This window comes from Sphingomonas hankookensis, from assembly GCF_022664465.1.
Classification (GTDB): Bacteria; Pseudomonadota; Alphaproteobacteria; order Sphingomonadales; family Sphingomonadaceae; genus Sphingomonas; species Sphingomonas hankookensis.
Genome location: NZ_JAKREV010000001.1, coordinates 679872 through 735050, shown reverse-complemented (window position 1 = coordinate 735050; position 55179 = coordinate 679872). Strand labels below are relative to the sequence as shown.

57 protein-coding genes (2 of these 57 running past the window's edge) are annotated in these 55179 nt (G+C 66.6%); 18 read left to right on the top strand and 39 right to left on the bottom strand.

Going from position 1 to position 55179, the window contains the following annotated elements; genetic code table 11:
* Positions 1–19, bottom strand: partial view of a hypothetical protein gene (locus MF610_RS03410; RefSeq protein WP_242192747.1) — the 5' portion only. 137 nt of this gene lie to the left of the window's left edge; the window shows 19 of its 156 coding nt (coding positions 1–19); the start codon lies at positions 17–19; its stop codon lies beyond the left edge, outside the window.
* 183 nt (positions 20–202) lie between these two features.
* Between MF610_RS03410 and MF610_RS03405 the strand changes: the two genes are divergently transcribed.
* Both MF610_RS03405 and MF610_RS03400 read left to right on the top strand, forming a co-directional pair.
* Positions 203–3055 (top strand): M16 family metallopeptidase, encoded by a 2853-nt coding sequence (locus MF610_RS03405; RefSeq protein WP_242192746.1) that lies wholly within the window; start codon positions 203–205, stop codon positions 3053–3055.
* A gap of 11 nt (positions 3056–3066) precedes the next feature.
* Positions 3067–3366, top strand: coding sequence for a hypothetical protein (locus tag MF610_RS03400; protein WP_242192745.1), 300 nt, complete (start codon positions 3067–3069; stop codon positions 3364–3366).
* A gap of 291 nt (positions 3367–3657) precedes the next feature.
* Here MF610_RS03400 and MF610_RS03395 read toward each other — a convergent pair whose 3' ends face one another.
* On the bottom strand, positions 3658–4968 hold the full coding sequence (locus MF610_RS03395; protein ID WP_242192744.1) for an NAD(P)/FAD-dependent oxidoreductase: 1311 nt from the start codon (positions 4966–4968) through the stop codon (positions 3658–3660).
* 304 nt (positions 4969–5272) lie between these two features.
* Here MF610_RS03395 and MF610_RS03390 point away from each other — a divergent pair, with 304 nt between their 5' ends.
* The gene (locus MF610_RS03390; RefSeq protein WP_242192743.1) at positions 5273–5905 is read left to right on the top strand and encodes an outer membrane protein; all 633 of its coding nucleotides are present in this window, start codon (positions 5273–5275) and stop codon (positions 5903–5905) included.
* Between the two features lie 812 nt (positions 5906–6717).
* On the opposite strand, the gene MF610_RS03385 is transcribed toward MF610_RS03390, so the two are convergent.
* Positions 6718–7029: a hypothetical protein gene (locus MF610_RS03385; protein ID WP_242192742.1), complete on the bottom strand. Its 312-nt coding sequence runs from the start codon at positions 7027–7029 to the stop codon at positions 6718–6720.
* Between the two features lie 160 nt (positions 7030–7189).
* Between MF610_RS03385 and MF610_RS03380 the strand changes: the two genes are divergently transcribed.
* Positions 7190–7525: an HNH endonuclease family protein gene (locus MF610_RS03380; protein ID WP_242192741.1), complete on the top strand. Its 336-nt coding sequence runs from the start codon at positions 7190–7192 to the stop codon at positions 7523–7525.
* A gap of 417 nt (positions 7526–7942) precedes the next feature.
* Here the strand turns inward: MF610_RS03380 and MF610_RS03375 are convergent, their stop codons facing one another.
* Genes MF610_RS03375 through MF610_RS03365 form a run of 3 tightly spaced genes read right to left on the bottom strand, consistent with a single transcriptional unit; the run spans position 7943 to position 9412 of the window.
* Positions 7943–8992 (bottom strand): ribonucleotide-diphosphate reductase subunit beta, encoded by a 1050-nt coding sequence (locus MF610_RS03375; RefSeq protein ID WP_125658306.1) that lies wholly within the window; start codon positions 8990–8992, stop codon positions 7943–7945.
* Positions 8993–8996: 4 nt separating this feature from the next.
* Complete coding sequence (locus MF610_RS03370) at positions 8997–9218, bottom strand: hypothetical protein (RefSeq protein WP_242192739.1); 222 nt, start codon at positions 9216–9218, stop codon at positions 8997–8999.
* Positions 9215–9412, bottom strand: coding sequence for a hypothetical protein (locus MF610_RS03365; RefSeq protein WP_242192737.1), 198 nt, complete (start codon positions 9410–9412; stop codon positions 9215–9217). The genes MF610_RS03370 and MF610_RS03365 overlap by 4 nt, the downstream gene beginning before the upstream one ends.
* Positions 9413–9465: 53 nt before the next feature.
* On the opposite strand from MF610_RS03365, the gene MF610_RS03360 reads away from it, so the two are divergent.
* Entirely contained in the window at positions 9466–9744 is a 279-nt protein-coding gene (locus MF610_RS03360) for a DUF2171 domain-containing protein (RefSeq protein WP_242192736.1), read from the top strand.
* 68 nt (positions 9745–9812) lie between these two features.
* On the opposite strand, the gene MF610_RS03355 is transcribed toward MF610_RS03360, so the two are convergent.
* From MF610_RS03355 to MF610_RS03340, 4 genes are all read right to left on the bottom strand, one after another.
* Positions 9813–10187, bottom strand: a complete 375-nt coding sequence (locus MF610_RS03355; protein WP_242192735.1) for an endonuclease domain-containing protein — start codon at positions 10185–10187, stop codon at positions 9813–9815.
* A 102-nt stretch (positions 10188–10289) separates the two neighbouring features.
* Complete coding sequence (locus MF610_RS03350) at positions 10290–12188, bottom strand: ribonucleoside-diphosphate reductase subunit alpha (protein ID WP_380870630.1); 1899 nt, start codon at positions 12186–12188, stop codon at positions 10290–10292.
* Positions 12189–12548: 360 nt separating this feature from the next.
* Positions 12549–12950: a DUF4345 domain-containing protein gene (locus MF610_RS03345; RefSeq protein WP_242192733.1), complete on the bottom strand. Its 402-nt coding sequence runs from the start codon at positions 12948–12950 to the stop codon at positions 12549–12551.
* Positions 12947–13408, bottom strand: coding sequence for a DUF2721 domain-containing protein (locus MF610_RS03340; protein ID WP_242192732.1), 462 nt, complete (start codon positions 13406–13408; stop codon positions 12947–12949). The genes MF610_RS03345 and MF610_RS03340 overlap by 4 nt, the downstream gene beginning before the upstream one ends.
* Before the next feature lie 121 nt (positions 13409–13529).
* Between MF610_RS03340 and MF610_RS03335 the strand changes: the two genes are divergently transcribed.
* A complete protein-coding gene (locus tag MF610_RS03335; protein WP_242192731.1) occupies positions 13530–14630 on the top strand; it encodes a GNAT family N-acetyltransferase in 1101 nt (366 codons plus the stop codon).
* A gap of 96 nt (positions 14631–14726) precedes the next feature.
* Positions 14727–17921, top strand: a complete 3195-nt coding sequence (locus tag MF610_RS03330) for an ATP-binding protein (protein ID WP_242192730.1) — start codon at positions 14727–14729, stop codon at positions 17919–17921.
* 30 nt (positions 17922–17951) lie between these two features.
* Here the strand turns inward: MF610_RS03330 and MF610_RS03325 are convergent, their stop codons facing one another.
* Both MF610_RS03325 and MF610_RS03320 read right to left on the bottom strand, forming a co-directional pair.
* Positions 17952–18581 carry a response regulator gene (locus tag MF610_RS03325; protein WP_242192729.1) on the bottom strand — a complete coding sequence of 210 codons (630 nt, stop codon included), beginning with the start codon at positions 18579–18581 and terminating at the stop codon, positions 17952–17954.
* A gap of 95 nt (positions 18582–18676) precedes the next feature.
* Positions 18677–19276, bottom strand: coding sequence for a cysteine hydrolase family protein (locus MF610_RS03320; RefSeq protein WP_242192727.1), 600 nt, complete (start codon positions 19274–19276; stop codon positions 18677–18679).
* Between the two features lie 56 nt (positions 19277–19332).
* Here MF610_RS03320 and MF610_RS03315 point away from each other — a divergent pair, with 56 nt between their 5' ends.
* Genes MF610_RS03315 through MF610_RS03305 form a run of 3 tightly spaced genes read left to right on the top strand, consistent with a single transcriptional unit; the run spans position 19333 to position 21528 of the window.
* The gene (locus MF610_RS03315) at positions 19333–20007 is read left to right on the top strand and encodes an NUDIX hydrolase (protein ID WP_242192725.1); all 675 of its coding nucleotides are present in this window, start codon (positions 19333–19335) and stop codon (positions 20005–20007) included.
* A gap of 3 nt (positions 20008–20010) precedes the next feature.
* Positions 20011–21315 (top strand): nicotinate phosphoribosyltransferase, encoded by a 1305-nt coding sequence (pncB, locus tag MF610_RS03310; RefSeq protein ID WP_242192723.1) that lies wholly within the window; start codon positions 20011–20013, stop codon positions 21313–21315.
* A gap of 54 nt (positions 21316–21369) precedes the next feature.
* The gene (locus tag MF610_RS03305) at positions 21370–21528 is read left to right on the top strand and encodes a hypothetical protein (RefSeq protein WP_242192721.1); all 159 of its coding nucleotides are present in this window, start codon (positions 21370–21372) and stop codon (positions 21526–21528) included.
* Between the two features lie 6 nt (positions 21529–21534).
* Here the strand turns inward: MF610_RS03305 and trmB are convergent, their stop codons facing one another.
* Positions 21535–22215, bottom strand: coding sequence for a tRNA (guanosine(46)-N7)-methyltransferase TrmB (gene trmB / locus MF610_RS03300; protein WP_242192719.1), 681 nt, complete (start codon positions 22213–22215; stop codon positions 21535–21537).
* Positions 22216–22297: 82 nt separating this feature from the next.
* On the opposite strand from trmB, the gene MF610_RS03295 reads away from it, so the two are divergent.
* On the top strand, positions 22298–22885 hold the full coding sequence (locus tag MF610_RS03295; protein WP_242192718.1) for a phosphatase PAP2 family protein: 588 nt from the start codon (positions 22298–22300) through the stop codon (positions 22883–22885).
* A gap of 438 nt (positions 22886–23323) precedes the next feature.
* Here MF610_RS03295 and MF610_RS03290 read toward each other — a convergent pair whose 3' ends face one another.
* From MF610_RS03290 to lnt, 4 genes are all read right to left on the bottom strand, one after another.
* A complete protein-coding gene (locus MF610_RS03290) occupies positions 23324–24385 on the bottom strand; it encodes a hypothetical protein (protein WP_242192714.1) in 1062 nt (353 codons plus the stop codon).
* Positions 24386–24512: 127 nt separating this feature from the next.
* Entirely contained in the window at positions 24513–25334 is an 822-nt protein-coding gene (locus MF610_RS03285) for a hypothetical protein (RefSeq protein ID WP_242192712.1), read from the bottom strand.
* 88 nt (positions 25335–25422) lie between these two features.
* Positions 25423–26634, bottom strand: coding sequence for a methionine adenosyltransferase (gene metK / locus MF610_RS03280; RefSeq protein WP_242192706.1), 1212 nt, complete (start codon positions 26632–26634; stop codon positions 25423–25425).
* Between the two features lie 75 nt (positions 26635–26709).
* Complete coding sequence (gene lnt, locus MF610_RS03275; RefSeq protein WP_242192705.1) at positions 26710–28227, bottom strand: apolipoprotein N-acyltransferase; 1518 nt, start codon at positions 28225–28227, stop codon at positions 26710–26712.
* Between the two features lie 268 nt (positions 28228–28495).
* Here lnt and MF610_RS03270 point away from each other — a divergent pair, with 268 nt between their 5' ends.
* Positions 28496–28828: a DMT family transporter gene (locus MF610_RS03270; RefSeq protein ID WP_242192704.1), complete on the top strand. Its 333-nt coding sequence runs from the start codon at positions 28496–28498 to the stop codon at positions 28826–28828.
* A 23-nt stretch (positions 28829–28851) separates the two neighbouring features.
* Positions 28852–29154 (top strand): polyhydroxyalkanoic acid system family protein, encoded by a 303-nt coding sequence (locus tag MF610_RS03265; protein WP_242192703.1) that lies wholly within the window; start codon positions 28852–28854, stop codon positions 29152–29154.
* 122 nt (positions 29155–29276) lie between these two features.
* Here MF610_RS03265 and MF610_RS03260 read toward each other — a convergent pair whose 3' ends face one another.
* Entirely contained in the window at positions 29277–30620 is a 1344-nt protein-coding gene (locus MF610_RS03260; protein ID WP_242192701.1) for a PQQ-dependent sugar dehydrogenase, read from the bottom strand.
* A gap of 110 nt (positions 30621–30730) precedes the next feature.
* Here MF610_RS03260 and MF610_RS03255 point away from each other — a divergent pair, with 110 nt between their 5' ends.
* Positions 30731–31198 (top strand): DUF1203 domain-containing protein, encoded by a 468-nt coding sequence (locus MF610_RS03255; protein ID WP_242192700.1) that lies wholly within the window; start codon positions 30731–30733, stop codon positions 31196–31198.
* A gap of 376 nt (positions 31199–31574) precedes the next feature.
* On the opposite strand, the gene MF610_RS03250 is transcribed toward MF610_RS03255, so the two are convergent.
* From MF610_RS03250 to MF610_RS03180, 15 genes are all read right to left on the bottom strand, one after another.
* On the bottom strand, positions 31575–32483 hold the full coding sequence (locus MF610_RS03250; RefSeq protein ID WP_242192698.1) for a hemolysin family protein: 909 nt from the start codon (positions 32481–32483) through the stop codon (positions 31575–31577).
* 10 nt (positions 32484–32493) lie between these two features.
* Complete coding sequence (gene ybeY / locus MF610_RS03245) at positions 32494–33006, bottom strand: rRNA maturation RNase YbeY (RefSeq protein ID WP_242192696.1); 513 nt, start codon at positions 33004–33006, stop codon at positions 32494–32496.
* A complete protein-coding gene (locus MF610_RS03240) occupies positions 33003–33404 on the bottom strand; it encodes a type II toxin-antitoxin system VapC family toxin (protein ID WP_339328507.1) in 402 nt (133 codons plus the stop codon). Before MF610_RS03240 ends, ybeY begins: the two co-directional genes overlap by 4 nt.
* A complete protein-coding gene (locus MF610_RS03235; protein WP_242192692.1) occupies positions 33382–33654 on the bottom strand; it encodes a type II toxin-antitoxin system VapB family antitoxin in 273 nt (90 codons plus the stop codon). Before MF610_RS03235 ends, MF610_RS03240 begins: the two co-directional genes overlap by 23 nt.
* A gap of 51 nt (positions 33655–33705) precedes the next feature.
* On the bottom strand, positions 33706–34707 hold the full coding sequence (locus MF610_RS03230; RefSeq protein ID WP_242192690.1) for a PhoH family protein: 1002 nt from the start codon (positions 34705–34707) through the stop codon (positions 33706–33708).
* 223 nt (positions 34708–34930) lie between these two features.
* Complete coding sequence (locus MF610_RS03225; RefSeq protein WP_242192688.1) at positions 34931–35989, bottom strand: NAD(P)-dependent alcohol dehydrogenase; 1059 nt, start codon at positions 35987–35989, stop codon at positions 34931–34933.
* A 104-nt stretch (positions 35990–36093) separates the two neighbouring features.
* On the bottom strand, positions 36094–36654 hold the full coding sequence (locus tag MF610_RS03220; RefSeq protein WP_242192686.1) for a hemerythrin domain-containing protein: 561 nt from the start codon (positions 36652–36654) through the stop codon (positions 36094–36096).
* Positions 36651–37958 (bottom strand): tRNA (N6-isopentenyl adenosine(37)-C2)-methylthiotransferase MiaB, encoded by a 1308-nt coding sequence (miaB, locus tag MF610_RS03215; RefSeq protein WP_242192685.1) that lies wholly within the window; start codon positions 37956–37958, stop codon positions 36651–36653. The genes MF610_RS03220 and miaB overlap by 4 nt, the downstream gene beginning before the upstream one ends.
* 306 nt (positions 37959–38264) lie before the next feature.
* The gene (locus MF610_RS03210; RefSeq protein ID WP_242192680.1) at positions 38265–39956 is read right to left on the bottom strand and encodes a long-chain-fatty-acid--CoA ligase; all 1692 of its coding nucleotides are present in this window, start codon (positions 39954–39956) and stop codon (positions 38265–38267) included.
* A 76-nt stretch (positions 39957–40032) separates the two neighbouring features.
* On the bottom strand, positions 40033–41697 hold the full coding sequence (locus MF610_RS03205; protein ID WP_242192678.1) for a GGDEF domain-containing protein: 1665 nt from the start codon (positions 41695–41697) through the stop codon (positions 40033–40035).
* Between the two features lie 97 nt (positions 41698–41794).
* A complete protein-coding gene (locus tag MF610_RS03200; RefSeq protein WP_242192675.1) occupies positions 41795–42091 on the bottom strand; it encodes a hypothetical protein in 297 nt (98 codons plus the stop codon).
* A 102-nt stretch (positions 42092–42193) separates the two neighbouring features.
* Positions 42194–43036, bottom strand: coding sequence for a S1/P1 nuclease (locus MF610_RS03195; protein ID WP_242192674.1), 843 nt, complete (start codon positions 43034–43036; stop codon positions 42194–42196).
* A 46-nt stretch (positions 43037–43082) separates the two neighbouring features.
* On the bottom strand, positions 43083–43478 hold the full coding sequence (gene gloA2, locus MF610_RS03190) for an SMU1112c/YaeR family gloxylase I-like metalloprotein (protein WP_242192672.1): 396 nt from the start codon (positions 43476–43478) through the stop codon (positions 43083–43085).
* Positions 43475–44413: an isoaspartyl peptidase/L-asparaginase family protein gene (locus tag MF610_RS03185; protein WP_242192670.1), complete on the bottom strand. Its 939-nt coding sequence runs from the start codon at positions 44411–44413 to the stop codon at positions 43475–43477. Before MF610_RS03185 ends, gloA2 begins: the two co-directional genes overlap by 4 nt.
* A gap of 32 nt (positions 44414–44445) precedes the next feature.
* Positions 44446–45627 (bottom strand): acyltransferase family protein, encoded by a 1182-nt coding sequence (locus MF610_RS03180; protein WP_242192669.1) that lies wholly within the window; start codon positions 45625–45627, stop codon positions 44446–44448.
* An 83-nt stretch (positions 45628–45710) separates the two neighbouring features.
* Between MF610_RS03180 and ispG the strand changes: the two genes are divergently transcribed.
* A complete protein-coding gene (gene ispG / locus MF610_RS03175) occupies positions 45711–46835 on the top strand; it encodes a flavodoxin-dependent (E)-4-hydroxy-3-methylbut-2-enyl-diphosphate synthase (protein ID WP_242192668.1) in 1125 nt (374 codons plus the stop codon).
* Between the two features lie 56 nt (positions 46836–46891).
* Here ispG and MF610_RS03170 read toward each other — a convergent pair whose 3' ends face one another.
* Positions 46892–47530, bottom strand: a complete 639-nt coding sequence (locus tag MF610_RS03170; protein WP_242192665.1) for a DUF1345 domain-containing protein — start codon at positions 47528–47530, stop codon at positions 46892–46894.
* Positions 47531–47613: 83 nt separating this feature from the next.
* Positions 47614–47739, bottom strand: coding sequence for a hypothetical protein (locus MF610_RS19035; RefSeq protein WP_277923835.1), 126 nt, complete (start codon positions 47737–47739; stop codon positions 47614–47616).
* Positions 47740–47859: 120 nt separating this feature from the next.
* Between MF610_RS19035 and MF610_RS03165 the strand changes: the two genes are divergently transcribed.
* The gene (locus MF610_RS03165; protein WP_242192663.1) at positions 47860–48753 is read left to right on the top strand and encodes a DMT family transporter; all 894 of its coding nucleotides are present in this window, start codon (positions 47860–47862) and stop codon (positions 48751–48753) included.
* Positions 48750–49106 carry a TfoX/Sxy family protein gene (locus MF610_RS03160; protein ID WP_242192660.1) on the top strand — a complete coding sequence of 119 codons (357 nt, stop codon included), beginning with the start codon at positions 48750–48752 and terminating at the stop codon, positions 49104–49106. Before MF610_RS03165 ends, MF610_RS03160 begins: the two co-directional genes overlap by 4 nt.
* A gap of 181 nt (positions 49107–49287) precedes the next feature.
* Here MF610_RS03160 and ppa read toward each other — a convergent pair whose 3' ends face one another.
* A complete protein-coding gene (gene ppa / locus MF610_RS03155; protein WP_242192658.1) occupies positions 49288–49863 on the bottom strand; it encodes an inorganic diphosphatase in 576 nt (191 codons plus the stop codon).
* Positions 49864–50005: 142 nt separating this feature from the next.
* Entirely contained in the window at positions 50006–51928 is a 1923-nt protein-coding gene (locus MF610_RS03150; RefSeq protein ID WP_380870628.1) for a M61 family metallopeptidase, read from the bottom strand.
* A gap of 71 nt (positions 51929–51999) precedes the next feature.
* Between MF610_RS03150 and MF610_RS03145 the strand changes: the two genes are divergently transcribed.
* On the top strand, positions 52000–53319 hold the full coding sequence (locus MF610_RS03145; protein ID WP_380870627.1) for a methyltransferase family protein: 1320 nt from the start codon (positions 52000–52002) through the stop codon (positions 53317–53319).
* A gap of 87 nt (positions 53320–53406) precedes the next feature.
* Here MF610_RS03145 and MF610_RS03140 read toward each other — a convergent pair whose 3' ends face one another.
* Together MF610_RS03140 and MF610_RS03135 are read right to left on the bottom strand one after the other, a co-directional pair.
* Positions 53407–54780: a glutamate--cysteine ligase gene (locus MF610_RS03140; protein WP_242192654.1), complete on the bottom strand. Its 1374-nt coding sequence runs from the start codon at positions 54778–54780 to the stop codon at positions 53407–53409.
* A 67-nt stretch (positions 54781–54847) separates the two neighbouring features.
* A protein-coding gene (locus tag MF610_RS03135; protein WP_242192652.1) for a 16S rRNA (uracil(1498)-N(3))-methyltransferase crosses the window boundary here: on the bottom strand, positions 54848–55179 show its 3' portion. 412 nt of this gene lie beyond the right edge of the window; 332 of the gene's 744 nt are visible here — the last part of the coding sequence; the start codon falls outside the window, past its right edge — the gene reads right to left on this strand; the stop codon is at positions 54848–54850.

Here is a 55179-nt window from a genome sequence, read left to right as displayed (position 1 = left end):
TTTCGAATGGAATGGTCATGGCGCGTTGCAACATAGTCACTGAAAGCCACATGAAAACAGCCAATCGGGCCAATCGGTCCGGGGACATTATATGTTACAGTCTCGCAAGACGTTGGCCGATCTTCGGCAACGGAACCGTCTTGCGCAGTCCTGATCCGCGCCATACACCGTCATTCCGTTTATCGATAATGGGTGGGGTTCCATGTTCCGTACCGTCGCAACCGTCCTGCTTGCATCCACGGCCCTTGCCAGTGCGCCCGCGCTGGCCCAGGCGCCGGCGCCCGCCGCACCGCCGGTAAAGGCCGCGCCGCTGTCCGCGCTGGTCGCGCCGGTGAACATTCCCTACGAAAAATTCACCCTGGCCAACGGCCTGACGGTCATCACCCATACCGACCGCAAGGCGCCGATCGTCGCGGTGTCGGTCTGGTATGACGTCGGGTCGAAGCACGAGCCGAAGGGCAAGACCGGGTTCGCGCATCTGTTCGAGCATCTGATGTTCAACGGGTCGGAAAATGCGCCGGGCGATTTCTTCGATCCGCTGCGCTCGATCGGGGCGACCGACCTGAACGGCACCACCAGCTACGACCGCACAAATTATTTCGAAACGGTGCCCAAGCCCGCGCTCGACCGTGCGCTGTTCCTCGAATCCGACCGCATGGGCTATCTGCTCGGCGCGGTGACGCAGGGCGTGCTCGATGAGCAGCGCGGCGTCGTGCAGAACGAAAAGCGGCAGGGCGACAACCAGCCCTACGGCCTCGTCCGCTACAAGATGACCGAGGGCATCTTCCCCGTCGGCCACCCCTATCACCACTCGGTGATCGGCTCGATGGCCGACCTCGACGCCGCCAGCCTTGAGGACGTGAAGAACTGGTTCCGCAGCCATTATGGCCCCAACAACGCGGTGCTGGTGCTGGCCGGCGACATCGACGCCAAGGAAGCGCGCCCGCTGGTCGAGAAATATTTCGGCAAGATCGCCAAGGGCCCCGAATCGGTCCTGCCGAAGATCGAGGTACCGACGCTCGCTGCGCCGGTGCGCGAGGTGATGAAGGACAATGTCGCCGCGACGATGATCATGAAGGTCTGGCCGGTGCCGGGCCTGAACGATCCCGACGCCCCTGCGCTCGACGTGGCGATGAGCGCGTTCGGCGGCCTCGCCTCGTCGCGGCTCGACAACGAACTGGTCAAGAAGGACAAGCTGGCGGTGCAGGTGTCGGCCGGTGTCCAGTCGCTGGCACAGGCGGGCATGCTGATCGTCCGCGCGGTTGTGAAGCCGGGCGTCGATGCGAAGATCGTCGAGGCGAAGCTCGATCAGATGATCGCCGATTATCTGCGCACCGGTCCGACCGCGGACGAGGTCGCGCGCGTCGCCACGACGCAGGTGTCGAACACGATCGGCGGGCTGGAATCGGTCGGCGGCTTCGGTGGCAAGGCGGTGACGCTGGCGTCGGGCGAGCTGTATTCGAACGATCCGGGTTTCTACAAAAAGGAACTGAACGCCCTGGCGACGATGACGCCGGACCGTGCCCGCGCCGCGGCCCAGAAGTGGATGTCGCGCCCGGCCTACACGCTGATCGTCGAGAACGGGAAGCGCGAGGGGTATGAGGAGGCCAAGGCCATCGCTGCCGCCCCCGCCGTGCCCGCTGCACCCGAAACCCCGTTCAAGGGCACCCGCGGCGCCATGCCGGGCGTCGCCGACTCCGGCGCCGCGCTGCAATTCCCGCAGGTCACGCGCAGCCGCCTGTCGAACGGCATGGAGCTGATCTATGCCCAGCGGACCGCCGTGCCGGTGACGCAGATGTCGATGGTGTTCGACGCCGGCACCGCCGCCGACGTCGCGGGCAAGCTCGGCACGGCGGGCATGACGCTGTCGCTGATCGACGAGGGCACCACCACCCGCAACTCGATCGCGATGGCCGAGGCCAAGGAAAAGCTCGGCATGCAGATGAGCGGCGGCAATTCGGCCGATCAGACGACGATCGGTTTCGAAGTGCCCAGCGCCAATCTGAACAGCGCGACCATGTTGTTCGCCGACGTGCTGCGCAACCCGGCGTTCGACGCGAACGAGCTGGAGCGGGTGCGCGGGCAGGTGCTGGCGCAGATCGGGCAGCAGCGTACCAACCCGCAGGGGCTGGCCGACATGACGCTGCCGCCGTTGCTCTATGGCGCCAACTCGCCCTACGCCAAGCTGGCGGCGGGCGTGGGCGATCCGGCGGCGGTCATGGCGATGAAGCGCGACGATCTGGTCGCATGGCGGGGCGCCTGGCTGCGTCCGGACAAGGCGAAGGTGTTCGTCGTGTCCGACCGCCCGCTGGCCGAAGTGCAGCAGGCGCTGAACGCGTCGCTCGGCAACTGGCAGGCGACGGGTGCGGCGGGGACCAAGACGTTCCCGGCGCAGCGTGCGACCACGACGCCGAAGATCGTGCTGGTCGACCGGCCCAATTCGCCGCAGTCGCTGATCGTCGCCGGACAGATGACGCCGGTACAGGCGAAGTCGGACACGCTGGCGGCGACCACCGCCAACACCGTGCTCGGCTCGGGCTTCCTCAGCCGGATCAACATGGACCTGCGCGAAGCCAAGCACTGGTCCTATGGCGCACGCGGCGGCTACCAGCTGATGCAGAATGCGGTGCCGTACGTCATCAACGCGCCGGTACAGGCCGACAAGACCGGCCCGGCGATCGCGTCGCTGCGCGAACAGATCAACGGGTTCCTCGGGGCCAATGGCGTGACGCCCGTCGAATTCCGCCGTTCGATCGATGGTGAGACTCGCCAGCTGGCCGGTACGTACGAAACCGCGGGCGCGGTGCTGGGCGCGATGCGCAGCAACGACTTCCTCGGCCGTCCGGACAATTACCAGGCGACCTTGCCGCAAAAATATCGCGCGCTGAACGCCAGCCAACTTGACGCTGCGGCACGCGCGTCAATCGACCCCAATCGCTTCGTCTATGTGGTGGTCGGCGATGCCAGCATCGTCCGTCCGCAGCTTGACGGGCTCGGCCTGCCGGTGGAGGTGGTGTCGGCGACGCCGGCGAACGCTCCGGCCGCGGCGAAGTAAGGAGAGCGAACATGGCGAATGTCGATGGCAGCTGGAACACGATCACCAAGTCGCCGATGGGCGACCAGCAGGCGACGCTGAACGTCAAGAGCGACGGCGGCACCTTCACCGGCACCTATTCGGGTGCGATGGGATCGACCGAGATCACCGACGGCAAGGTCGATGGCGACAAGCTGAGCTGGAAGGTGTCGATCGTCGTACCGATGCCGATGACGCTCGATTGCGAAGCGACCGTCGACGGCGACACGATTTCGGGCACTGTCGGGGCCGGCGCGTTCGGCAGCTTCCCGATGGCGGGCTCGCGCGCCTGATCGCGTGACGTGACGCCGGCAACGGCCCGTCCGCAGACGATGCGGGCGGGCCGTTTGCGTTTGGGGCGTTACCCGCGCAGCGGAGATGCGGGGTAACGGAGCTAGAACGTCACCCCAGCGAAGGCTGGGGTCTCCCGCGGGAGGCAGACCGCGCCATCACCGGGAGATCCCAGCCTGCGCTGGGATGACGTGCGCTGAGAACCATGATTGGGTCCGCTGCCCCCCAGAACGTCACCCCGGGCTTGACCCGGGGTCCCGCTTCTTCTTCGAAGCGGGGGTACGGAACCGCCCCTACTCCGCCGCCCGGGCCTCCGCCTCGATCTCCGGCAACGCCGCGGCGCGCGGCTTCTCCCCCGGCTCCGGCGCGTATCCGGTCAGCAACCGCGCGCCGCGGCCATAGGTGAACCACGACCACGCCCAATGGACGTACACCGACACCCGGCTGCGAAAATCGACCAGCAGCATCAGGTGGACCAGCGACCATGCCAGCCACGCGACGAAGCCCTTGAGCTTCATCCCCGCAATCTCCGCTACCGCGCGCGACCGGCCGATCACGGCCATCGTGCCATAGTCGCGGTACCGGAACGCAGCGGGCGCATCCGTGCCCGCAACGCGCGCCGCCAACAGCCGCCCGACGAACTTGCCCTGCTGCTTGGCGACCGGGGCAAGGCCGGGCAGGGGCCCCTTGTCGGTGGCGAAGCTCGCCACGTCGCCGATCGCGAAGATATCGGGATGGCCGGGGATCGAACAGTCGGGCCGCACTTTCACCGCGCCGTTCTTCGCGGCATCGGCCGCCAGCCACTGCGCGACCGGCCGTGCCTCGGTTCCCGCGGCCCATAGCACCGCGGCGGCGTCGATCCGCTGTTCGCCGACGGTCAGTCCGCGCGCGTCGATTTCCCGCACCGCTTCGCCGGTCCGCACCTCGACGCCCAGCGACTCCAGCATCTTGCGCGCCGCCACCGACAGCGGCGGGTCGAACGCCGACAGGATGCGGTCGCCCATCTCGCACAGCACGACCCGGCTGCCGCGCGGATCGATTGACGCGAAGTCGCGCGCCAGCGTCGTGCGCGCCATCTCGGCGATCGTCCCCGCCAGCTCGACCCCGGTCGGCCCGCCACCGACCACGGCAAAGGTCAGCAGCCGCCGCACCTCCGCCGGATCGTCGCACTGTTCCGCCCGCTCGAACGCGCCCAGCAGCGCGGCACGGATCGCCAGTGCATCGTCGATCGATTTCAGGACGAACGCATGCTCGCGCCACGCGTCGTTGCCGAAGAAGCTATAGCCCGCGCCGGTTGCGAGGATGCAGTAATCGAAGGGTAGCCGCCGCCCGTCGGCAAGGCAGACTTCCTTCGCCGCGGCATCCACGCCGCACACCTCGGCCATCAGGATGCGCGTGTTTCTGTTGCGACGCAGTAGGGCGCGATTGGCCGTCGCGATGTCGGCCGGCGACAGCGCGGCACCCGCGACCTGATACAGCAATGGCTGGAACAGGTGGTGGTTGGTCCGGTCGATCAGCGTGATCTCGGCTTCGGTCCGCCGCATCGCCTGCGCCGCGGCGATGCCGCCGAACCCTGCGCCGACGATGATGATCCGGGGTCGCATCGGTGTTTCTCCTCCGATTCGGGGGTGCCAGTCGCTATATCCAACCCGCCGTGACGCCGATCGTTGCGCCGACGTGCCCTGCCGCTGTGCGATCCTTGCCACATTGTGACCATGGTCCGGGCGGACCCGCCCCGGTTCGTTCATCGGGGCGACAGATACCGTTGCCGGCGTGCAACAGTATCCGATTTGATGACATGCATGTTGCAACGCGATGCAACAACTCCCGCGCTTTCGGGTTCAGAGGGGCCACGGATAAACCGGCGCGCGTTCGATGCCGGGACCGTAAACGCTGATGAGGTTTTGTATGCGTAAGCTTTTCACCGTCGCTGCCGCCGCCGCCGCGTTCGTGGCCGTCCCCGCCTTTGCGCAGGACGCCACCGTCGTGCAGGACGCCCCGACCGCCACCACCGAACCCGCCCCCGCGCTGACCGCGCCTGACGGCACCCGCGGCTTCGGCTTCGAACCCTACATCGCCGTGATGGGCGGCTGGGAACAGTTCGATTCCGAGCGTACCGATGCCGGCATCCCGTTGGTCGCGCGCAACGACAAGCTGAACGGCGCCCTGGTCGAAGGCATCGTCGGCTTCAACGTGCCGCTGGGCCCGGTGTTCGTCGGTGCCGAAGGCAGCGTCTCGAAGGGCGTGTCGGGCGACATCGATTGGGATTACGGCGCCGCCGGTCGTTTCGGCGTCCGCGCCGGTGACTCGGGCCTGATCTACGGCAAGGTCGGCTATCGCTGGGTCAATTTCGACCGGTTCGGCCGTGACAGCCGCGACTATCACGAAATGACCTATGGCGCCGGTTTTGAAGTCGGCCCGAAGGACATCGGTCTTGGCGGCATCACCGGCAACTCGGGCGTGCGCCTGCGCGGTGAAGTGTCGACCTTCGGTTCGGCACACAGCTTCCGTCCGATGCTGGGTCTGACGACCCACTTCTAAGCATCCGGCCAGTTCGGGCGGGTCCGGCGTATCAGGACCCGCCCCGGTAATTGCGTAACGAAGACCCCGGGCGGAAACGTCCGGGGTTTTTTTATGGCCTTGTGAAGTTACTCGCCCCATGGAAGCCTTTGCCCATCGGCAGGGGAGTGCGACATGGCATGGTTCGGTCTGTTGGCGCTGGGACAGGCGACGTTCACGCCGCTCTATTTCCCGCCTTTCTACGAACGTATCGGTGCGCCTTGTGCGTCGCTGAATCGCTCGCTTCCCCGGTTCAGCGATCTTCGGCGGGACTGGTATGCGAAACATCTTGCTGCGGCGGGTGAGCCGTCGCTGTTCCAGAAGGCACGTACCGGCCGGAGCGACGTGCTGCGCTTCACTTGGCTCCGCACCTTCGACGCGCCGGTGATCGTTCGGATCGATGGGCTGCGTGGGCGCGCGCCGCATCTGTCCGCCGTTCAACTCAGCGGGCAAGGAGGTTATGCACCGGGCAACGTCAGCAGAAAAATCAGGCGCCTGTTGACCCCGATCGAGGCAGCTGACCTGCGCCGGCGACTGGTTGTGCAGAACCCGCTCGCCTTACCCCTCGGGTCGGACGACTGCGAAAGTGGCTTGGATGGTTCTCAGTGGATCATCGAACGAGCGGTGGCGAACCGTTACAAACTGATCGACCGGTGGAGCCCCGAGCATGGAGAAGTTCGCGCTACTGGCATGGCGATGCTTCGCCTGACGGGCTGGAAGTTTAAGGATATGTATGGAAAAGGCCGCCGGGCGCGAACCCGGCGGCCTTTCCCCGTAGGACCGCTGTGCCGCGGTTACTCTTCGACCGTCACCCGGCCGCGCCGGACGATCATGCCGCGCTCCGCCATTTCCTTGCGGAAATCATGCTCGGCATCGGCGACCTCGCGGCGATATTCATGCCACGCGTCCTCGCGCGACGACGCATCCTTCGCCCGGCGCAGATCGTTGCGCAACTCGCGCTTCGCTTCCGAAATGTCGGTCTTGTAGTCGAGATAATAGGGGTTGTAGTCCGAATAGACCGGGACCGTTCGGCGGTCCTTGGCCAGCGCGGGCGTCGCGACGACCGCAGTTGCGGCGGCGGCGATCAGCAATGTCGTGCGGTTCATGGGGGTTCTCCCTTTGCCTGAACTTGCCGGCGTACAACCCGCCCGTAGCGAAGTCGGTTCCTTCATCTGTGGTTCATCTGTCTGGCGCCGTTCAGGAATTGCCGACGCGCGCTTGCCAACTGCGGATGTCGTGCCGATCTCTCGGGCGAAGGGATCGGACATGGCCGGACGGGTGAAGCGCAAGGCGGGACTGGCGGCGGCGGAGGAGCTGGCGGCGCGCGAGGTCGCACCGCTCGCCTGCGCGCTGTGCGACCGGCCGATCGGGACCCAGGTCGAATGGCATCACCGCGTACCCAAGAGCGAGGGCGGGCGCGAGACGGTGCCGGTCCACCCGATCTGCCACCGCACCATCCACGCCAGCGCCACCAACGCCGAACTGGCGGGACCACTCGCCGATATCGACGCGTTGCGTGCGCTGCCGGCGGTGGCGCGGTTCGTGGCATGGGTGGCGGACAAGCCCGCCGACTTCCGCGCCCCGGTGCGCCGCGGGCGGTAGGGTTTCTCGAATGGACGTCGCCCCAGCGAAGGCTGGGGCCTCCTGCGGCCAGGCGCGAGGGATGTTGGGCGCTGCCCGTCCCTTCGTCATCCCCGCGCAGGCGGGGATCCATACCCGCCACGCCGGCGGCTCCAGCACGGGATTCCCGCCTTCGCGGGAATGACGAGCGGGGAGGCGGCGGCCGCAACTTCGCCTGTCCTACACGTCCGGCCTTTGCCATCGTGCTGCCGGGTCGTCGTGACCCCCGCTCTTTGACAGGTTGGATCGTATCGCGTGCAACCAGCGTGCGAGTGTGAACTTAGTGAACTTTGGGCGGCGGGCACGGGCAAAGCCCGTGCCGTCGGTCGGCGCTTCGGGCGCCGCCGGCCGGTCGCGCCTCAAGGCTCGCGGCAGCTTGCGCTGCCGCTTGCCCAGCGCTCACTCCGCAGCAACCCCGCCGAACATATCGCCCATCCCACTGGCTTCCTCGTTCGCCGGCGCCACGACCTTCGCCTTCTGGCGCTTGTCGAAGCCGTCCCACACCTCGTTCCAGTTACCGCGCGTCGCCGCCTTCGAATATTCGGTCGCGCGCTGTTCGAAGAAGTTGGCGTGCTCGACCCCGTTCAGCAGCGGCGCCAGCCATGGCAGGGGATGTTCGTCGATCAGGTAGATCGGCTTCATCCCCAGCTGCCCCAGCCGCCAGTCGGCGATGTAGCGGATATATTTCTTGATCTCCTTGGCGGTCATCCCGTGGACCGGCCCCATTTCGAAGGCGAGATCGATGAAATTGTCCTCCAGCCGCACCGTCGTCTGGCACATGTCGGCGATGTCGTCGCGCACCGACCGCGTCATGCAGTCGCGTTCCTTGCAGAAGGCGTGGAACAGCTTGATGATGCCTTCGCAGTGCAGGCTCTCGTCGCGGACCGACCACGACACGATCTGCCCCATGCCCTTCATCTTGTTGAAGCGCGGGAAGTTCATCAGCATCGCGAACGACGCGAACAGCTGCAGCCCTTCGGTGAAGCCGCCGAACATCGCCAGCGTCTTGGCGATATCCTCGTCGGTATCGACCCCGAAATTCTGCAGATAGTCGTGCTTGTCCTTCATCTCGCTATATTCGAGGAAGGCGCCATATTCGCTCTCGGGCATGCCGATCGTGTCGAGCAGGTGGCTGTACGCCGCGATATGCACCGTCTCCATGTTGGAGAAGGCGGCAAGCATCATCTTCACCTCGGTCGGCTTGAAGATGCGGCCATATTTCTCGTGATAGCAGTCCTGCACCTCGACGTCCGCCTGGGTGAAGAAGCGGAAGATCTGCGTCAGCAGGTTACGCTCGTGCGGCGTCAGCTTCTGCGCCCAGTCGCGGCAATCCTCCCCCAGCGGCACCTCTTCGGGCATCCAGTGGATCTGCTGCTGACGCTTCCAGAAATCGAACGCCCAGGGGTATTCGAACGGCTTGTACTGCTTGCGGGCTTCGGTGAGCGACATGGGGTTACTCCGAGGGAAGTATGAAAAAATAAAAGACGAGCAGGCCACTGCCGACAATCGCGACAATGATACCTGAAAAGATCGAGCCGAACTTCGACAGCGTGTGTACTTCGCCAAGCATGACGTTGGGCTGACGCTTGGTGCTCCGCGACATCTGTCCGGGTTCGAGCATCATCGTGATGCCGACCAGTAAAATCGCAACGCCGATGAATGGGATAGCGATCATGCCAACCCCCACGACCACTGCGCGATCCCGAAGATCATCAGGATGATCCCAAGCGCCAGCGCCATCATCCCCGTCATGCCATGGGCATAGCGGCTCTGCGGGGTCCTGCGCGAACGCAGGCGCAGCAGCAGCCACAGCCCGACGCCGCCCGATACCAGCGCGACGCACAGCATGATGAGGACGTTCGGCGTCATGCGACCAACTGCGGAGACGCGCGTTTCACCGCCGCCCCCAACGGAGAAACATCATGGCCGATCTCAGCACCATCAAGGAACATGCCGAAGTCATCGGCGCCGACGGCGTCCATGTCGGCACCGTCGACCGCGTCGAAGGCGACCGTATCAAGCTGACCAAGAAGGATAGCGGCGCGGAAATTGAAGGCGCCGAAGGCGGTTCGCATGCCGGACATCACCATTATATCGACGGCGGTCTCGTCGCCGAGGTCGAGGGCGACACCGTCCGCCTGAGCGCCAACGCCGACGTCGCGGTGACGTTCGAAACCGAAGAAGACGGCAGCGCGATCTGATGCAAATCCCTCTCCCGGCGGGAGAGGGAGGGAGCCGCGTAGCGGCGGAAGGGTGAGGGCGAGCCGGTTCACGCCGGTTCGCCCTCACGCATGTTCGCGATCAGCGCGGCCAGCCGCTGCAACACCCCGTCGAGATTGGTCAGCACGTCGTCGTTCCAGAAGCGTTCCACACGGAAGCCGTGCTGGTTCAGGACCGCCGTCCGACGTGCGTCATAGGCCGCATCGCCGTCATGCTGCCCGCCGTCCACTTCGATGACCAAACCAGCTCGCACGCTCAGGAAATCCACGAAATAAGGGCCAACTGGCACTTGCCGCCGGAATCGCAATTCCGGGAAGGTCCGACGCAGGCCTGACCAGAGCTTCTTCTCGGCATCGGTCGCGTTGCGGCGGAGGTCGCGGGCGCGGTCGACCGATCCGGACGGTTGGTGCTGATACGTGCGCATCGCCCTCACCCTTCCGCCGCTTCGCGGCTCCCTCCCTCTCCCGATGGGAGAGGGATTAGCGCTGTACCGCCACGCCGTCAGACGGGCCAATAAGCCGGAGGCTTATTGGCAAGCCAGACACTCGTCATAATCGGTCGTCTCGCCCAGATCGAACTTGGCCAGCTCCGACGTATTGTCCGCCTCGACCCCGCCGGCAAACCCGGCGCGCTGCACCGACTTCGACCGCAGGTAATAGAGCGATTTGATGCCCAGTTCCCATGCGCGATAGTGGAGCATCAGCAGGTCCCACTTCTCGACATCGGCCGGGATGAACAGGTTCAGCGACTGCGCCTGATCGATGAACGGCGCGCGGTCGCCGGCCAGTTCGAGCAGCCAGCGCTGGTCGATCTCGAAGCTGGTCTTGAACGTGTCCTTCTCTTCCTGGCTCAGGAAGTCGAGATGCTGGACCGACCCACCGCGCTCGAGGATCGTGTTCCACACCGCGTCGCTGTTCTTCGACTTCGCGATCAGCAGCTTTTCGAGATACGGGTTCTTGACCGACCACGAGCCGCTAAGCGTCTTGTGGGTATAGATGTTCGCCGGGATCGGTTCGATGCAGGCGCTGGTGCCGCCGCAGATGATGCTGATCGACGCGGTCGGCGCGATTGCCATCTTGCAGCTGAACCGCTCCATCACGCCCATATCGGCCGCATCGGGGCAGGGGCCGCGCTCGTTGGCGAGGTGCATCGACGCTTCGTTCACCTGCGCGTTGACGTGGCGGAAGATCTTCAGGTTCCACGCCTTGGCCATCGCCCCTTCGAACGGCAGCCCGCGCGCCTGCAGGAACGAGTGGAAGCCCATGACGCCCAGGCCGACCGACCGTTCGCGCTCCGCCGAATAGCGCGCCCGCGCCATTTCGTCCGGCGCCCGCTCGATATAGTCGGTCAGCACATTGTCGAGGAAGCGCATCACGTCCTCGATGAAGCGCTTGTCGCCGTTCCATTCGTCCCACGTTTCGAGGTTCAGCGACGACAGGCAGCACACGGCGGTGCGGTCGTTGCCGAGGTGATCCTTGCCGGTCGGCAGCGTGATCTCGCTGCACAGGTTCGACGTCGATACCTTCAGGCCCAGGTCGCGGTGATGCTTGGGCATCGTGTTGTTCACATGGTCGCTGAACACGATATACGGCTCGCCGGTCGCCAGGCGGGTTTCGACCAGCTTCTGGAACAGCGAACGCGCATCGACGACCGCGCGCTGTGACCCGTCCTTCGGGCTCTTGAGCGGCCATTCCGCACCATCGCGCACCGCTTCCATGAACGCGTCGGGGATCAGCACGCCATGGTGCAGGTTCAGCGCCTTGCGGTTGAAGTCGCCGCTGGGCTTGCGGATTTCGAGGAACTCCTCGATCTCCGGATGGCTGATGTCGAGATAGCAGGCCGCCGAGCCACGACGCAGCGAGCCCTGGCTGATCGCGAGCGTCAGCGAATCCATAACGCGGACGAACGGGATGATGCCGCTGGTCTTGCCGTTCAGGCCGACCGGTTCGCCGATGCCGCGCACCGCGCCCCAATAGGTGCCGATGCCGCCGCCGCGCGACGCCAGCCACACATTCTCGTTCCACGTTTCGACGATGCCTTCCAGGCTGTCGGGGACCGAGTTGAGGTAGCAGCTGATCGGCAGGCCGCGTCCGGTGCCGCCGTTCGACAGCACCGGGGTGGCGGGCATGAACCACAGCTTCGAGATATAGTCGTACAGCCGCTGCGCATGGTCGGCATCGTCGGCATAGGCCGATGCGACGCGCACGAACAGGTCCTGGTACGATTCGCCCGGCAGCAGATAGCGGTCCTTCAGCGTATCCTTGCCGAAATCGGTCAGCCGCGCGTCGCGCGAATGGTCGACCTCGACCGCGTGCAACTGGGCATCGACCGTGCGGCTGGTGCGCGCGGGCGGGGTTTCGGCGGGCGCCGGATCGGCGAATTGCAGCTCGTTCATCTGGGCATCCTGACTGTCCTGGAAGGTCATCGTCCCCGTTCCCCCTGTCTGCGGACGGAGCATGTCGTCCCCGTCGCTGAAATATGGCCCGCGACCACCGTTCGTGACGCGCAACCGGTCCGAACGGCTGCCATCGGCACGGATGTCGTGGCGCGGCGTCGATCGGGATGAATACTATTTGTAGCGGTCGATCCGCCGTCGCCCCTACTAATTGTAGCAAATGGCGCCATGCGCAAGCGGCTAAATTTCGGTTGCGCGCCGGAACCGGGGGACAAGCAGCGACGGGTCCCGCGCGACGCGCGGACCTCCGCCGCCTCCGGGAAATGCAAGCGAATAAAGCAGGAACATCAATTCATTTTTTTGATCGCCGGCGTGGCGGCTGCGGGCGAATCAGTCGCCCTGCCGGTACCGTCTCGCGACGTGCGCCTGCCATCCCAGCAGCAGCGGCACGACGATCAGTTCGATGCACAGCCCGGTCAGGTGGGACGTGGATGGCGCGCCCGTCGCGGCCAGCGACCACAGCCGCGCGAACCCGCCGATCACGACCATCAGCCCCAGCAACCGGAAGCGCCCCCCCTTGCGTTCGATGCCGGGGATACAGCTGACGAAGCCGATCGCCATGCCGAGGAACAGGCCCGACAGATAGCGGAAATGGCTGTCCATATCGGTCGCCGGCGCCGGCTGCAGCCACGCCGCGCCGCCGATGATGCCGGCCAGCGACGCCGATAGCGGCACGAGGCAGGTGAACGCGACGACCGCCTGCAACAGCGTGCGTTCGCGCCGCGGCGTCATGCCCGCTCGCGTTCCAGCAGTTCGGCGCGCACCCGGATGGCATAGACCGACAGCCGCACCTCGAACAGGAACCAGACCAGCCCGCCGATCAGCAGCAGCATCGACAGGATGAAACAGATCGCCACCGCCTTGCCCAGCCCGAGGTCGAGCAGCTCGGCGATGAACAGCATCGCGACGACGGTACAGTTGGCCACCGCCGACAACACGACGAGGAACACCGAATTGTTGATGATCCGGATGCGCCGGTCGAGCAGCCGCAGCTCGAACACATGGCGCGCATGTTCCGGGCCGGTCGAGCTGGGATGCAGCCGTTCGAGGTCGCGCGCACGGTCGACGATCCGCGCGAGGCGGCCGACCATGACGTTCAGGATCGCGCCGATCCCGGCCAGCAGGAATACGGGCGCGATCGCGGTCTGGATCGTCTTGGCTACGGTCGACAGGACAGGTTCGAATTCCACCCGGTCGGTATGCCGCGCGGGCCGGATGGGGACAAGGGGCTGCAAGTTTGCGGGAAGTCGTCCGGTTCGGACGATCGTTATCGCTACCGTATCGTAATGGGTTCGTGGCAAGGGCAGTGGCATGTCCTCGACCGCACCCGCTTCCCGGCCCCATGCGCGCATCGTCGCCGGCCTGTCCGATGCGATCGATGGCGTGGCGACGGCGGCGATGGACACGCATGGCTTCCTGCGCCGCCAATGGTTTGCCGCTGCGGTAGACAGCTATGGCGGCATGGCGCGCACCGTGCTGGTCGAACGCGACGGGGCGGCGACGATCGCGTTGCCCTTGGTCGGGCTGGGACCGGCGCTCCTCACGCTGGGGCAGGTTCCGGGCTGCTACTGGCCGTTTCGCAGCGGTCCGGTGGCACGGCACGCCGATCACGACGATTTCAGTGCGCTGCTGAACGGCGCGGGGCGCGCGGTGCGGGGGTTCCGGCTGGGGCCGGTCTATGACGACGATCCGTTGCTCGTCGGCCTGTTGGCGGCGGTCGAAGCGGCGGGGTGGCGCGCATTGCCGCGCTTCATCGCCGACAGCTATCTGCTCGACATGGCGGCGCTGCGAACGGAGGGCGGCTGGCCGCGCAATTCGACCCTGCGCAAGAACCGCTTCAACGAAAAGCATCTGGCGACGGTCGGCGCGCCCGACTGGTCGTTCGTCCATGGCGACGGGTGGACCGACGCGGTGTTCGACGGGCTGGCGGCGATCGAATCCGCCAGCTGGATCGGCACCCGGACCGATGGCAGCGACGCCAAGTTCACCGACACCGGCCATGGTCGTTTCTGGCGCGCGGCGGCGCGCGACCCGGTGCTGGCGGACATGATGTGGGCCGCGCTGCTGCGGATGGACGGTCAGCCCGCCGCCTTTTCGTTCGACCTGAACGCCGGTCCGCTGAAATATGCGATCGCCAACAGCTACGACACGCGCTTCGCCAAGCATTCGCCCGGCAAGCTGCTCTATTATCGCAATCTGGAACGCGGGCTGCGCGAGGGGATCGACCGCGTCGACTGGGGCGCAGGCGACAGCGGCTACAAGCGCGTGATCGGCGCGGCACCGGGGCCCGCGATCCGCGACTGGTTGTTCCTGCGGCCGGGACTGCCGGCATTGGCGGGCCGCCTGTTCGCGGCACGATGGGCGGGAAGCGGTCATCGTCCGGTGCCCGAACCCGGATCGAGCGACGAATAATCCCTTGCCGAACGGAATTCCGCCCGGCAGCAATCGATCGCTGCACCCAACGGACGATTGAGCATGGCCGATGAGTCGGGAACATCGTCTGCCATGATGACCGAGCGTTCCGCGGCGGATTGGTGTCTCTGGCTCCGAACGGCCGGCTGCCTGCTCGGCTATGGGGCGGTCATCTGCGCGGTCACCGCGCTGCTCTTCTGGTCGAAACCCTCGTTCGGCTATGTCGCCCCGCTATGGCCCGCGACGCCGATCGCGGTGGCGGCGCTGATCCGGTATCCGCCGCGCGCATGGCCCCTGCTGCTGGCGGTCACGGCGATGGGTATCGCCGCGGCAGTCCCGGTAATCGGCACGATCACGCTGCAGACGGCGGTCTATATCCTCGTCGACACGCTCCAGACGGCGATCGTGGCGACCCTGCTGCGCCTCGCACGGCCCGATCCGCGCCTGTTGCGCGGCTATTTCACCGTCGTCGGCACTTCGATCGTCGGGGCGCTGGCCGGCACCGCCATGTTCGGCGTCGCACGGTTGATATTCGCTGAGACCGTGACGTTCGATGCCTTCGTCCGCTGGTTCGCCGGCGGCGCGATGGGAATGATCGTGCTGCTGCCCGCGCTGAAGGCGAGCCGCCGGGCGGTGTCGGAAGAAATCAGGCTGCTGTCACCGGCGATCGCCGTCGTGATCGTGCTGACCGCGCTGTTCACCGGGCTGATCTTCGCCTTCAATACCTATCCGGTGTTGTTCCTGGTGATGCCGTGCGGCGTGTTCGCCGCGCTGCTGTACCGGTTCGCCGGGGCAACCGCAGCGACGCTGACGGTCAGCGGCATTGCGTTCGCCTGCACGATGCACGGCGTAGGCCCGATCGCGGCGATCCTGCCGAACCTGCCCGACCGTATCCTGTTGCTGCAGCTGTTCTGCGCGATCTTCACGCTCGCCTCGTTCACCGTCGCCGCGCTGCTCTACGAACAGTCGCTGGCACTGAAGGAAATCCGCGACAACGAACGCCAGCTGCGACTGCTGACCGATCATTCGACCGATCTGATCGTGCGGCTGGGGGTGGACGGGCTGCGTCGCTACGCCTCGCCCGCCGCCGAACGATTGCTCGGCTATCGCCCCGAACAACTGGTCGGCAAGAGCCCGTATTCGGCGATCCATCCCAACGATCGCGACCGGGTGCGCCGCTGTCTCGAATCGTTGACGCCGGACGACGGCGGGGTCGTGTTCCGGTATCGCATGCGCCACCGCGAAGGGCATTATCTGTGGCTGGAAGGGGCGTTCCGGCTGGTCGGCGACGGCGCGGACAATCTGGAGATGATCGGCTCGATTCGCGACATCGCCACCCGCCGTGATGCCGAGACCGAAGCGATCGTATCGATCGACAAGCTGGAGGAGCAGCAGCGCCTGCTCGGCATGGCGGAAAGCGCCGCGGGCATCGGTCACTGGCGGCTGGATCTGGCCGACTGGCGGCTATTCTGGTCGACCGAAGTGTTCCGCATTCACGGCGTCGTCGATGGCGAGGTGCCGCGGATCGCCGATGCGATCGACTATTATCACCCCGAAGACCGGGCGATGGTCCGCGAACGGCTGGGCGCGGTCATCACTTCGGGCGGGGCGTTCGAATTCGACGCCCGGATCGTGCGCGGCGACGGCACGCTCCGCTGGGTCCGGTCGCGGGGGCAGGCCGAATCCGCGCCGGGCGCCGGCATCGTCAGCCTGTTCGGCGTGTTGCAGGACATTACCGAACAGGTCGCGGCGATGACCGATCTGCGTGCCGCACGCGAGGAGGCCGAACGCGCACTGGCGGCCAAGGCGACCTTCACCGCCACGATCAGCCACGAGATCCGGACGCCGCTGACCTCGATCCTCGCCGCGGTCCAGCTGTTGCGCGACACGCCCGACCGGACCGAACGGATGCGGCATCTGGATTCGCTGGAAAAGGCCGGGCGGACGCTGTCGCATATCGTCGACAACGTGCTGACCTTTTCCAAGCTGGAAGGGGGGCATGACAATCCCGAGGCGATCGTCTTCGAACCGAAGGCGCTGCTGGAAACGGTGGTCGGCCTGTTCACCGTCGAGGCCCGGCGCCATGACCTGACGCTCGAACTCGATGCGGCGGCAGGCCGCGTGATCGGCGACCCGGCGCGGCTGCAACGGGTGCTCACCAATCTGGTCGGCAATGCGGTAAAGTTCACCCGCGCCGGGTCGATCCGCATCACCGCGTCCCGCGAGGGCGGCGAGTTGTGGCATTTCGAGGTGGCCGATACCGGCGTCGGTATCCGCAGCGACCGGCTGGACGCGATCTTCGAACCGTTCGTGCAGGCCGATGCGTCGACGACGCGCAGCTATGGCGGCACCGGGCTGGGGCTCAGCATCAGCCGGATGCTGGTGGAATCGATGCGCGGCAGGATTCATGTCGCCAGTCGTCCGGGCAGCGGGTCGCGCTTCTGGTTCGAACTACCGCTGCCGGCGGCCGTTAGTAACGGAATGGAGACGACGGTGCCGTCGTCGCCCGGACCCGATGCCGGCCCTGCGCCGGACCCGATGCCCGTCGCGACCGTCCTGGTCGCCGAGGACAACGACACCAACCGCTATCTGATCGCCGAGATCGTCCGTCGGCTGGGCCACCGGGTCGTAACGGTCGAAAACGGTGCCCGCGCCGTCGAATATGTGACGGCGCCGGCCGGCAATCCGGTCGATCTGGTACTGATGGACGTGCAGATGCCGGTCATGGATGGGATGGCGGCGGCGCGGGCGATCCGGGCGTGGAGCGGGGCGGGGGCTACCGTGCCGATCCACGCCATCACCGCCGATCAGTCGAGCGAAACCCGTGCCGAAATTCTTCAGGCGGGGATGGACGGGGTGCTGGCCAAACCGGTCGACATGGCCCGGCTGGGCGAACTGGTCGGCAGGATCGCGCAGGACCTGCCGCGCGTGCGTTTGCCGCTCGCGCCGCGGGCCGCGATCGATCCCGATCGCGTTCGTGCCCTGACCGATGCGCTGGGGAGCGAACAGCGCGATACGCTGCTGCAATTACTGATTGAGGATGCCGGGCGCGTGCCCCCGCGGCTGCGGGTGCTGCTGGAACATGGTCGCAACGGCCTTGCCCGGCGGGAAGCGCATGGGTTGCAGGGTGCCGCCGCCAGCATGGGCGCGGCCGATCTGGTCGATGCCTTGCGCGCGATACAGGGTATCTCCGACGGGGCGTCGGTCGATCCGGCGATCATCGACCGGGTCGACCGGTCGGCGCAGTTGGTGATCGATGCCGCACGTACCGCCATGGCGGCGACATCGTGATCCGATCCGGGCCGGGTGATCCGGGCGGGCTTACCCTTCCGGGTCGAACGCCTGTAGCGCCAGCACCGCCTGCGTCCGGTTGCTGACGCCCAGCTTGCGGAAGATCGCGGAGAGGTGCGACTTCACCGTCGGTTCGGCAAGTTGCAGGTCATAGGCGATCTGCTTGTTCTGATGCCCGTTGACGATGGCACGCAGCACCCGCAACTGCGCGATCGACAGCGTCCCCATCCGTTGGGCCACGTCGACGCGCGGATCGTCCTGCGCGGCTTCCTCCATGCCCTCCGGCACCCACGTCTTGCCGGCGAGCAGCGATCGCAGCGCGGCCATCATCTGGTCGATCGTCGACGATTTCGGGATGAACCCCTGCGCACCCAGCGCCCGTGCCTGTGCCACCACCGTCGGTTCCTCGCGACCCGATACGATCGCGATCTTCGCCGACGGGCGGATCGCGCGCAGCAGCGCCAGCCCGGCAAAGCCCTGTACGTCAGGCAACATCAGGTCGAGCAGGATCAGGTCATAATCCCGTTGCCGAACCAGCGCCTCCGCCTCGGCCAGCGTCGTGACGCAGTCCTTGGTGATCGTCGGATCGGTCGCCCGCGCCGCCATACCGAGCGCCGTAGCGCACATCGGATGGTCGTCGGCGACGAGAATATGCGGCATCAACGGACCCCTTTTCCGATCCGTGCATCGTAAGGATCGTTTGCACCTATCACAAGCGCTTGGGGGAATCCTAGTAAGTAGTTGGATAGATTGAGTTAACGATCCGGTCCGCAAAGCAAGACCGCTTTCCCGCAAAAATCCTCTTCCAGCACGCGCCCGATCGGACGGTCTATTCCCCTTGTCAGGCCGGCCGGAACCGCGACCGAAAATCCGCGCGCGACCAGGCCGTCGATCGCCCAGCGGACGCAATAGTCTGCCGCGACGCCGACGACGATCGCCCGGTCCACACCGCCTGCGCGCAACTCCTCAAAGAATGGATCGCGCGGCGCGGGCGATACCACGCCGTGCGGGTCGTGCAGCGTCAGTTCCGGCTCCGCCCACATGTCGAACACGCCCTTTTCGAGCGTGCGGCACGGGATCGCCGGATCGATCGCCTGCGGATCGAACAGGTTACGCCATCCCGGCGTCCCCTTGACGCAGTGGATCGGGAACAGCGCCGCCTCCGCGCTCGATGGATAGGTGTCGGCGAAATGGGTGTCGAAAGTGAAGACGATCGCCGCGGTATCCGCCGCCGTGCGACCGGCCAGCCACGCGCCGAGCGGTTCGACGATCGCGGTCGCGTCCGGCACCGGCAGCGCCCCGTCGGGCAGAATGAAATCGGCCTGTGTGTCGACGACGATCACGAGACTGGACATGGCGCATCTCCCTCATCACCCTTTACATATGTTCGTCTTGGATATATGTAAAGGGCATGGAACAGGAGTATGATCCGAACGCCTATGATCGTCCTTCGGTCGCGGTCGATTGCGTCGCGATCGGCATCGTCGACGGGCAGCCGGCGGTGCTGCTGATCCGGCGCGACCAGCCGCCGTTCGCCGGGCACTGGGCGTTGCCCGGCGGTTTCGTGGCGATCGACGAATCGCTCGAAGCGGCGGCCGTGCGCGTGCTGCGGAAAAAGGCAAGGATCGGCGCGATGCCGGTTGAACAAGTGCATTCCTTCGGCACCGTCGACCGCGACCCCCGCATGCGGATCATCGCCATCGCCTATCGCGCGCTGCTGTCACCCGTGCGGATCGCGGCGCTGCGGCTGACCGTCGACCAGTGCCTCGCGCGGATCGGCTCCGATGGCCGGTTGTACCGCGACGGACAGCCGATCGCGCTGGCGTTCGATCACGGCGCCATCGTGGCGCATACGCTCGCCCGGCTGCGCAGCACGATCGACGATGCTGCCTTCGCCCTCGTTCCCGAACGCTTCACCCTGCGCGAACTCCAGCAGGTGCACGAGGCGGTGCTGGACCAGTCGCTCAACAAACCTGCGTTCCGCCGCCGGATGCTGGAGCGCGGCGGGCTGCGCGGGACCGGCGATTTCGAAGGCGGACGGGCGTTTCGTCCTGCCGAACTCTATGTCCAGCGTCCGAAGGACTGACCGATGGTGATGACCGATATCGCGACCCGGGTGTGGAACCATGGCTGGCGGCTCGATCCGGTGGTGCGCAGCCTGCTCGACACCGATTTCTACAAGCTGCTGATGGTGCAGATGATCCGCGAGGTGCACCCGGACGTCCGCGCAACCTTTGCCGTCATCAACCGCAGCAAGTCGGTCCGGCTGGCCGAGGTGATCGACGAAGGCGAATTGCGCGCGCAACTTGACCATGCCCGGACGGTCGCCTTTTCGAAGCAGGAGCTGATCTGGCTGGCGGGCAACAGCTTCTATGGCGTCGAGCGGATGTTCGCGCCGGGGTTCATCGACTGGCTCAGCCGTTTCCGCCTGCCCGAATACGACCTGTCGATCCGCGATGGCCAGTATGAACTGCGCTTCGACGGACCCTGGGCGGAGACGTCGCTCTGGGAAATCCCGGCGCTCACCATCCTGAACGAACTGCGCGCGCGGGCCGCCCTGCGCGACCATGGCCGCTTCGCGCTGGACGTCACCTATGCGCGGGCCAAGGCGCGGCTGTGGGACAAGGTCGAGCGGTTGCGCGCGTTGCCCGACCTGGTCCTGTCGGACTTCGGCACGCGGCGGCGGCACGGTTTCCTGTGGCAGCGCTGGTGCGTCGAGGCGTTGCAGGAGGGGCTGGGCGATCGCTTTGTCGGCACCTCCAACGTGCTGCTGGCGATGCAGGCGGGGGTCGAGGCGATCGGCACCAACGCCCACGAACTGCCGATGGTCGAGGCGGCGTTGGCGAACGACGATGCCGGCATCGCCGCCGCGCCGTACCGCGTGCTGGAGGAATGGCGCCGGCATTATGGCGGCAACCTGCTGATCGCCTTGCCCGATGCGTTCGGTACCACCGCCTTCCTGCGCAACGCGCCGGCATGGCTGGCCGACTGGACCGGCTTCCGCCCCGACAGCATGCCGCCGATCGAGGGCGGCGAGCAGATCCTGCGCTGGTGGCAGGAACAGGGCGTCGATCCGCGGTCGAAGCTGCTGATCTTTTCCGACGGGATGGACGTCGACAGCATCCTCAAGACCTATCGCCATTTCCATGGCCGGGTGCGGATGAGCTTTGGCTGGGGCACCAACCTGACCAACGATTTCCGCGGGTGCGATCCGCTGGGCGGGGAGGGGCTGGAGCCGATCTCGCTGGTGTGCAAGGTCATCGGCGCCAATGGCCGCCCGGCGGTCAAGCTGTCGGACAATCCGGCCAAGGCGACCGGCGACCCGGCGGATATCGCTCGTTATCTCCGCATCTTCGGCGACGGCGGCCGGATGGCGAGCCCGGTTGCGGTGTAGCCTCGGCGGAACATGCGCGGCGGCACAGGCATTGGCGAAGCAAGGAGATTGACGATGCCCGATCCCACCACGCGCCCGACCGATGGCGATGCCAACCGGTCGGTCGATCACCAGCAGGACGGCGATGCCCGCCGCCCGAGCGACACGTTGGACCGCGATCAGCCGAAGACGCAGGCCGAGGACGATCCACCGCGCAAATCGTCGCTGACCTGACCGGCGTCAGACCCGCACGTAGCGGAAATACCAGACCTCGTGCCCCTGCCGCCGGGCTTTCCGCTCGTAGCGGGTTTCGGGCCAGTCGGCGGGGCGGGTCAGGAAGTCGGCGGGGGTGCGTGCCTGCCAGTCGAAGTCGCGGCGCTGGTCCATTACCATCATCGCCCAGCGGCAATAGGTCGGGTCGTCGGTGCCGAGGCGGAACTCGCCGCCGGGGCGCAGCTTGGCCGTAATCAGGTCCATCGGGCCATGGTTCATCATCCGCCGCTTGGCATGGCGCGCCTTGGGCCACGGATCGGGATGGAGCAGGTAGACGCGTTCGAGCGAGGCGTCGGGGAAGCGTTCGATCACCTCCAGCGCATCGCCCATGTGCAGGCGGACATTGGATAATTCGCCGTCGCGGATATGGTTCAGCGCGCCGACCACGCCGTTGAGGAACGGTTCGCAGCCGATGAAGCCGTGCTGCGGGCGCGCGGTCGCCTGTCCCGCCAGATGCTCGCCCGCGCCGAAACCGATCTCGATTTCGACCGGACGGTCGTCGCCGAACAGGTCGGTGGCATCGAGCGGTCCGGTTTCCGGCACCGAGACGCGCGGCAGCAGGTCCTCGACCAGCGCGGCCTGTCCGAGGCGCAGCTTGTGGCCCTGTCGACGGCCATAGAGGCGGCGGATGGTGGTGGGATCGTTCATCGCCGCGCTCCTACCCGGCGATATGCCCTGTGGACAAGAACGTTCGGCGGGAGCTTCGGCGCGTACCGGGGGTTGGACTGCCATGGGCAAGAAAAAGCAGGCGAAACGCACGGCGAAGCAACTGGTCGATGCCGATATCGATGCGGGGCACGGCGTCGCGCTGGAGCTGAAGGATCATCCGGTCGTGCGGGTCGCGGGCAAGCTGAGCGAGGTCGCCGATCAGCCGCCGATGGTCGCGATTAACCTGGCGACGATCGCGGTCGCGCTAGTGGCGAAGGATGCGAAGCTGGCGCGTACCGGCGTGCGGATGCTCGCGGCGCACGGGTTGGCGACGCTGGCCAAGGCGGTGATCAAGCAGAATATCGACCGCGCCCGGCCCAACCAGTTCAGCGACCGCGACGACCATCGCCCCAAGCCCGGCGATACCGACGAGGGGCCGCAGAACTCGTTTCCGTCGGGCCATACCGCCGGGGCGGTAGCGGTCGCGCGGGCGGTGGCGCGCGAATATCCGGCGATGGAGGTGCCGGCGCATGTCGCGGCGACCGGCATCGCGACGATTCAGATCCCGCGCGGCACGCATTTTCCGATCGATGTCGTGGCCGGCGCGGTCATCGGCTGGGCAGCGGAAGCGATCGTCGCGCGGGTGCTGCCGGCGAGGAGCAGGAGTTGATCCGTCCGAAAACATCGCTCCAGCGAAGGCTGACGTGTCTAGAGCCTGATGACATGAAGCGTATCCGTTCGTGCTGAGTAGGGGCTGAGCTTGTCGAAGACCCGTATCGAAGCACCCGCCACCAACGGTCCTTCGATACGCCATTTCGACAAGCTCAATGGCTACTCAGGACGAACGGGTCAGGCCTAAGTCACATGGTCTAGCGGCTTGCGTTCCGTGCTCTGACTGGGAGACCCCAGCCTTCGCTGGGGTGACGTTGCCGCTCGAAGCGGCTGGATCGACCTCAGGCCGCCAAAGTTCACAAAAGTCACACTTGCCACAAGTTGCGCACGCACACGGACTGCTCCGTGTTGAACGGGGTATTCGCGATGTCAAAGAGCATCGGCGAGCATGGCAGCGCGGCGGCGTGTAGGAAAGCGGGCCGCCGCTGCGGTCAGGCTATTTGGCGAAGGCCGGGTTGATCGCGACCGTCCGCTTCTTGCCCCATGTGTAGGTCCGCGCGAGCATCGGTCGTTCCAGCATCGTGATGACCAGGTCGGGTGACGGCAGGGCGGTCGTCGGCCCATAGATGATGATCGATCCCGGTTCGTACAGGGCTGTCGACCATTGGTTGAGCGTCTTGCCCTGCGACTGCGCGACTTCCCGGCCGATGACATCGGGCTGGACCTCGATCCCGCACCCGCTGTCGCTGATCGCCAGTAGATAGCTGTCGCTCGATCCGTCGCTGCGATAGGCCGCGCCGATCCGGGCAGGTGCCGGGTCGCGGCACCAGACCGGCGGCGTGGCCGATGGCGTGCCCTTTTCCGTCGCCGCCGCCGCAATCAGTCCGCCGGAGAACGCCGCCGAGAACAATGCGTCGCGATCGGTCACCGGCGCTGCGGTGCTGGAGAAGGCGAGCGGCGTGGCGCAATCGGCGACCGGCGCCGCCGGCGTGGCGGCGGGAATGTTTCCGGGCCATCCCAGCGTCGACAGGACCGCCGGGATGCGGGCCGCCACCGCCGGGCCGTCCATCTTCGACGAACTGTAGCGCACCTTTACCAGCCATTCGCCGACCGGCAGGATGGCGAGTGCGGTGCCGCGATAGGGTGCCTTGTTCAGCGTCCATCCGGCCATCAGCCCGCTGGCGGTCGACTGGCCAGGGGGCGTGAAGGCGGTGGGGACGACCGGCACGACGTTGCCGAACATCTCCCGCCGCTGTTCCACCGAGGCGCGTGCGCGATCGAACCAGACCGGCACGCTGCCGGTCAGGCTGCGATAGACGTAGACCGTGATGGCGTCGGGGCCGTCCTGATAGACGGCGAACACGTCGAGTTCATTGTCGCCCAATTGGCGGACGTCGACCCGGCGCATGCCGTCCAGCTCGGCCGGGGTAGTGATGCCGCTATGTTTGAAGCGGTAGGGCTTGCCGGCCTTTGCCGATACCGTGCTGCCCACCACCTGCGCCGCGACCGGGGTCGCAACCATCGTCGCTGCTGCCAGCGCCGCCATCCATGTCCGCATCCTGTCCCCCCTGGGCGGACGAGAACGGTCCGCGCCGGGGACGAACCTCCCGCAGTTTCGTCGCGTTGTCGAGACGGTCATGCGGGTTTCGTCGGGACGACGATGGGGGCCGTGTGGGTAACGCGGCTTACGACGCCTTCTTGCCTTCCGCCGGTGGCGCAACCGGGCGGATCGGCTTGCCGGGCTCCAGCTCGAACATCCGTGACGGCGGACCGGGAACCACGACGTACAACGGCCGCCGATAGGCCTCTACCGCAAAGCTGTGCGTTTCGTTGGGCAGCGGACCGGTCAGGGTGGAAACGACACCGATCGCGCCCCGCTGCTGGGGCGACGGCGGCGGGAAGGTCATGCACCCTTTGGAAAAGGCGAAGGGCGTGCCCGCGGTGCCGTCTGCGGCGACCGCCACCCGGAAATGTCCGCCGATCGGCATGTCGTTCGCCTGTTTCTGCGGCGCGAGGAAATAGACCATGGTGGCGTCGCCCGCGGCGGCGGGGGGCACGACGACGGTGTTGAAGGTTCCGTTGCACACGGGTGCCTTTGCTGCCGCAAGCGCGCGACTGGCGGCGGCGCGCGCGGCGATGAGCTTCAGGCGTTCGGGCGACAGGATCGCGGCATCGCCCGACAACACCCGCGTATCGACGAGCTTGCCGCCCACCAGCCGCGCGGAATAGAGGCCGCGGGGCGGCTGGGCGCGGTCGTAGAAGATGGCGGTGGGCCCCGATGCCGGGCCGTCGACGACCCATCCCGCCAACCGGTTCCGCCGGTCGGGCAGCTTGGGCTGAAGATCGTCGGTCGCCAGCCACGCTACCCGGTCATAGGCCGCCAGCAGGCGCCCGCGTTCGGCGGCGCGGTCCAACGTGGCGCGATCCTCGACCGAGATCGGGGCCGCAGGCTGGGCAATGGCCGGCACGGCAATCGTCGCCGCGAGCAATGCTATCGCAAATCGCATCCCATCCCCCCTTGGCGGGCAGACATGAAAACGGGAGGTCCGCCCCGTCGGCGAACCCCCGTACTTTCACGACCCTGTCGAGGGGAAATCAGGCGGCCAGTGCGGCCTTCAGATCGTCGACCAGATCGGTCTTTTCCCATGGGAACAGGTCGCCTTCGGGCTTGCGGCCGAAATGGCCGTATGCCGCGGTCGGGCGATAGATCGGCTTGTTGAGCGACAGGTGCGTGCGGATGCCGCGCGGGGTCAGGCCGCCCAGCTTCGCGATGCCGGCGATCGCGGTTTCGATCGCGTCGTCGGCGACGGTGCCGGTGCCGTGCGTGTTCACGTACAGCGACAGCGGCTTCGACACGCCGATCGCATAGGCGAGCTGGATCGTGCAGCGCTTGGCGAGGCCCGCCGCGACGATGTTCTTCGCCAGATAGCGGGTGATGTACGCCGCCGACCGGTCGACCTTGGTCGGGTCCTTGCCGCTGAACGCGCCGCCGCCGTGCGGCGCCGCCCCGCCATAGGTGTCGACGATGATCTTGCGACCGGTCAGGCCGGCGTCGCCGTCGGGGCCGCCGATTTCGAAGCTGCCGGTCGGGTTGATGTGATATTCGGTCGCGTCCGACAGCAGGTCGGCCGGGAGCACATCCGCAACGACCGACTTCACGTAATTGTGCAGCTCGGCTTCCTTGTCGCCATTGTCGTAACCCGGCGCATGCTGGGTCGAGACGACGATCGCGGTCGCGGCGACCGGCTTGCCGTTTTCGAAGCGCAGCGTGACCTGGCTCTTGGCATCGGGTTCGAGGAACGGCGCGGTGCCGGCATGGCGATCCGCCGCCATCCTGGCGAGGATCTTGTGGCTGTAATCCAGCGTCGCCGGCATCAGGTCGGGCGTTTCGTCGCAGGCGAAGCCGAACATGATGCCCTGGTCGCCGGCGCCTTCGTCCTTGTTGCCCGACGCATCGACGCCCTGCGCGATATGCGCCGACTGCGCATGCAGGTTATTTTCGAAGCGGAAGGTTTCCCAGTGGAAGCCCGACTGTTCATAGCCGATCTTCTTCACGGTTTCGCGCACGGCGGCCTCGATCTCGGCTTCGGCGCCATCGGCCCATTCACCGTTTTCGAACACGCCCTTGCAGCGGATTTCACCGGCAAGGACGACGAGCTGGGTCGTGGTCAGCGTTTCGCAGGCGATGCGCGCTTCGGGGTCCTTCGACAGGAACAGGTCGACGATCGAATCGGAAATCTGGTCCGCGACCTTGTCGGGATGGCCTTCGGAAACCGATTCCGAGGTGAAGAGATAATTGGAACGCATGGACTTCCTCTAGGCTAGAGGGAAAGCGCGCGGCCGTTGCCATGCCGCATATAAAGCTTTCCTTATGTCGGAGCCCTAGCGCGCACGGCGGCGGATGGCAATCGCGAGGGCGGACAGCAAAACTATCGCCAGCAATGCCATCCAGTTGCCGACGCGCGCGAACAGCGTCGGGGCATGGGGCGCGGGCAGCGGTACCTCGATCGCGTCGGCGCGGTTCGCGGGGATGGTCGCCACCAGCGCGCCTGACGCGTCGATCACCGCCGAGATGCCGGTCGGAGTGGCGCGCAGGATCGGCAGCCCTTCCTCGGTTGCGCGCAGCCGCGCCTGCGCCAGATGCTGCGGCGGACCCCACGCGCCGAACCATGCGTCGTTCGACGGGTTGAAGAGAAGGGCGGGGCGGTGTGCGCGGTCGACGACCTGCCCCGAAAAGATGATCTCGTAGCAAATCTGCATGCCCACCGATCCGAAGCCGGGCAGCGTGAGCGCGGCGGGACCGGGGCCGGGGGCGAAGTCGATATCGCCCATCACGAGGCGCGAGAGGCCGAGCGGCTGGAGGATCGATCGCATCGGCAGATATTCGCCGCCCGGCACCAGATGCGCCTTGTCATAGCGGCCGATGATGCGGGTGTCGGGGGTGATAGCGAACACCGAATTGCCGGCTCCCTGCAACTCGCGATCCTGCCCGAAGATGAGCGCGGTGCCGCCGACCAGCGCGACGTCGCGGGGGCCGAGCACGCTGGCGATCCGGGCGCGCATCAGCGAGGGGGAGGCGTCGTACCATTCGAACGGATAGCCGTCCTCGAGGTAGAAGTTGACGGTGCCTTCGGGCCAGACGACGAGGCGCGGGGCGGTGCCGGGGGTGCCGGACAGTTCGATCTGCTTGTCGAGCAGGCGGTCGTCATAGCCGGGGCTGCGGACGGCTTCCTGCGGGAAATTGGGTTGCACGACGCGGACACGCGGGGCGTTGGCGGCGACCGCGGGCGGCGTCTGCCGGATGTCGCCGGGGACCAGTGTCAGCAGCGCGAGCGCGACGAGGACGCCGGCGCGGACCTTCGGTCGTGGGAGGAGGATCGCGGCGCTCAGCAGCACGGTCAGCCCCGACAGTGCGTAGGTGCCGGTGACGGTGGCGACCGCCCGCAGCGGCGTCGGCACCCAGATCACGCCGATCGGGTTCCACGCATAGCCGGTGAAGACGACCGCGCGGAGATATTCGGTCGCGATCCACGCCGCCGCGGCGACGGCGACATAGGCGAGGTCGGGGCGGTCGCTGCGCCGGCCGAGTTTCCACGCGATCCCGCCCGCCAGCATGGGGTATATTGCGAGATAGAGCGCGAGGCCGACCACCGCGACATAGCCGAGCACCGGGGGCATCCGGTCCTGAAAGTCGAAGGCGTGCTGAATCCAGTTGTTGCCCACCGTAAAATGAGCGACGCCGAACAGCCACGACCGCCACAATGCCGCCTTCAGCGTCGGCGCGCGGTGGACGACCCACAGCCACAACGCCAGCGCGGCGAGTGTCACCGGCCACCATCCGAGCGGCGCGAAACCGAGGGCCGAGGTCAGGCCGGCGAGCAGGGCGAGAAGAGCGGGCACGGCGCCGCATATCCGCTGTGCGGGGGGTGGGTGCAAGGGGGCTCCTTTCCATCCCGTTTGGTTCGAGCTTGTCGAGAACGGTGTGCCACGAACGACGCGTTCTCGACAAACGCTTCTCGACAAGCTCGAAGCTGCTCGAACCGAACGGGAGGAAAAGGGGACAGGAAAAGGGGAGGAGGCGCCCGACCTCCGTTCCGTTCGAGCTTGTGGAGAACCACGCGCGACCGCCGCGCTTCCATGCCAGGCACCACCACCCTATCTCCACCCCATGACCGCCTACACTTGGCTCGCCATCGCGATCGTCGCCGAAGTGATCGCCACATCGACGATGCGCGCGACCGCCGGTTTCACGAAGCTCGGTCCGTCGCTGGTGACGGTCGCCGGCTATGCGGTCGCGTTCTACTGCCTCTCGCTGGCGCTGCGCACCATGCCGACCGGCATCGCCTATGCGATCTGGTCCGGGGTCGGGATCGTGCTGGTCGCATCGATCGCCTGGGGTTTTCAGGGGCAGCGGCTGGACTGGCCGGCAATGCTCGGCATGGCGCTGATCATCGCCGGGGTCGTCGTGATGAACCTGTTTTCGAACAGCGTCAGCCACTAGATTAGGCGTGAAGAGGAGTTTTCATGAATCAGCCGGTCGAAGTCGACATTCCCCACCAGCTCGGTCGCGCCGGCGTGCGGCAGCGGATCAATGGTGGTATCGACAAGCTGGCGGGGATGATCCCCGGCGGCGTGCTGCACGACAAGCATTGGGACGGCGACACGTTGCACTTCACGGTCAGCGGCATGGGGCAGACGATCAAGGCGCGCTGCGAGATGCACGACGCCCATGTCCATGCGGTGCTCGACCTGCCGCCGATGCTGGCGATGTTCGCGAACAAGATCAAGGAGAAGCTGGGGCGGGATGGCCCGGCGTTGTTGAAGTAGCGCCGGACTTTGCCCTCACCGTCACCCCAGCGAAGGCTGGGGTCTCTCGCGGCTCCTGCAATACGCTATAACCGGGAGACCCCAGCCTTCGCTGGGGTGACGTTTGGGGGCGGGTGACGGAGTTACCGCGCCGCCCGCGGCTGGCTCACCCGCCAGATGACGTTGCCCACATCGTCGGCGACCAGCATCGCGCCGGTGCGGTCGGCGATAACCCCGACCGGGCGGCCATAGGCCTGCTTGCCATCGGCGGACAGGAAGCCGTTCAGCAGGTCGACCGGCTTGGCGTTGGCCGCCGGGAAGCCGCCATTCGCTGCGAACGGCACGTACACGACCTTGTAGCCCGACGGCGGCACGCGGTTCCACGATCCGTGCAGCCCAATCGCCGCGCCGTTGGCAAAGCGCTGGCCCAGCCGCATGTCGCTGGTGAAGGCGAGGCCGAGCGGGGCGACATGGGCACCCAGCGCATAGTCGGGGCGGGCGACATATTGGCGCAGGTCGGGCCGCTGCGGCTGGACGCGGTCGTCGATGTATCCGCCCCAATAATGCCACGGCCAGCCATAGTTGCCGCCGAACTCCACCTTGGTCAGGTAGTCGGGCGGCATGTCGGACCCGAGCATGTCGCGTTCGTTGACCACCGCCCACAGGTCGCGGGTGCGCGGTTCGAATGCCATGCCGTTCGCGTTGCGCAGGCCGGTGGCATAGATGCGGAAGCTCTTCTTGACCGGGTCGACCTGCCAGATCGCGGCGCGGTTCTTTTCGATCTCCAGCCCGTTTTCGGCGATGTTCGACGCCGAACCGACGCTGACATAGAGCGACTTGCCGTCGGGATCGGCGACGACGTTGCGCGCCCAGTGATTGCCGCCGCCGGGCAGGTCGACGATCTTTTCCGCGTCCGCGGTGATCCGGGTCTGGCCGACGCGGAAGGGGTAGCGGACCAGCGCATCGGTGTTGGCGACGTAGAGCCAGTCGCCGACCACCGCCATGCCGAACGGCGAATTGAGCCCGGTCAGCAGCGTCGAGCGCCCCTCCGCCACGCCATCGCCATTGGCGTCACGCAACAGCGTGATGCGGTTGGCCGAGGGTGCGCCGGCGCCGGCCTGCTTCATGAACAGGCGCATGAAGAAGCCGGTGATGCCGCCGCCGTCGCGCGGAGGGCTGTTGGTCTCCGCAACCAGTACGTCGCCATTGGCGAGGCGGTAGAGCCAGCGCGGATGGTCGAGGCCTTTGGCGAACGCCTGTACCTGCAGTCCGGCGGGCGCGGTCGGGGTCTGGCCGTCCTTCCAGCCGGTCGGTTCGGCGACGCGAACCGTCGGGATATTCTGTTCCCGCACCTGCGACAGCTGCGGGGTGCGGCCGGCGACGGCGTTCTCGCTCAACTGCGCCCGGTCGGGCCGGGTGAAATAGAAGACGAGGCCGGCGACGAGGACCAGCAGGACGATTCCGAAACGGATGGCGTGTTTGCGCATGGCGTCATGGATAAGGCGGCGGGCGGACGGGGGGAAGGGGCCGCGTCCGATTGTCGCGCGCGGGGTCCGTTCGGCCGGACGATAGCGGTCGCCAGCACAGGAGATGGGCGATGGGTTTCGTGATTCGCGGGCTGGATCCCGCACCGTTCCGCGACCTGTACGGGATGGATGCAAACGCGCTAGCCGGGCGGCTGGCGCAGCGCGTCGTGGCCGATGCCGCGTTCGGCTATCCCGACCGGATCGGCCTGCGCGACGCCGCGATCGGCGAGCCGTTGTTGCTGGTGCATTATGTCCATCAGCCGGCGGCGACGCCATATCGTGCGTCGCATGCGATCTTCGTGCGCGAAGGTGCCGATCAGGCGGCCGTCTTCACCGATCATGTCCCAACGATGCTGACGCGGCGGATGCTGTCGTTGCGCGCCTTCGACGAAGCGGATGCGATGACCGCCGCGGCACTGGTGTCGGGCGATGCGGCGCACGACATGATCGGACAGTTGCTGGCGCGGAGCGACGTCGCCTATCTCCACGCCCATTTTGCGGTACGCGGCTGTTTCGCAGCGCGTATCGCGCGGACATGAAAAGGGCCGCCGATGCCAAGGGAGTAGCACCGGCGGCCCGTCGGCGGCACCTGGACGGGCGCGGCCAATAGCCGCAGCCGCATCGCGCGATGCCTGCCGATCCATAAAGCGTAGCGCGGGCCGCGTTACGCTATCGTTTCCGCTGAGCCGAATCGGTTATCCGAGCCCGACTTGTGAAAAAACAATATGCCCAAAGCATGGCAGGGGAAGCGGAGCGTTTCGGCATCTGTGATCGGATCGGGCGATTTGTGGCAATCCGGGACACTGCGAGCAACGTAATGGCGCGTCCGTGCCGTTCGCGGCGACGCCCCTCCACCCCTCACTGGCGCGAGCGGTCGTCCTCCCCACGGGGTGGGGAGGATCTGGCGATCCGACGCTATTCCTCTACTTGCGGCAGCGGCGGGTGAAGGCGCAGGCGCAGCACGCGGCGATTGTCGGCGGCGACGATCTCGATCTTCCAGCCCGAGGGGTGGTCGAGGCAGGTGCCCTGTTTCGGGACTTCGCCGGCAAGGACGAAGGCGAGCCCGCCCAGCGTCTCGACGTCTTCCTCGACTTCGCCCAGTCGCGGGTCGATCAGTTCGGCGGCGTCCTCTAGCTCGGCACGGGCATCGGCTTCCCACGCGCCGCCCTCCAGCGGCACGAACAGGTCGGTCGGTGCTTCGTCATGCTCATCCTCGATCGCGCCGACGATTTCCTCGACCAGATCCTCGATCGTGATCAGGCCGTCGGTGCCCGAATATTCGTCGAGCACGATGGCGAGATGGGTGCGGCTGGCCTGCATCTGCGCGAGCAGGTCGAGCGTGCCCATCGACTGCGGGACATAGAGCGGCTGGCGCAGCAGCCCGATCGCGGTCGGCGGATGCTCCTCGCCCTTGGCCAGGATCGCGAACACGTCCTTCACATGGACCATGCCGACGATGGTATCGAGCTTCTCGCGATAGACCGGCAAGCGGCTGTGCCCCGCCTCGGCGAACAGTTTCACGACATCGGCAAAGGATGTGTTTTCCTCCAGCGCGACGATGTCGGCGCGCGGCACGCCCATGTCGCCGGCATCGCGTTCGCCGAAATGCAGGATGTTGCGCAACATCTTGCGTTCGATCGGCGACAGGTCGCCCGCGACCGGTGCGTCGTTTTCGTCCTCATGCGCCGCGATCACTTCCTCGATCCGTTCGCGCAGCGTCTCACTGGCGTCGGTGCCGAAGATCAGCGAGCGCAGCCCCCGCCATATGCCCCCTTCGGAGCTGCTACTGTCGCCGGGCGTGGTGCTGGTCGAAACGTCGGCCATGATGGTCGTGTCAGTCCTCTGTAACCGGATAGGGATCGTGCAGGCCGAGTTCGGCGAGCGTCGAACGCTCGATCGCCTCCATGGCTTCCGCCTCGGCATCATTTTGATGGTCGTGCCCTAGCAAATGCAGGCAGCCATGGACAATCAGGTGCGTGGCATGATCGGCGACCGAAATGCCGCGTTCGGCCGCCTCGGCGGCACAGACGCCGTGGGCGAGGACGATATCGCCCAGCAGCACCTCGCCATCATCGCTGTTCTGCGTGACGGTCGACAGCAGGTCGGGCTGGATCATCGGGAAGGACAGAACGTTGGTCGGCTTGTCCTTCTGCCGGTACTGCCGGTTGAGCGTCTGTACCTCGTCGTCCGAGGTCAGCCGCACCGCGACCTCGATCAGCGCCGGGTCGGTCAGCCATTCGCCCTGCGGCGTGCGGCCGATTGCGGCGTTGGCGGCGCGGGTGGCCAGCGCCTCCCAGTCGATGTCCTGCGGCCAGTCGGCCTCTGCCTGTACGGCGATGTCGATCATGCGAGGTCGGTCCTTGCGAAGTCGTCGCCCTTGTAGAGCAATGTGGCGTTGTTGGTACGGGCGCAGGCATAGGCGAAGCAATCGCCCATGTTGAGTTTGGCTTCGTGGCGGCCCTTGCCGTAGCGATCGTAAGCGTCGAGTGCGACCCGTGATTCGTCGGTTCCGATATCCACGCGTCGCAACGCCGCAGCCGCTGCGGTGTCACGCACCTCCCGCCGGGCACGCTCGATCGGGTAGCGATAAGACCGGCATAACGCGAGAACGGTTTCCCATTCGGTCATCGCCGACCAGAGTGGGTCGGGATCATCCATCAGACGGCTGATCAGCGCACCGCTGTCCGGTTCACCAGCAATCATCGCGACCAGTGCCGACGCATCAACGAACAGGGTCAACGACATCTTCCTCGCCCGACAGCCAGTCGTAGAATGCCTTGTCCGCTTCCAGTCCGGTGGGAGGCGGGAGCGGATGTTTCGCGCGATATTCCCGCATCCATTCGTGGAGGTCCTGGCGCCGGCTGGCCTTTTCGAGATCATCCTCGACCCGGCGAATGGCGTCGCGCACAACCTGCGTCTTGCTTGTGCCGAGCCGTTCGGCCACGCGCGCAACCGCCGCGGCGGTTTCCGGGTCCTTGATGTATAGCGATGCCATTATCGGCCTCCGAAAGGATATCCTGCAAGGTAATGCAGGATATCCCTCGACTCAAGCATCCTGACCTTCATACGCCTCGACGATCCGCCCGACGATCGGGTGGCGCACGACGTCGCCGGCTCCGAAGCGGGCGAAGGCGATGCCCTCGATCCCTTCCAGCCGGCGGGTGGCGTCGGCAAGGCCCGAGGCCTGCACGCCGCCGGGAAGGTCGGTCTGGTTGGGATCGCCGCACACCACCATCCGGCTGTTCTGTCCGAAGCGCGTGAGGAACATCTTCATCTGCGCCGGGGTGGTGTTTTGTGCCTCGTCGAGGATGACGAAAGCGTCGGCCAATGTGCGGCCGCGCATAAAGGCGATCGGCGCGATTTCGATCTCGCCCGACAGGATGCGGCGTTCGACCTGTTCGGCGGGCAGGCAGTCGTTCAGCGCGTCGTAGAGCGGGCGGAGGTAGGGATCGACCTTCTCCTTCATGTCGCCGGGCAGGAAGCCGAGCTTTTCGCCCGCCTCGACCGCCGGGCGCGACAGGATCAGCCGCTGGACGCTGCCGGTGATGAGCTGCGCCACCGCCTGCGCGACCGCGATATAGGTCTTGCCGGTGCCCGCCGGCCCCAGCGCGAAGATGATGTCGTTGCCGAGCAGCTGGTGCATGTAGCTGGCCTGCGCGATGGTGCGCGGGACGATCGTCTTCTTGCGCGTCCGGATCATGATCGACGGCGCGCCTTCGCCATTCTCGGCGCGGAAGATGCCGTCGAGCGCCGGCTGCGACGACATGGCGATCACCGCGTCGATCAGGCCGGGGTCGACCTCCTCGCCGCGCAGGATGCGGCGGTGGAGTTCGTTCAGCACCTCGCGGGCGTGTGCCACCGCCTCGGCCGACCCCTCGATCCCGACGCGATCGCCGCGTGCGGTGATGTAGACGCCCAGCCGTTCCTCGAGCGCGAGCAGGTTCGCGTCGAATTCGCCGAACAGGCGCGAGAGAAGTTGCGGCTTGTCGAAGCTCAGCTCGGCGCGGGCGCGCTGACCGGCTTGGGCGGGGACGGGCTTGCGGCTCATGCGATCCTTTCGAGAAACGGCCGGAACGCGGGGTGCGTCCGGCCGGGCAAGGCGAGCGAAGGGGCGAAGTCGTGCATCATGCCATCAACGCACGAAGGCGGATGGGGGAGCCCGGGGGCGGCGCGGCGCGACTGCATCGCCAGCGATGATGGCAGAGCGGGACGCCGCGCAACAGTCCTAAAACAGCGGGGGATGCCACGGATCGCCGCATCCCCCGGTTTCGTCAGTCGAGCGTCGCCATGTCGATGACGAAGCGATACTTCACGTCGCTTTTCGCCATCCGGTCATAGCCGGTTTCGATCTCGGCCATGTCGATCAGTTCGATATCGGCGGTCAGCCCGTGCTGGTGGCAGAAATCGAGCATCTCCTGCGTCTCGGCGATGCCACCGATCAGCGATCCGGCGATCGAGCGGCGGCCGAACACCAGCGCACCGACCGAAGGCGAGGGGTGCGGGGTTTCCGGCACGCCGACCAGCGTCATCGTGCCGTCGCGCTTGAGCAGCCCGAGGAACTGGTCGAGGTTGTGGCTGGCGGCAACGGTGTTGAGGATGAAGTCGAAGCTGCCGGCATGCTCGCCCATTGCCGCTTCGTCCTTCGACACGATCAGGTCCTTGGCACCCAGCCGGATCGCGTCGTCGCGCTTGTTCGGGGAGGTCGAGAAGACATAGACCTCGGCCCCCATCGCCGCGGCGATCTTCACGCCCATATGGCCAAGGCCGCCCAAGCCGACGATGCCGACCTTCTGCCCCGGTCCGACGCTCCAATGCTTGAGCGGCGAATAGGTGGTGATGCCGGCGCACAGCAGCGGCGCGACGGCGGCAAGGTCGCCTTCGTCGTGGCGGATCTTCAGCACGAAGTCCTGATCGACTACGATATGGTCGCTATAGCCGCCGAAGGTATGGCCGCCGAGTACGGGGTCCGGGCCGTTATAAGTGCCGACGAAGCCGGTGCCGGTGCAATATTGCTCCTCGCCCTCGTGGCACGACGGGCACTCGCCGCAGCTGTCGACCATGCAGCCGATGCCGACGGTGTCGCCGACCTGGAATTTGGTCACGTCGCTGCCGACCGCAGTGACGGTGCCGACGATCTCGTGGCCGGGAACGCAGGGGTAGAGCGTGCCGGGCCATTCGCCGCGCGCGGTGTGCAGGTCGCTGTGGCACACGCCGCAATAGCGGATGTCGATCGCGACGTCGGTGGCCTGCGGATCGCGGCGCTCGAACGAGAAGGGCGCGAGCGTCGCGTCGGCGCTCTGGGCGGCATAGCCCTTGGCGGGGGTCGTCATAGTGCAAAGGTCCATGATGGAGGGATCACGGGCGCTGCAATGCGATGCCGCCGGTTTAGTTGCTGATACAATATATCAAATTTTTGAATTATCCGGCGATCGGTTCAGCCGACGCGACGTTCGCCATGTTCGAGCATCGCCGGGATCACCAGCTCCTCCTCGTCCCCCAGATGCCGCAGCAGCAGGCGGGTTAGCGTCGTAGCGGCAGCGGCATGGGTGTCGGCGGCGCGGGGGTCGGTCAGGCTGGCGAGCAGGCCACGCGCGCTGGCGACGGTCGTCTCCAGCGCATCATGGATCGCGTGGTGATCGGCCTCCAGCAGGTCGAAGCCCCGCGCCATGCGCGGGTCGAGCGCGCGGAACTTCGGGAAATAGACCGCGTCCTCGATCCGGTGATGCCCGTCGAGATGGCCGAGGAACTGGTTGAGCGCGGGCACGAAACGCTGCGGAAAGGCGCGCGCGTCGAGGCGGCCTTCGCGAAAGTCGGCGATGATCGCTTCCACCGCCGCCCCTTCGCTGCGCAGCGAGCGGTGGACATGCAGCCAGAAGTCGCAGAGCTGCCCGAAATTGACATGCGCTGCCCAGTCGCCCTGCGGGTAGCGGGCGCGCAGATAGGCGATGTCGTCGGGAATGCCGTCGCGCGTGCCGAGCGCGAACGCCTCGCTCACGCCGCCACCCGAATCCGCTCGACGGCCGACAGCGATACCGGGCCGGCGGCGACGATCTCCACCTCGACCATGTCGCCGATGGCCGCGTCGGTGGCGAAATGCACCGATTGCAGCCACGGCGACTTGCCGAGCATCTGTCCGGCATGGCGCCCCTGCCGTTCGACGAGGACGTGGCAAATGCGGCCGATCGCGGCGTCGTTGAACGCCTTCTGGTCGCGCAACAGCGACGCCTGCAGCCGTTGCAACCGGTCGTCCATCACCGCCATCGGTACTTCGCCGGCCATGTCGGCGGCGGGGGTGCCGGGGCGGGGCGAGTATTTGAAGCTGTACGCCTGCGCATAGCCGACCGCGTCGACCAGCCGCAGCGTCTCCTGAAACTCGTCCTCGGTTTCGCCGGGGAAACCGACGATGAAGTCGCCCGACAGCGCGATATCGGGCCGGACGGCGCGCACGCGGTCGAGCAGGCGCAGATAGCTGTCCGCGGTGTGGCTGCGGTTCATGGCCTTCAGCACGCGGTCGCTGCCCGCCTGTACCGGCAGATGCAGGAACGGCATCAGCTTTTCCACGTCGCCGTGCGCGTCGATCAGCCCTTGCGTCATGTCGTTCGGATGGCTGGTGGTGTAGCGGATGCGCTGCAATGCCGGGATGCGATCGAGTTCGCGGATCAGCGCGTCGAGCCCGCGGCCGTCGGCATCGGTCCACGCATTGACGTTCTGCCCGAGCAGCGTGATCTCGCGCGCGCCGCCATCGACCAGCGTCTTCGCCTCGTCGACGATGCGGGCGAAGGGGCGGCTGATCTCCGCGCCGCGGGTATAGGGCACCACGCAATAGGTGCAGAATTTGTCGCACCCCTCCTGCACGGTCAGGAACGCCGACGGCCCGCTGCGGCGGCGGGCGGGGAGGTGGCCGAACTTGGATTCGGGCGGCATGTCGGTGTCGAGCGCGGGCTTGCCCGCCGCGGCCTCGGCGACCAGCCTGGGCAGGTTGTGATAGGCCTGCGGTCCCACCACCACGTCGACCTTGGCGCGGCGGACGATCTCCTCGCCCTCGGCCTGCGCGACGCAGCCGGCGATGGCGATCATCGGGTCCGACCCATGTTTGCGCAGGCGGCCGATATCCGAATAGACCTTTTCGGTCGCCTTTTCACGGATGTGGCAGGTGTTCAATACGACCAGATCGGCAGCGTTCGCGTCGTCGGTCGCGGTCATGCCCTGCGCCGCCATCAACTCGGCCATGCGCTCGCCGTCATAGACGTTCATCTGGCAGCCGAACGATTTGACGTGGAAGGTTTTCGGGGTGGTCATCGGCGGGCCTGTACCGGATTTCGGCCGTGGTAGAAAGGATTCGGGTTCACGCGGAGGCGCGGAGAGAAGAGGGATTAGGTTTCGCGCAGAGACGCGGAGACGCGGAGGGGTTGCACTCGCCGCGACAGCGGCTCTCTATCTCTCGTGCAGCAGGGAAGAGGCTTCGCCTGGCAGGCTGCAATCGCCTGCTCCGCAACCCCTCCGCGTCTCCGCGCGAACCAATTTCTTCTTCGTGCCTTCGCGCCTTCGCGTGCAAAACCGAGAAGAAGCGGGACGCCGGATCAAGTCCGGAGTGACGGCGGGGAGCTATCCGCGCGCCGCCATGACTTCGGCGATCAGGTCCTTGCGGCTCAGCTTGCCGATCATCGTCTTCGGCAGGGTCAGGCGGACGACCACTTCGTCGACCCGTTCGTGCTTGCCCAGTTGCGGGTTTAGCCATGCCTTCAGCGCCGCGCCGTCGACTTCCGCATCCTCGGCCAGCGTCACATAGGCGTGCGGGCTTTCGCCGCGATAGTCGTTGGGCAGGCCGATCACCAATGCCTCGCGGATCGCGGGGTGGTGGTAGAGGACGCGTTCGATCTCGCTCGGGAACACCTTGAACCCGCCGACCGCGATCATGTCCTTCAACCGGTCGACGATGCGGATGAAGCCGTCCGCGTCGATCGTGCCGACATCGCCGGTGCGCAGCCACTTCGTGCCCTCGGCATCGACGCAGAAGGTCGTGTCGTCGGTGTCGGGGCGGTGCCAGTAGCCACCCATGATCTGCGGCCCGGCGACCACGATCTCGCCGGGTTCACCTTCCGGCGCCGCACGGCTGGCGTCTTCCTTGTCGACCAGCCGCACCCGGGTCTGGGCGATCGGCTGGCCGATGCTGCCGGCCTTTTGCGCGCCGGCATAGGGGTTGCACGAGACGACGCCCGAGCTTTCCGACAGGCCATAGCCCTCGACCAGCGTCGCACCGGTCGCGGCTTCGAACCGTTCCTTGAGTTCGGGCGGCATCGGCGCACCGCCCGAAATGCAGAATTTCAGCGAGGAAAAGTCGGTCTGCGGCAAGCGCGGATGGTCGAGCAGCGCGCGGTACATCGTCGGCACGCCGGGCATGGCGGTGGCGCGGGTACGGGTGATCGCGGCCAGCACCTGTCCGGCGTCGAAGCGCGGCAGCATCACGATCTCGCCGCCGGTCACGACGGTGCGGTTGAGGACGCAGGTATTGGCGAAGACGTGGAACATCGGCAGCGCGCCGAGGATGCGTTCGCCGGGCGTCGGGCCATCGGGGTCGAGCCATGCGACCTGCCGCGCATTGGCCGACAGATTGGCATGGGTCAGCATCGCGCCCTTGGGACTGCCGGTGGTGCCGCCAGTATACTGGATCAGGGCGAGGTCGTGTTCGGGATCGATCACCGGCGTGCCGCAGCCGCCGTCATTGGCGATGAGCGCGGAGAAGGCGGTGACGCGGGCGTCGTCGGGGCGGGGCGTCACCTCCTGCGACCGGAACCAGCGGTAGAAGAGCGACTTGGCCGGCGGCAGCGCGCCCGCGACCGACCCGACGATCAGCCGTTCGAGCGAGCTGGCTTCCAGCACCTTCAGCGCGGTCGGCAGCAAGGCGGAGGCCGACAGGCTGAAGAGCAGCTTCGTCCCCGAATCCTCGACCTGCGCCGCCAGTTCTTGGGGCGTATAGAGCGGCGAGAAGTTCACCACCGTCGCGCCGAGTTTCAGGATGCCGTAATAGGCCGCGACGTAATGCGGCACGTTGGGCAGGAACAGGCCGATGCGGTCGCCCGGCCCATAGCCCATCGCGGCGAGGCCGCACGCGACCCGGTCGGCGCCGTTCTTCGTCTCGGCATAGCTGTAATGCCGCCCGAGAAAGTCAATCAGCGGCGCTTGGCCCCGCTTGGCGGCCGATTCCTCGAACAGCGTCACCATGGACAGCGGCGGCAGCGGCGTCTCCCACGATACGGGGTGGGCGTAGCGGTCGAGAACGGGGGCGCTGCTGCTCATTTACATGGGTGTAAGCAACGGTTGCGGATCGTGCAAGCCGGGTTGCACCGATCGTATGCGATCGTATGCGAAAGCGTCAGGCGGCTATCGCCGACGGCGCGCGGCCGGCGCGGTCGCGCCCGGCGGTCTTGGCCTGGAACAGCGCCTGGTCGGCAAGGCGGTAGAGCCGTTTCCAGTCATTCTCGTCGGCGAGCGGCCCGTGGCAGATGCCGATGCTGCTGGTGATGCGCAGGTCGAAGGGCAGGCGCTCGGCACGGACGCTCGCCAGCATCAGTTCGGGATCGGGCATCGCGCCTTCCTCGCCCAGCAGGGCGAACTCCTCGCCCCCCATCCGCGCGACGAGGACGCCGGGCAGCGCGTAGTAGCGCAGCGTGCGGGCGAACAGGCGCAGCACCTCGTCGCCGCCGTCATGGCCGATCGTGTCGTTGACCTGTTTGAAATGGTCGATGTCGAACAGCATCAGCGTGCGCGGACCATCGGCGGGAATCGCGCGGGCGAGGAAGGCGCGGCGGTTGAGCAGCCCGGTCAGCGGATCGGTATCGGCCAGTTCGCGGCTGATCGCTTCCTGCCGCACCGCTTCGTCGCGTTCTCGGCTGAGCATCAGGATGCGGTGCGCGATCGCCATGCTGGCCACCAGCGTCTCGATCGCCATCGCCACCAGCGTCGAATTGTCGATCCAGAAACTCCACGGCACCAGCCCGAGATTATAGGAGGAACGGACCGCGAGCATGGCGAAGGGTGAGATCCAGCTGATCAGGAACAGCCACAGGAACCGGCTCTGCCGCTGCCACGCGCGCCACAACACGGCCAGCACGATGGCGGGCGATGCGAACATGACCAGCGAATAGAGGCGGTCGAGCGGCGTTATGGCGAAGGCGCCGACCGCCATGAACAGCACGCCCAGCACGCCGAAGGTCCAGCTGGTGACCGCGATCAACCGCTGCGGCCACCCTTCGAGGATGCGCGTTTCGAAGAAATGCGCGCAGAAGGTCAGCGCGGCCGACATGCCCCAGCACAGCACGACATAGTTGAGCAGGATGCGGCGGTTGTTCTCGACGCTGGGCAGCATCCACGCCAGCGCGCCCGACGACGACAGCGCATAGAACAGCAGGCAACCGAGCACCCCGCAATAGGCCAGCTGGAAATCGTGGCGCAGCACGTTCCACAGCGCGAGGTTGTATATCAACAATCCCCCAACCAACCCGATAAATGCCGCATAGAAGGCGGCGAACAGCAGGTCGGACCGGATGCTGTCGACGTCGCTGGCGATGCGCGGACCGACCACGATCCCGCGCAGGTTGCTGGCGCCATCGATCCGCCAGAGCAGCCGGACGATCGGCGCGGTGCTCGGTGCGAAGCGATGCTCGACCACGGCACCCAGCCGCACGTGGCGCGAGATGCCGACCTGGTCGTTGGCGACGCCGGTGATGCGACCATCGGCGGCGAGGGCGTAGACGGCGAGGCGATCCTGCCACACGCTGGCCTGGCGTACGCGGATCGGGCGCGATCCGTCGGTGGCGGCGGGCAGCGGGCCGGACAGGACCCAGTAATCGCCGCGGGCATAGGCGGTCTGCGGCGTGGTGCAGTCGAACCGGTCGGGACGGGCGAACATCGTTCGCGGGCTGTCGCCCGGGGCGATGCGCGCGACACAGGTGGACAGGGTCGCGCCGACGACGCCGGCCTGCGCGCGCGCCGACGCGGCGCCGAACACGCCGATCGCCAGCAACAGCGCAAACAACACTGTCCTACAGGACCACATCATGCGGCCTGCTTCGCATTCCAGCCGCCAATATTTAGTTAACGGCGTTGCGCCCGGCGGGTCGCACACGCCGGCCATGTCATTGCTTTTGCACGACCACGATGGTCAGTCCGGCCACCGCCGCCTGTTGCATAAGCGCCTGTACCGTCGGTGTGGCGGTACCGACCGGCAGCATCACCCGCGCGCTGGAGCGGCCATTGCCGACCGTTTCGGGAAAGGTCGTCGCACGGCTGGGATGCTGTGCCCCCTGCTTCCGGACGAAGGCCGCCACCGCCTCGCTCGGGCCGGTCACCGTCAGTTCGGGTCCGCCCGTCGCCGGGCCGAGGCCGCAGCCCGCCAGCAGCACCGCCGCCGCGATCGTCGCGTAAAATCGCATCCTACCCCCATGTCGCTCGCCGCGTGGTCGCGGTCGGTCCTGGGGCGCAAGCTGACACGGGCGAACGCGCGGCGCAATGGCTGAGCGTCAGCCGATGCTTGTTCAGCCCAGGGCCTCGTCGAGCAGGCGGGCGAGGCGCAGGCCGCCCTTCTTCACCTGATCCTGCGCGATCGGCACCAGCCGGGCGATGGTCGCATCGTCCAGCTTCACCCGCTGGTCGTTCTTGGGCGCGCAGGCGTCGCCGCCATAGGCCGGGGCGTAGGCATAGTCGCGGCTGACGGTCCAGCTGTCGCGGCTCCAGTCCTCGACGCTGCCGGCCTGGATCGGTGCCCGTTCGGCGACGGTATAGGCGCGCAGGATCGACGGCGGCGTACTGATCGCGCGTTCGGCGAGCGGCCCGTCCCAGATCGAATGGAGGTTGAAGCGTTCGGGGCCGTACGCGCCGTAATCCGCCTTCACCCGGTTGCCGCCCAGATCGCCACGGTCGCCGGCGTGCAGCGGCATGTGCAGGTCGCCGACGAAATGGACGAGGAAGGCCAGCGCCATCACCTTTTCGCGCATCGGGACCTTCGGGTCCTTCAGCAGCTTCACGTCGCGTTCGATCTGCGCCGACACGCAATTGCCGTCCTTGCACGCCGATTTCAGGTCGAACGGTTTGCACACGTCGACATTCTGATAATGCCAAGAATACGCATAGCTGAACCGGTCGCCCAGCGGCTTGACGCAATCGGCCCACACGCTTGCCTGTTCGATGGTGCGCGCCGGGCAGGTCGGGGTTTCGAGCAGCGCCTGATGTTTCAGGATGCGCGCGATCGCCGCGCGCGTTTCGGGGCGGACGTTCAGGCGCGCGATCGTCGCGACGCTTTCGTGGCCGAATTCCCAATAGGCATAGGCGGGGGAGGTCGCGAAGACGCAGACGAGCGCGAGGATCAGGCGGCGAATCATGGATTTGGCCCTTACGCGCTTCGCCGCGCGCTGCAAGCGGGCAGGATTACGCAGCGCGTGTTTCGTAGAGTTCGAGCGGCAGACCGTCGGGATCGGCGAAGAAGGTGAAGCGCTGTCCGGTATGTTCGTCGACGCGGGTCGCTTCGCAGACGACGCCGTGCGCGGTCAGGCGCGCGACTTCCGCATCGATATCGGCGACGGTGAAGGCGAGGTGGCGCAGGCCGAGTGCCTCGGGACGCGACGGGCGGGCCGGGGCTTCTGGGAAGGTGAACAGTTCGATCTGCACGCCGGAGATGGTCAGGTCGCATTTCCACGACCGGCGTTCTGCGCGCCACACCTCGCGGATGATCGCGAAGCCGAGGATGTCGGTGTAGAACGCCTTCGACCGATCATAGTCCGAGGCGATGATCGCGACGTGATGCAGACCGGTGAGGCCGCTCATCCCTCTTCGCCGTAAATCGCGACGCGGCGCTCGCCGTCCTGCGACACACGGCCGCGATACATACCGGGGGTGGTCAGGCTCCACGCCGCGTCGCCATGGGGGCCGACGACGATGACGCCGCCGGTGCCGCCCAGCGCCTTCGTTTCCGTCAACACGGTGTCGGCGGCTTCCTGCAGCGTCTCGCCGGTGAAGCGGATGCGCGCCGCGATTTCATGGCCGACGCCGACGCGGATGAAGAACTCGCCCGACCCCGTCGCCGACATCGCGCAGGCGCGGTCGTCGGCATAGGTGCCCGCGCCGATCAGCGGCGAATCGCCGACCCGGCCCCAGCGCTTGGCCGTCACCCCGCCGGTCGAGGTCGCGGCGGCGACATGGCCTCCGCCATCGACCGCGACCGCGCCGACCGTGCCGTACTTCATGTCGACGTCGAACCAGTTGTCGGGATCGGCCTTCATCGCGTCCAGTTGCGCGCGGCGCTCGGGAGTCATGAACCAGTCGGGATCGACCTGCTCGACGCCCTGTTCGGTAGCAAAGGTGTCGGCGCCCGTGCCGGCGAGCAGGACGTGCGGGCTGTGTTCCATCACCGCGCGGGCGAGGGTGACGGGATGGCGGCTGCGGGTGACGCCGGCTACCGCGCCGGCATTGCGGTCGCGCCCGTCCATGATCGCCGCGTCGAGTTCGATCGCGCCGTCGAAGGTCAGCACCGCGCCCCGGCCCGAATTGAAGGTCGGGTCATCCTCCAGCACGCGGACCGCCGCTTCGACCGCATCGAGTGCGCTGCCGCCGCCGGACAGCACCGCTCCACCGGCGGAGAGCGCAGCATCCAGGCCGGCGCGCGCGGCGGCGTCGGTTTCCGCGCTTACCGTATCGCGGGTGAGGATACCGGCGCCGCCATGTACCAGCAGGGTCCAGGGGCGGGGGGAAGCGGTCGACATAGGATGATCCTGCATAGCGGTTTCGCCGCCTGCTAGCAGATCGCAGGCGCGCTGCCACCCTTGCGCACCGGCGGTGGCGTCACGCCCAACAGGATGCCGAGCGGCGGCACCGCGCGGGCGAGAAGGTAGGCGGCGATGCAGGCGAGCAGCGTCGCGATCAGCAGCAGCGCTGCCTCGGCCCATGGGTTGAGCGCGAGCGGCAGGGTGAACCACGTCACCAGCACGATCACCGGATGATGGACGATATAGGCCGGAAACACCGCACGGCCGAGCGATGCGCGCCAGCGATGGTCACGATTGGCGAACCGGTCGGCAAGGCAGAACAGTGTGACGACCATCGACCAGCCCATCACCGACCGTGCGGCGCGATTGGCCGCCATCGCGACGTGCGGCGGCACGGTGTCGCCGGGATAGCTGAGTTCGACCCCGACGACGATCGCCCCGCTGATGACCGCGAGCAGTGCGGCGAGGGCAGCATGACGGTGCAGCGCCCGCCAGAGCGCCGGTCGCCGCGCGATCAGGAAACCCAGCGCGAACAACGGCAGATATTGCGAATGGCCCGCGACGTCGTGGAACAGCCCCTGACCCTCCGGCACGACGAACAGCGCACCGAGCCGCACCGTCGTCATCACCGCGATCGGTGCCCAAAGCAGCCGCGCATCGACCGCCAGCCACGCCGCCGCCCGGTCCATCCACCGCGTTGCGCCGCCCCAAGCGACGAAGCCGGCGAGCAGCATCGAATAGCACCAGAGGTAGACCAGGAACCACAGATGCTCCCAGCTGGGAAAGGCGACGCCGTAATAGCTGCCATAGCGCCAGCCATCGACCAGCCAGAAGCGCAGATAGCCGTGCGGATACCCCTCCTCCAGCACGCGCACCCACATTTCGGCGGGGACGATCGCCAGCATCCCGAACGCCAGCGGGATCAGCAGCCGCCGCGACCGCTCGCCAGCGAAGGTGGCAGGCGCAGCGCTCCGCGCCACCAGCGTCGCGCTGGCATAGCCCGACACGGCGAACAGCAACCCCAACCGCCATGGCGTGACCAGCGCCATAGGCGCGATCAGTTCGCTATAGGCATGGCCGGTGGTCACCACCCAGCGCCACGGGCTGAACGCCATCGCGATATGATATACGATCAGGATGGCGAAGGCGGCGATGCGGAGCCAGTCGAGGCCGTAATGTCGTGACGACGACGTTGTGGTAGCTGCGGCCAATTCCGGTTCCCGACGCGACTTTCGCGTGAAGCAATGCGCGGCTATATCAGGCCCCGAGTAACCCAAACGTTAGCGAGAAGCGCATGTCGATCCGCCCATGGCGCGATATTCACCGCCGGCAAAGCCGCAAGATCATGGTCGGCAACGTGCCCGTCGGTGGCGACGCGCCGGTCACGGTCCAGACCATGACCAACACCGACACCTCCGATGCGGTGGCGACGATCAACCAGATCCGCCGTTGCGAAGAGGCGGGCGCCGACATCATCCGCGTGTCGTGCCCCGACGTCGAGAGCACCGCCGCGCTGCGCCAGATCACCCGGGCGTCGCGCGTGCCGATCGTCGCCGACATCCATTTCCACTATAAGCGTGCGCTGGAAGCGGCCGATGCGGGTGCCGCCTGCCTGCGGATCAATCCGGGTAATATCGGATCGAACGAGCGCGTCGCCGAAGTCGTGCGCGCGGCGAAGGCCAATGGCTGTGCGATCCGCATCGGCGTGAACGGCGGGAGCCTCGAAAAGCATCTGCTCGAAAAATATGGCGAGCCATGCCCCGACGCACTGGTCGAGTCGGCAATGGACCATATCAAGCTGTTGCAGGACCACGACTTCCACGAGTTCAAGGTCGCGGTGAAGGCGTCGGACCTGTTCCTCGCGGTCGCGGCGTACCAGCAACTGGCCGATATGGTCGACTGCCCGCTGCATCTGGGCATTACCGAAGCGGGCGGCTTTGTCGGTGGCACGGTCAAGTCGTCGATCGGTATCGGGTCGCTGCTGTGGTTCGGGATCGGCGACACGATCCGCGTCTCGCTGTCGGCCGAGCCCGAAGAGGAAGTGCGCGTCGGGTTCGAAATCCTGAAGGCGCTGGGTATCCGCAACCGCGGCGTGCGCGTCGTGTCGTGCCCCAGCTGTGCGCGGCAGGGCTTCGACGTGATCCGCACCGTGCAGGCGCTGGAGGAACGGTTGCAGCATATCCGGACGCCGATGTCGCTGTCGGTACTCGGCTGCGTCGTCAACGGCCCCGGCGAAGCGCGCGAGACCGATATCGGCATCACCGGCGGCGGCAACGGCAAGCACATGGTCTATCTGTCGGGCGTCACCGACCACCATGTGCAGGACGCCGACATGATCGAGCATATCGTCAAGCTGGTTGAGGCGAAGGCTGAGGAGATCGAGGCGGCGAACGCGGCGATGCCGCAGGCGGCGGAGTAGGCAAGCGCCGGCCCGACCTTATCCCCGCCCGCGCGGGGATAGCTGCTCGGGGTTTCTCAGGACCCGCCCAGCACGTTCACGCTGAACGCCACCACGCCCAGGTTGAACACGAACGCGATCAGGCAGTGCCCGGTCACCGTCCGCCGCATCGTGCGCGAGGTGATCGACACGTCCGACGTCTGGAACGTCATGCCCAGCGTGAAGGCGAAATAGACGAAATCCCAATAATCCGGCTCGTCGGTGCCGGGCATCTCGATCCCGCCGCTGTCCTTGCCGCCCGCGTCGGCGGTGTAGAACAGATGCGCGTAATGCAGCGCGTAGATGGTGTTGGCAAAGGTCCAGGCGAGCAGCAGCGTCGCGACGACCAGCAGCACGATCCCGGCGCCGGGCGTGCCGCGCTGTCCCAGTTCGATCGCGATGGCCGCCAGCACCACGATCGCGATCCCCGCCGACAGCAACAGCAACAGCGTGCGGTTCGCGTCGTTGCGCAACGCCGCGGCACGCATCGCATCGGCCGATGCCCCGAGCAAGGGAAGGCAGGACAGGAGGAAGACGACCGCGCCGGCATCGAACGCCAGCGGCACGCCGTTGCGCCAGCCCAGCATGGGAACGCTCCACAGACCGGCCGCCATGGCGACCAGTGCGAAGGCGATGAAGCGCGGCGGGGCGATGCGTTGGCCGAGGTTGAGCGACATGCGTGGCGTGTATCGCACCGCCGCCTCGTCCGGAAGCGGCTCGGCCCGGCCCGCCCGTTGACGGGTCGGGCGCGAAAACCGGCTCAGTTCTTGATCGTCACCATGCCGACCGGCTTGTCCTTGGTCGATGCGTTGGCCGCAATGGTCTTTTCCTTGACCGCCTTGGGCTTGCGGATTTCCTTGTTCGACTTTTGCTGGCTCTTGGCCATGACGTTGTCCTTCGTGGGCGAGACGCCCGAGAGCGACCCTACACCATTCCTGCGGTGGCCTTGCATCGAATCGGCACGCACGCGACAGCGATCCTGCCCACCGTTCGAAAAGGTCCGTCCATGTCCGCCGCCCCGTCTTCGCTGCGCGCCTTCCTCGTCGCCGGGGGCGGGATCATGGTCTATACGGTCATGGATGCGCTGATGAAGCAGCTGTCGATCGACAGCGGCGCGTATAATGCGGTGCTGTGGCGGTCGCTGGCGGGAGCGATGCTGTGCGGCGTAGTGTTCGTGGCGCGCGGGCGGCGCTGGCCGGCGTGGGCGGTGCTCAAGCTGCATATCGGGCGCGGCCTCGCGGGCGGGGCGTCGGTCGTGCTGTTCTTCTGGGGACTGGCGCGGGTGCCGATGGCGCAGGGAGTGGCGTTGACCTTCCTCGCGCCGCTGATCGCGCTGTATCTGGCGGCGCTGTTCCTCGGCGAGACGATCCGGCGCGCGGCGATCGTCGGATCGGTCGTCGCGTCGGCCGGCGTGCTGGTGATCGCGGCGGGCGAGGTGCAGGCCGATGCCTCGACCCAGGCGGTGCTGGGCAGCCTCGCCTGCGTCGCGGCGTCGATCCTGTATGCCGTCAGCCTCATCGTGCTGCGGCGGCAGGCGCAGGCCGCCGATCCGCTCGAGGTCGCGCTCTTTTCCAGCCTGGTAATGGGCGTGATCTTGTTCCCTGCCGCCCCATGGCTGGGCGCGCTGCCCGACCCGTCGCAATATGCGACGTTGGCCGGGGCGGTGCTGCTGGGAACCGCATCGATGATGGCGCTCGCCTGGGCCTATGCCCGGGCCGAGGCGCAGGTGCTGGCCCCGGTAGAATATAGCGCGTTCGTCTGGGCGGCGCTGGCCGGATGGATCGTGTTCGGCGAGACGGTGTCGCTCTACACCGTCGTCGGCGCGCTGCTGATCGTCGCAGGCTGCATCGTCGCGGTGCGGCGGCGGGTGCCGGCGGTACAGAGCGAGGCGGGGGCATGAGCGTCGATACCGGACTGATCGACTGGGTCGAAGAGGCGCTGACGCCCGTCGGGCAGGTCAGTTTCCGGCGGATGATGGGCGGGGCGACGCTGTACCTCGACGGCACCGTCTTCGCGATCGTGCTGGACGATGTGTTGTGGTTCAAATCGGATGCGACCGCCGATGCTGTCTGGGACGCGGCGGGGTGCGAGCGCTTCACCTATGATCGCAAGGACGGGACGATCGCGACGATGAACTATCGCCGGGCGCCCGATGCGGTGCTCGACGATGGCGATGCGATGCTGGAATGGGCGCGGATCGCGGTGGAGGCAGGGCGCAGGGCGCCGGTGAAGCGCAAGCGGGCGAAGGGGTGAGGCGCTTGTTCTTTCCGGTCACTCCCGCGAAGGCGGGAATCCATATGCGCCTGCGGTGGTGCAGGATCGTTGACGATAGCGTCGATCGACTCCCGCCGTCGCGGGAGTGACGAGCGGCGGGTCGTGCGCAAATCCGGCTCCCCAAAACGAAACGGGCGGGGAAATCCCCGCCCGTCCGATCTCAGCGACCCGGTACTTCGTAGTCGTGCGGTTCCTCGCCCTGCGCCTTGGCTTCGTTGTAGCGTTCGATCGCTTCCAGCGTGATGCGCTTGGCTTCGTCGGCGCCGCCCCACGTACCGACGCGGACCCACTTCTTCTTTTCGAGGTCCTTATAGTGGGTGAAGAAATGCTCGATCTGTTCGAACACGATTTCGGGCAGATCGGCGCGCTCGCCGACGTTGCTGTAATAGGGGAAGGTCGAATCGACCGGCACGCAGACCAGCTTTTCGTCGCCGCCGGCTTCGTCTTCGAGGTTCAGCACCGCGATCGGGCGCGCGCGGACGACGCAACCGGGGATGAAGGGCGAACGCGACACGACCAGCGCGTCGAGCGGATCGCCATCCGGCGACAGCGTGTGCGGCACGAAGCCGTAATTGGCGGGGTAGCGCATCGGCGTGTGCAGGATGCGATCGACGAACAGCGCGCCCGACGCCTTGTCGAATTCATACTTCACCGGTTCGCCACCGGTCGGAACTTCGATGATGACGTTCAGGCTGCTGGGCGGATTGTCGCCGACGGGCACCATGTCGATGCGCATTAATACTACTCCCTCGTCTCGCGCCTGCGCGCGGTAGAGGCGCCCTTTACCCGTTATTCACAAAGGGTGAAGCTGCTTTTCTTTGGAATCGTTTCGGACACGCCGATCCGGTCCCGATGCGGGACCGAATCGGCGTAGGCGATCACTTGGCGGTGAGCAGCCGGTCGAGCCCGCCATCGCCCGTGCCGACCTTTTCGAGCCGCGGATAGCGGTGCCCTTCGTTATAGGGGATCGCGATCTCGCGCACCGCATCGTCCATGCGGACGGTCAGGCGGATCGGCTCCTTGGTGCCCTTTGCTGCGCCCACCGCGTCACGCAGCCGGTCGGGGGTATAGGCGGTGCCGTTCACCGCAACGATGGTGGTGCCGGTTTCGAACCCGGCCTTGAATGCCGGACTGCCCCACATCACGCTGCCGACCTTGCCGTCCTTGCTGGCGGTGAGGCCGAGCGAATAAGGCAGCGATACGCCGCCGCCGCTCTTCTCGCGCCCCTTCAGATAGGTCGTCGGGGTATCGGTATAGACGATGCGATAGCCGTTGGCGGCAAAGCCATCGATCGGCGCGCGATCGGTACGCGCGTTCAGCCGCTTGTCGAGGAAGCCGGCCCAGTCATAGGGCTGCACGCCGTTCAGCGTCTTGACCACATCGGCCAGCGTGTAGGGCAGCACGCCCCAGTCGCCGTCGCGCATTCCGAAGAAGGCGCGGGCGAAATCGTCCATCGACTTGGTACCGCCCGACTGCTTGCGGAGCATCGAATCGACCTCCATCCACACCAGCAGCCCTTCGTTGTAATAATCCTCCGACCGCTGCCAGCTGACCCAGCCCTTGGGACGCCTAGCGGTGATGACCGGATCGTTGGTGGTGTCGATCAGCGGCCGCCACTGCCGCCCCTCGCGCGCGTCGAGCGCCGCGGCGATATCGGCATAGGCGTCGAGTGTGTCCTGCTTCGACACGAGGCCCGATCGCGCCTGCAGCACATAGCCCCAGAACTGCGTCTGCCCTTCATACACCCACAGCAGCGAGTTGCGCATCGGCGTGCGGAAATCGGGTGTGAACAGGTCCGCGCCGCGGCGATATTTGCCGTCCCAGCTATGGGTGAATTCGTGCGGCAGCAGGTTGCGTTCGCCCGGACCCGCATTCCAGTCGGTGAAATAGCCCGGATCGACGCCGTTTTCCGACGACCGGTGATGTTCGAGGCCGATCGATCCCATCTTGTCGGTGATCGACAGCAGGAACTCATATTTGTCGTAATGCTGCGCTCCGAACAGCTTCACCGCCTGTTCCACCAGCCGGGTATGTGCCGCGATCTGTTCGGGGGTGGCGGCCAGTTCGGACGGCTTGTCGGCGACGACGTTCAGCCCGACGCGATCGGTCAGCGGGAAGCGCTTGAAATACTTGCCAGCGAATACCGGCGAGTCGATCAACGTTTCATAGCTGATGCGCTCATAGCGATAGACGCCGCCCTGTACCTTCGACGGCAGGCCCGACGCGGCGGTCCAACCGGCGGGGTAGCGCACGCTCGCCTCGATCGGAATGCGGCGCGTGTAATAGCCCGCGGGATACAGGCTGACCGCTTCGAATTGCAGGTTGAGCATTTCGGGGGTCACGACGATCCGGCCCTGTTCGCCCTGCGTCGCCGACAGGAACTGGAACTGCACGTCCAGATTCTTCGCACCGGCGGGCACGTCGATATGGAAGGAATACATGTCGAGCGCGTCGCGGGTCCATGGCAGTTCGCGGCCATTGGCACGGACGACAAGGCCGGCCAGCTTCTCGATCTCGCCGCGGGGACCGTGCTTGCCGGGCAGCCATTTCGGCATCATCAACACCATGTGCCCGGCTCGCGCGACCGGGATCGTTTCCTTCACGCGGAAAATGCCCTGCACCGTGTCGGTCGCATCGACGTCCAGCTTGATCGTGCCGGGATAGTCGACGTCGCGCGCCACGGGCACGGTATCGACGATCGGCATCGGCTGCGGCAGGGTGTTGCCCGGCGGGTTGATCTGCTGCGCGGCGGCGGGAAGGGCGGTGGTGGTCAGCAACAGGGCGGCAAATACGGTACGCAAGGGCAGGGGCTTCCTTCGGACAAGGATATGCTTCACCGGATGCTTACCATCGCGGGTGTAGCGGATAGGCCATGTATCAGCCCAACTCCTTGTCCTTGCAAGCCGAACCCGACCGGCGCCCCGCATCGGCCGTATCGTCGGGCGTCGGGCTGGCGGGGCTTGCCGGGCTGTTCGCGTGGATCGCGGTCGCGTGGCATTACGGGATGGATGGTCCCTATGCCGCGCTGATCAACGTCGCCGCGTGCGCACTGCCGATGGTGCTGTGGTCGCTGCTGGTCGACAAGGTGCATCGCAATCCGTCCACGGGCATTGACTGGGCCAACGTCCGGCCGTGGCGCGAGACGATGGAGATCAGCCTGACGAAGCTGGCCGGGCTGTGGATCACCTGGGCCGGGATCGCGGCGATCTATGCCACCGGGCGGTTCTATTGGGAGGGCGGGTTCGCCTTTTCGATGTGGGTGTTTGGGCTGGCGGCGGTGCCGCTGTTCGTGCTGTCGATCCCGTACATGCTGTGGCTCGACCGGCGGCTGGTCGAGCCGAAGGACGGGTGCTGGGCGCTGGGCGCATGGGCGATGCACCTTGACGAGCCGATCGACGCGCAAGCCATCTTCAACCATCTGCGCGGCTGGGCGGTGAAGGCGTTCTTCCTCGCCTTCATGCTGGCGATCGTGCCGCCGGGGTTCGGCGAATTCATCCGGACGCAGCGCTCGGTGATCCTGACCGGACCGGTGCCGCTGGCCAACTGGCTCATCACCTTCATGTTCGTCATCGACGTGGCGTTCGCGACGGCAGGCTATATCCTCGCGATGCGCCCGCTCGACAGCCATATCCGCAGCGCCACGCCTTATGCCGCGGGGTGGTCGGCGGCGCTGATCTGCTATCCGCCGTTCATCCTGATGGCGAATGGCGGCCCGCTGGATTACCATCCGGGGACGGCGGACTGGACCTATTGGCTGGCGGACTATCCGGTGCTGTTGTGGGTGGTCGGCGCGGTGCTGGTGGCGCTGACCGCGATCTATGCTTGGGCGACGATGGCGTTCGGGTTGCGGTTTTCGAACCTGACCCATCGGGGCATTTTGACGCATGGGCCGTATGCGTTCAGCCGGCATCCGGCCTATCTGTCGAAGAACCTCTTCTGGTGGATTTCGACGATCCCGCTGCTGACGACGGCGGACAGCTGGACATCGGCGGCGCGCAGTACCGCGATTCTGGCGTGCGTCAGCGGGGTCTATTACTGGCGGGCCAAGACCGAGGAGCGGCACCTGGGGGCGGACCCGGTGTACCGGGCGTATAGCGAGTGGATGGTGCGAAGGGGGTTGGTGACCAGCCTCTTCAAATCCTCCCCGCTGCGCGGGGAGGGGGACCATGCGCAGCATGGTGGAGGGGCGTAGCGACGGGCGCAGCAATTGCGGCGTTGCCCCTCCACCATCCGCTGCACGGACGGTCCCCCTCCCCATGAAATGGGGAGGATTTTCCGGTTAGAAACTATAGTCCCCGTACACCCGCGACAGGTCGCCGCCCCATTCGCCGGCGAACTTGTCGAGCAGCACCTGCGCCGGCACCTTGCCCGATCGCACCACTTCGCGCAGCGGCTCGATGAAGCCGCTTTCGTCCTCGCCCGACAGGCTGAGGCGGCGGCGGGCGCTTAAGCCCCGGCCGGCGATGTCGAGTACCTCGCCCGCCACGTCGCGCAAACGTCCGCCACCGGGGAGCGGCGCGTCGAGGCCGAGCGCGGGGACGGCGTCGCGCAATTGCTGGCGGTCCTCGATCGACCAGCCCTTCACCAGATCCCACGCGGCGTCCAACGCGCCTTGATCGTAGAGCAGCCCGACCCACAGTGCCGGCAGTGCGCAGATGCGGCCCCATGGCCCGCCATCGGCGCCGCGCATCTCCAGGAAAGTCTTGAGGCGCACTTCGGGGAAGGCGGTGGAGAGATGGTCGGCCCAATCCTCCATCGTCGGCTTCTCGCCCGGCAGGACCGACAGCTCGCCCTTCAGGAAGTCGCGGAACGACAGCCCGGCGGCGTCGATGTAACGACCGTCGCGATAGACGAAGTACATCGGTACATCGAGCGCATAGTCGGCATAGCGGTCATAGCCGAACCCGTCCTCGAATACGAACGGCAGCATGCCGGTGCGCGCCGGATCGGTGTCGGACCAGATGTGCGAGCGGTACGACAGTTGGCCGTTGGGCAGGCCGTCGGTGAACGGCGAATTGGCGAACAATGCGGTCGCCAGCGGTTGCAGCGCCAGTCCGACGCGGAATTTCTGCACCATGTCGGCTTCGCTCGAATAATCGAGGTTCACCTGAATCGTGCAGGTGCGCAGCATCATATCGAGCCCCATCGTGCCGACGCGCGGCATATGGTTCAGCATGATGCCGTAGCGCCCCTTGGGCATGATCGGCAATTCGTCGCGGCGCTTGTCGGGCCACATGCCGAGCCCGAGGAAACCGAGGCCGAGTTCGTCGCCGACCGCCTTCACCTGGTCCAGATGGCGGCCGGTTTCGGCGCAGGTCTGGTGCAGGTTTTCGAGCGGCGCGCCCGACAGTTCGAACTGCCCGGCGGGTTCGAGGCTGACCGATCCGTCCTTGCCGGTCAGCGCGATGACCTTGCCGCCCTCTTCGACCGGGCGCCAGCCGAAGCGTTCGAGGCCGGCGAGCAGGTCGCGGATGCCGCCCGGTTCGTCATAGGACGGCGCGGCGTGATCGCTGGTGCGGTAGACGAATTTCTCGTGCTCTGTGCCGATCCGCCAGCGTTCCGCAGGCTTCTCGCCCCCGGCGAAATAGGCGATCAGCTGCGAACGGTCCTCGATGACCGCTGCGCTGGTGTCCGAAACGGTCTTCGTGCTCATGACCGCGCCCATACGCGCAGGCGGAAGGCCGCGCTAGGGGGCTGTGGTTGATAGGGATATAGTGCGGCTACCAATCGCCACTTGCCGCCATCCATAGTGCGGTCGCCGCCGCCGCCGCGGTCTCGGCGCGCAGGATGCGGGGGCCGAGTGCGATGCCGACTGCTTGCGGGTGGGCGCGGATCGCGTCGCGTTCCTCCGGGTCGAAGCCACCTTCCGGCCCGATCAGAATCGCCGCCGGACCCGGCCGGGCGCGCATCGCGTCGAATCCGGGGACGCCGCCGGTCTCATCGGCGAAGAACAGCGCGCGGTCGGCGGGCCAATCGCGGAGCAGCGCGGTCAGCTTCGCCGATTCGACCAGCGCGGGGAGCGCGGTGCGGCCGCATTGCTCGGCCGCCTCGA

Excerpts from the sequence above, each read along its gene's own strand:
- MF610_RS03385 (WP_242192742.1), bottom strand. The coding sequence starts at position 7,029 with ATGAACCGCACGACATTGCTGATCGCCGCCGCCGCAACTGCGGTCGTC.
- MF610_RS03225 (WP_242192688.1), bottom strand. The coding sequence starts at position 35,989 with ATGACGACCCCCGCCAAGGGCTATGCCGCCCAGAGCGCCGACGCGACG.
- MF610_RS03145 (WP_380870627.1), top strand. The coding sequence starts at position 52,000 with ATGTATCAGCCCAACTCCTTGTCCTTGCAAGCCGAACCCGACCGGCGC.
- ybeY (WP_242192696.1), bottom strand. The coding sequence starts at position 33,006 with ATGATCGACATCGCCGTACAGGCAGAGGCCGACTGGCCGCAGGACATC.
- MF610_RS03400 (WP_242192745.1), top strand. The coding sequence starts at position 3,067 with ATGGCGAATGTCGATGGCAGCTGGAACACGATCACCAAGTCGCCGATG.
- MF610_RS03290 (WP_242192714.1), bottom strand. The coding sequence starts at position 24,385 with ATGCGGACATGGATGGCGGCGCTGGCAGCAGCGACGATGGTTGCGACC.
- ppa (WP_242192658.1), bottom strand. The coding sequence starts at position 49,863 with ATGCGCATCGACATGGTGCCCGTCGGCGACAATCCGCCCAGCAGCCTG.
- MF610_RS03255 (WP_242192700.1), top strand. The coding sequence starts at position 30,731 with ATGGGTTTCGTGATTCGCGGGCTGGATCCCGCACCGTTCCGCGACCTG.
- MF610_RS03370 (WP_242192739.1), bottom strand. The coding sequence starts at position 9,218 with ATGATCGCTATCCCATTCATCGGCGTTGCGATTTTACTGGTCGGCATC.
- MF610_RS03240 (WP_339328507.1), bottom strand. The coding sequence starts at position 33,404 with ATGTCGTTGACCCTGTTCGTTGATGCGTCGGCACTGGTCGCGATGATT.
- MF610_RS03185 (WP_242192670.1), bottom strand. The coding sequence starts at position 44,413 with ATGTCGACCGCTTCCCCCCGCCCCTGGACCCTGCTGGTACATGGCGGC.
- MF610_RS03140 (WP_242192654.1), bottom strand. The coding sequence starts at position 54,780 with ATGAGCACGAAGACCGTTTCGGACACCAGCGCAGCGGTCATCGAGGAC.
- MF610_RS03265 (WP_242192703.1), top strand. The coding sequence starts at position 28,852 with ATGAATCAGCCGGTCGAAGTCGACATTCCCCACCAGCTCGGTCGCGCC.
- MF610_RS03250 (WP_242192698.1), bottom strand. The coding sequence starts at position 32,483 with ATGGCCGACGTTTCGACCAGCACCACGCCCGGCGACAGTAGCAGCTCC.
- MF610_RS03320 (WP_242192727.1), bottom strand. The coding sequence starts at position 19,276 with ATGTCCAGTCTCGTGATCGTCGTCGACACACAGGCCGATTTCATTCTG.
- gloA2 (WP_242192672.1), bottom strand. The coding sequence starts at position 43,478 with ATGAGCGGCCTCACCGGTCTGCATCACGTCGCGATCATCGCCTCGGAC.
- MF610_RS03160 (WP_242192660.1), top strand. The coding sequence starts at position 48,750 with ATGAGCGTCGATACCGGACTGATCGACTGGGTCGAAGAGGCGCTGACG.
- MF610_RS03295 (WP_242192718.1), top strand. The coding sequence starts at position 22,298 with ATGGGCAAGAAAAAGCAGGCGAAACGCACGGCGAAGCAACTGGTCGAT.
- MF610_RS03350 (WP_380870630.1), bottom strand. The coding sequence starts at position 12,188 with ATGACCTTCCAGGACAGTCAGGATGCCCAGATGAACGAGCTGCAATTC.
- MF610_RS03195 (WP_242192674.1), bottom strand. The coding sequence starts at position 43,036 with ATGATTCGCCGCCTGATCCTCGCGCTCGTCTGCGTCTTCGCGACCTCC.
- MF610_RS03305 (WP_242192721.1), top strand. The coding sequence starts at position 21,370 with ATGCCCGATCCCACCACGCGCCCGACCGATGGCGATGCCAACCGGTCG.
- MF610_RS03165 (WP_242192663.1), top strand. The coding sequence starts at position 47,860 with ATGTCCGCCGCCCCGTCTTCGCTGCGCGCCTTCCTCGTCGCCGGGGGC.
- MF610_RS03270 (WP_242192704.1), top strand. The coding sequence starts at position 28,496 with ATGACCGCCTACACTTGGCTCGCCATCGCGATCGTCGCCGAAGTGATC.
- MF610_RS03330 (WP_242192730.1), top strand. The coding sequence starts at position 14,727 with ATGACCGAGCGTTCCGCGGCGGATTGGTGTCTCTGGCTCCGAACGGCC.
- MF610_RS03390 (WP_242192743.1), top strand. The coding sequence starts at position 5,273 with ATGCGTAAGCTTTTCACCGTCGCTGCCGCCGCCGCCGCGTTCGTGGCC.
- ispG (WP_242192668.1), top strand. The coding sequence starts at position 45,711 with ATGTCGATCCGCCCATGGCGCGATATTCACCGCCGGCAAAGCCGCAAG.
- MF610_RS03335 (WP_242192731.1), top strand. The coding sequence starts at position 13,530 with ATGTCCTCGACCGCACCCGCTTCCCGGCCCCATGCGCGCATCGTCGCC.
- MF610_RS03405 (WP_242192746.1), top strand. The coding sequence starts at position 203 with ATGTTCCGTACCGTCGCAACCGTCCTGCTTGCATCCACGGCCCTTGCC.
- MF610_RS03260 (WP_242192701.1), bottom strand. The coding sequence starts at position 30,620 with ATGCGCAAACACGCCATCCGTTTCGGAATCGTCCTGCTGGTCCTCGTC.
- MF610_RS03325 (WP_242192729.1), bottom strand. The coding sequence starts at position 18,581 with ATGCCGCATATTCTCGTCGCCGACGACCATCCGATGTGCGCTACGGCG.
- MF610_RS03375 (WP_125658306.1), bottom strand. The coding sequence starts at position 8,992 with ATGTCGCTCACCGAAGCCCGCAAGCAGTACAAGCCGTTCGAATACCCC.
- pncB (WP_242192723.1), top strand. The coding sequence starts at position 20,011 with ATGGTGATGACCGATATCGCGACCCGGGTGTGGAACCATGGCTGGCGG.
- MF610_RS03365 (WP_242192737.1), bottom strand. The coding sequence starts at position 9,412 with ATGACGCCGAACGTCCTCATCATGCTGTGCGTCGCGCTGGTATCGGGC.
- MF610_RS03360 (WP_242192736.1), top strand. The coding sequence starts at position 9,466 with ATGGCCGATCTCAGCACCATCAAGGAACATGCCGAAGTCATCGGCGCC.
- MF610_RS03285 (WP_242192712.1), bottom strand. The coding sequence starts at position 25,334 with ATGCGATTTGCGATAGCATTGCTCGCGGCGACGATTGCCGTGCCGGCC.
- MF610_RS03345 (WP_242192733.1), bottom strand. The coding sequence starts at position 12,950 with ATGACGCCGCGGCGCGAACGCACGCTGTTGCAGGCGGTCGTCGCGTTC.
- MF610_RS03380 (WP_242192741.1), top strand. The coding sequence starts at position 7,190 with ATGGCCGGACGGGTGAAGCGCAAGGCGGGACTGGCGGCGGCGGAGGAG.
- MF610_RS03200 (WP_242192675.1), bottom strand. The coding sequence starts at position 42,091 with ATGCGATTTTACGCGACGATCGCGGCGGCGGTGCTGCTGGCGGGCTGC.
- miaB (WP_242192685.1), bottom strand. The coding sequence starts at position 37,958 with ATGACCACCCCGAAAACCTTCCACGTCAAATCGTTCGGCTGCCAGATG.
- MF610_RS03395 (WP_242192744.1), bottom strand. The coding sequence starts at position 4,968 with ATGCGACCCCGGATCATCATCGTCGGCGCAGGGTTCGGCGGCATCGCC.
- MF610_RS03355 (WP_242192735.1), bottom strand. The coding sequence starts at position 10,187 with ATGCGCACGTATCAGCACCAACCGTCCGGATCGGTCGACCGCGCCCGC.
- MF610_RS19035 (WP_277923835.1), bottom strand. The coding sequence starts at position 47,739 with ATGGCCAAGAGCCAGCAAAAGTCGAACAAGGAAATCCGCAAGCCCAAG.
- MF610_RS03315 (WP_242192725.1), top strand. The coding sequence starts at position 19,333 with ATGGAACAGGAGTATGATCCGAACGCCTATGATCGTCCTTCGGTCGCG.
- trmB (WP_242192719.1), bottom strand. The coding sequence starts at position 22,215 with ATGAACGATCCCACCACCATCCGCCGCCTCTATGGCCGTCGACAGGGC.
- MF610_RS03210 (WP_242192680.1), bottom strand. The coding sequence starts at position 39,956 with ATGAGCAGCAGCGCCCCCGTTCTCGACCGCTACGCCCACCCCGTATCG.
- MF610_RS03230 (WP_242192690.1), bottom strand. The coding sequence starts at position 34,707 with ATGAGCCGCAAGCCCGTCCCCGCCCAAGCCGGTCAGCGCGCCCGCGCC.
- MF610_RS03170 (WP_242192665.1), bottom strand. The coding sequence starts at position 47,530 with ATGTCGCTCAACCTCGGCCAACGCATCGCCCCGCCGCGCTTCATCGCC.
- MF610_RS03235 (WP_242192692.1), bottom strand. The coding sequence starts at position 33,654 with ATGGCATCGCTATACATCAAGGACCCGGAAACCGCCGCGGCGGTTGCG.
- metK (WP_242192706.1), bottom strand. The coding sequence starts at position 26,634 with ATGCGTTCCAATTATCTCTTCACCTCGGAATCGGTTTCCGAAGGCCAT.